Genomic DNA, 57,671 nt, shown 5'->3' with positions numbered 1-57,671 from the left:
AAGTTGCTCTGAAGGGCGATGGCCTGGCTAAGGCCGTCGAAGAAGCCCTCTATTTCAGCTTCATCATCTGCTACGCCCAGGGCATGCACCTGCTGGCCGAAGCCAGCGAAGAGCTCAACTACGACCTCGACATGGAAGGCATTGCCCGCATCTGGCGTGGTGGTTGCATCATCCGTGCCGGCCTGCTGGAACAGATTCGTGGATCTTTCAGCAATCATCCAAAGCTGAAAAACATGATCTCCACCCGCCAGTTCCGCGATGAGTTGCACGGCTGTCGGGAGTCTGTGGTAGAAGTACTTCACCTCACTAACGAGCGCGGTATCTCCACTCTGTGTATGTCCTCTGCCCTCCAATACTTTGATGCTTTCCGCTCCGAGCGATTGCCGCTCAATATGGTACAGGCCCAAAGAGACTACTTCGGGTCTCATACTTACGAGCGGATCGACCAAAAAGGAATCTTCCACACTGATTGGGGCTAGGCATCCCGGTGGAACTATCAGAAAGCAAGACCCAGCCTCAGCGCAACTACTGGCTGATGTTGGTACATTTAATTCCTGTTTTTTTGCCTTACGGCTTAACAAGGGAGCTATGTTTGCTGTTACTCACTTAATATAAAATCTGACCGGGGCGTGTTTTGCCCCACTCCACAAACCAACATTGACTATGAAACGCTTTTTCTATCTCCTCGCTTTTGCGACCATTATTGCTTCCTGCGGTGGCCCTGAAGGGGAAGCCATTGGCTCCTCTGAAGCCGTTGGTGAAGCCGCCGGTGCAACGACTGAACTCGTAGCCGCTACCCAGTACGTTGTTGACCCCGCCGCCAGTGTCGTCAACTGGGAAGGTGCTAAGGTTCTTGGCGACAGCCATACCGGTACGATCCCCGTTTCTGACGGCCAGCTCCGCATCGCCGGAGGTAAGCTCGTTGGTGGCAAATTCACGATGGACATCCGCCAGATTACGAACACGGATATGCCTGCTGACAAAGGAGGCGACAAGCTCATCGGTCACCTCAAAGGCGAAGACTTCTTTGAAGTGGAAAAGTTCCCCATGGCTTCTTTCACGATCACCAAAGTCCAGCCCGTTAGCGAAACTACTGACGGAACAACCCACGAAATTTCCGGCGACCTTACCCTCAAAGGGGAAACTCGTAACGTAACGATCCCCGCTACCGTAAGCATGGATGGCGGCCAGTTTAAGGCTACTACTCCTAAGTTCACGATTAACCGCCTGGACTGGGGAATCGTTTATGGCAACAGCGCCATCGAAGGGCTGACTAAGGATAAGGTAATCAGCAACGACGTTGGCCTGGAGCTGATGATCGTAGCGAATAAGTAACCTGCAGGTTGCAGATTACAGGTTGCAGATTCCGGCTTGCAGGCTGATCCAAGTTGCAGGATACGAGAATACTTTAAGAGGAGCAGATTGCCGCGTTGCAGTCTGCTCCTCTTGTTTTGGGGAGTGTTAACTGAACTGTGTCTGGCGCAAAATCAAGCTCCTATCAATCCACGTCCCCCCTTTTTTCCTTTTTCCCCTTTCTCCCTTTACTCCCTTACTCCCTTACTCCCCTACCACTAAGTGCGGTACTTGCTCCAACTCCCAGTCAATCACCAGCCCGCCAGCCAGTGAGCGGGCGATGCTGTCGCCATAGAGGTGCTCGGCGAGGTAGAGTGCGGCCTCGAAGGACTTCGCTCCGCCAGCACTCGTGATGTACTTGCCGTCGTGTACGAAAAGCACGTCTTTGCGAATGTCCAGCTCGGGGAACATTTCCCGCATTTTATCGATGTCGGACGGGAAAGTGGTAGACACATGCCCGTCCAGCAGACCCGCTTTGGCCAGCACGAAGGCGCCGTCGCAATGACTGGTAACGAAGGTAGCCTGCTCATCTACTTTGCGGACAAAATCGAGCAGTGCTTCATTTTCCAGATCACTGTCCAGGTGGTGCTCCGCGCTCGGCACCACGAGGATGTCGATACGCGGCAATTTATCAGTCTCATAGCCCAGGTCGGGCAGGATTCGCATCCCTTCGAAAGTCGTTACCGGTTCGCGATTCGCGGCCACGGTGAAGGTCTTCATCGGCCGGATACCGTCGCGAAAAATCGTGTGCTGAAAAATGTCATAGGGCGCCGTCAGTTCGGTATTGTAGACGCCGTCCATAATGAGCAGCGCCACGTTGTAGACTTCTTCGTTGGGATCGCTGAAATCCGGTACTTCTTCCGTTGTTTGGGCGACGGGGCGCAGGTGGGATGAAGGCTCTTCTGAGGAGCAAGCAAAGGTAAAGAGCAGGACAAACGGTAAAAGGTTACGCATGGCGTAAATCTAATATCAAATATCGAGAATCAAGAGCACGAAGTACTGCGCAGCAAATCGAGAATTCCTACCTTTGTCTAATGCTAAAAATGGGTCTCCTCGGGGTCGGCCACCTCGGTAAAATTCACCTCAAGTGCATTCGCCTGGCCAGGGCGCACTACGATCTGATCGGCTTCTACGACGCCGATACTGACATGGCCCGCCACGTAGCGGCCGAGTTTAACGTGAAGGCTTACGACAGCCCGGAAGAACTGATCGCCGCCAGCGATGTCGTCGATGTCGTCACCCCAACGCCCACCCACTTCGCGCTGGTGAAGCAGGCACTGTTGGGGGGCTGCCACGTCTTCGTCGAAAAACCCCTTACGGAAACGCTGGAGGAAGCCAAAGAACTCATTGAGCTCAGCCGTAAAACCCGCAAGCTGGTGCAGGTTGGCCACGTAGAGCGCTTTAACCCCGCCCTGCTCGCCCTGGGTGATCTGACGGTAAAGCCCTACTTCATTGAAGCCCATCGTTTAGCCATGTTCAACCCGCGCGGGGTAGACGTCAGCGTTGTGCTTGATCTTATGATCCACGACCTGGACATCATCCTGAAGCTGGCCGACGATGAAGTGGCCGATGTGCGCGCCAGCGGCGTGGCCGTCCTGAGCGATCAACCCGACATCGTCAACGCCCGCATCGAATTTAAGGGCGGAGCCGTAGCGAACCTCACCGCCTCCCGCATCAGCCTGAAGAATATGCGCAAAGTGCGCCTCTTCCAACCCGACGCTTACATCAGCCTCGATTTGCTGGAGAAGGAAAGCCAGGTCGTCCGCCTATTTGAGCAGAACTCAAAGGATATACCGGCCGTTGGACAGCAATTCCCCCTGGATACCCCGAAGGGCAAACGCATTATTCACGTCGATCAGCCCGATAGCGGCCCCGTTAATGCGATTCAGATGGAGCTGGAAAGTCTTGCGGACAGCATAACCAACGGAAAACCCGCTGCCGTCAGCATCGAAGACGGTTATCGTGCGTTAGCCTTAGCACATCGTATTATGGAAGCGGTGAACGATAACCAGCGGAAGTTGCCCCAGCCCACGGTGTGAGCTTGTTACCCTGCCTTCGCTCAAAAACACTAAATGAAACAGCTCTTTTTTCTTCTGGCCGCTTTGATTTTTCTGACCGGCTGCCCGCCGGACCTGGAGGTGGCTCCGGCCTTCGTCCTGGTGGAAGATTTCAACTTTACGGTTGCCGGGAACGGACCTGAGACTACGAACATAACCGAGGTTTGGGCTTTCTTCGATGATGATAACTCCTTCATCGGGGCTTTCCCCCTTCCGGCCCGAATCCCGATTAATGCCCTTGGTAGTCAGAATATCCGTCTGGAAGCCGGCATACGGCAAAATGGGATCAGCGCTACTCCGGACGTGTATGATTTCTACACTCCGGTTACCCGGACGCTGGACCTGGTGCCAGGTGAAGTCATTGATCTTGGAGTACTGCCCATCACTTACCGTTCCGACGTTAAGACAGCTGTTTTTGAAGACTTTGAGCTTGGCACTAACCGGGCATTTACCGAAGTGGTGGTCGGCGAGGCCACGTTTACGCGGGTTGAGGATGTCGTAAGAAGTGGAAGCTTTAGTGGTCGTCTCCGTCTTAATGAAGATGAGCCGCTCATTGAGCTGGCCACCTTTCAGCAACTGCAGGGCCTGATTGACGTTCGGCCCTACGTTTGGCTCGAACTCGATTTCCGGAGCGAAGCACCGGTGGTTTGGGGCGTAACGGGTAACCGGGGAATTGAAAACGTCCGGGTCTTTGACCCCGGATTTTCCCCGCGGAATGAATGGACGAAAATCTACTTCAACCTGAGTGAAGTAATTGTATTGGCCAACCTCGATGAATTTCAACTGATCCTATCGGCTTTGCTGCCGCCTGATGAAACGGAGGCAGAAGTCTATCTCGACAATATTAAACTGCTTTACTTTTAGCGCTTGACCCAAACCGTACCAAATCAACCTCCCGGCCTTCGGCCAGACACGGCCCGCCGTCGCCGCCGCGACCGGAGGGTGTATGTGGTGGCTGATTTTCTGGCTGCCTGGCTGGCCTGGACGGTCTTCTTCCTCGCTCGCAGCGGGAAGGAAGGCAATATCGTTACGCCCGAAAGCCTGACCGATATCAACTATTTCTGGGGCAGTATCATCATTCCCCTCGGCTGGGTTTTGGGCTACGCCCTTTTCGATCAGTATCGCGACATTTATCGTCTCAGCCGCCTCAGCACGCTGGCCCACACACTGCTGCTTTCCACGGGTGGTGTCCTGCTGTTATTCTTCGCCATTCTGCTCGATGATGCTGCGGGAGATTATCATGACTACTACCAGAATTTTCTGACGCTGCTGGGCCTCCACTTCTCCATTACAGCCCTTTTCCGAATGGTCCTCCTGACCCGGGCGAGCAGAAGACTCAAAGCGGGGGAGATTAGCTTCAACACCCTCATCATCGGTGGTAGCGAAGCGGCCGTCAACCTCCATCAGGAAATTTGTGATCAGCCGAAGGGGCTGGGGTATCGTTTTGTGGGCTTTGTTGATTCGCGGCGCTCTGCGCCGCCGCTGCTGAGTAGAAGCCTGCCTTTACTCGGAAATCTTAAAAAACTGGCCGAAGTCATTGAAACCCACAACGTCGAAGAAGTCATCATCGCCATCGAAACCAGTCAGCATAACCGACTGCGGGAGCTGCTCAATGTCCTCTCTGCCTATGAGGAGAAAGTGCTCGTCAAGATCATCCCCGACATGTACGACATCATGCTCGGCTCCGTAAAGATGGACCACGTTTTCGGAGCCGTTCTCATCGAGATCAGGCAGGAGATGATGCCACGTTGGCAACGCTTCCTGAAGCGGGTAATTGACCTGCTTGTCTCGGCCATCATGCTCGTTTTGCTGAGCCCCTTATTGGCTTATATCGCTATTCGGGTCAGGCTTTCCAGTGAGGGGCCCGTTTTTTATCAGCAGGAAAGAATCGGCCTTAACGGACAGCCCTTTAATATCATCAAGTTTCGCTCGATGTATCTCGACGCAGAAGCGGGAGGCCCTCAACTGAGTAGTGACACTGATGATCGCTGCACCCCCTGGGGGGCCGTAATGCGTAAATGGCGGCTGGATGAATTACCGCAATTCTGGAACGTACTGCGGGGGGAGATGTCCCTCGTCGGTCCTCGCCCTGAACGAAAACATTACATTGATCTCATCAGCGCGCGGGCACCGCATTATCGGCATCTGTTGAAAGTTCGCCCGGGCATCACCAGCTGGGGGCAAGTAAAATACGGCTACGCCAGCAACGTCGATGAGATGATCCAGCGACTGAAATTCGATATTCTCTACATCGAGAACCGATCATTGGGGCTGGACTTCAAGATTCTCTTCTATACCGTGGTGGTATTGCTTCAGGGCAAAGGTAAATAGAGGGCGCGGGCGCAGGTGCAGGGGGAAGTTTTAGGAGCCATAATTTGAACCCCCGTCTTCTCTCCTCCGTTCCCAATCACATGCAGCAAATCAAAGGCCGGTTAGTAGACCTCGATACCCGCACCATTTATGGTGCCATCATTACCGTTAATGACGAAGGCTATATCGAGAACATCGAAAAAGACCCTTCCCGCGATAAGCGGGGACACTACATTCTCCCTGGATTTGTAGACGCCCACGTCCACATCGAAAGCTCCATGCTCCTGCCGGTGGAGTTTGCCAAACTGGCCGTGACCCACGGCACGGTAGCCACCGTCTCGGACCCCCATGAAATTGCTAACGTGCTCGGCATTGCCGGGGTGGAATATATGCTCGAAAACGCCGCTAAAACTCCTCTGAGTATCAACTTCGGTGCTCCGAGTTGTGTGCCAGCCACCAGCTTTGAAACGGCCGGCGCTACGCTCGGTATCAAAGAAATCGTCACCCTGTTGGAGCGCGATGATATTCTCTATCTCAGTGAAGTAATGAACTACCCCGCCGTGCTGCACGGCGACCTGGAGATGCTGGCTAAGATCTCCGCCGCCATCGAACGGGGTAAAGCCGTGGACGGTCATGCCCCCGGCCTGCGCGGCGAAGAAGCCGCCGCCTATGCCCGCGCCGGTATCACCACCGACCATGAGTGCACCTCCGCTGGTGAAGCCCGCGACAAACTCGATGCCGGGATGAAGATCCTCATCCGTGAAGGCTCCGCCGCGAAGAACTACGCTGCCCTGCACGAGCTCATCGATGAGTTCCCGGATCGTATCATGTTCTGCACCGACGACAGCCATCCGGATGACCTCATGGCCGGACACATCAACCAGCTCGTCATGCGGGCCATCCGCGACGGCCACGACGTCTTCGACGTACTCAGCATTGCCTGCCGCAACCCCGTCGAGCACTACGGATTGGACATCGGTAAGCTAAGAGTTGGAGACCGGGCGGACTTCATCCTCGTCGATGACCTCCGCTTCATGGCCGTTTACGCGACCTACATCAAGGGCCAGCTCGTTGCCGAAGCCGGTCATCACAACCTCGGAGAGCCCATCAACGATGGCACCCGCGAAGAACCACCCAACCGCTTTAACTGCTCGCCTAAAACGCCGGCGGACTTTGCCGTCGCCCCCGGCCCGGAGGGCGGGAAGATGCGCGTCATCGAAGTCTTCGACGGGGAACTGGTTACGGGCAAACAAATCCTCGCTCCCGTCCTGGATGAAGCCGGTCGGCCGGTCTCTGAACCCGGTAGAGATCTGCTCAAGATCGCCGTCATCAATCGCTATGAAGATAGCTCGCCAGCCGTCGGATTTGTCACGGGGATGAAGCTACAGCGTGGGGCTATCGCCAGTTCCGTTGCTCACGACAGTCACAACATCGTTGTGGTGGGCGTAGACGATGAAGCCATGTGCCGGGTTGCCAACGCCATCATTGCCGAAGGCGGCGGTGTCGCCGCCGGCCGCGATGAGTACCTGGAAGTATTACCCTTGCCCGTCGCCGGAATCATGAGCGATGACAGCGGCCCCAAGGTGGCCGCCCGCTACGCCGAACTGTCGGGCTTCGCCCGCCGCAAGCTCCGCTGTGGGCTCAACTCTCCGTTCATGACACTGTCTTTCCTGGCGCTGCTCGTTATTCCCTCGCTTAAGCTGGGGGATAAGGGCTTGTTTGATGGGGAGAGTTTTTCTCTCGTTGACCTGTGGGAAGGGTAACGGCTCGCTCGTAATTAACTCATTTCACATGCACCAGTTTATTAGCCGACTTGACAATGGCCGTTGCTTTCCGAGCATGCCATTCTTTGCTGCCATAAAGGATATCAGTTGTTTACCCGATGAGGCTGTTCTTGAACAATGTGGTTTGCTTAACGTCCAAAAAAATGGGAACGAATCCACAATCCTAAATACCGTCTTTATTTGCCGGAATAACGAATGGAGTATTATAATTGACAATTGGGGATACACTTTATATCACTTTATGATGCATCAACGACGACATAATAAGCTGGCTCAGATTGATAGCTTCGGTGGAGAAAATGAAATGTTCCAGGGAGTATTTGGTGACTCAGACGAGTCCTTTAGCTTCTATTATTTTAAAAACGGCCAAAATCTAAGGACGCTTGAAGTAAGTGATCCATATTATAAAGGCCCTGAACTAAGTGCTGACCAAGGAGCCCCACTACCCGGAGAGCCCGAGTATTTTAACCTCCACAAGGATATCATTACGATTGTAAACATTGCCTATGAGCTAGGCATTCAGTTTCCGGAAAATTTGGATGAATACCGCGAATATCGGTATGATTTACCACCTGTTTCTGAAAACTAAAATTCGGCACCCCCCCGATCAGGAGATGCCGAATCTAAAGGTATCTGTCTTCTCGCACGCGGAACGTGCGATGACCTAATTGGCTCACACCCTCCGGCTGAAGCCGGGGGTACAGCTTACCTAAACATCCCCAACTTCCGGCTATACATCCGACCGTTCACTTCGAGGCTGACGACGTAGACGCCGGAGGCCCAGCCAATATTGTTGAGGCTGAAGCGTTGACTGTTCTCGCCAGCGCTGCGCTGGCCCCGGAAGGGAGAGCTCAGTTTGCGGCCAGCCACGTCAAAGAAGTGGATGCCGACGTTAGCTGTGGAGGGAAGGGTATAATCGATGATGACTTCGCCTCCACTCAGATAGGCGCGCATACCGAGGCTGGCGGCGCGAGGGTTATTATCACTAACCGTTCCCTGGCAGAAGAGACCGAGGTCATCCATGCGGGCGAAGGATTGCCCCATAAGGTTGTCCACCAGGTCACCATCGATACACAGCCAATTGCTGAGTACGGTGGCGTAGACGGAGCGGAAGTCTACCTTTTGCTTCATGTTGAAGGCGTCGTCAACGTCGTGCATATCGGCCAGTCCGCCGGTCGTACCATTGCCGTTGAGGCCCTTGCCAAAGAGCATCATCGGTGCTGCGGCACCGTGATCCGTTCCGGTAGAACCGTTTTGGTAAATCCGGCGACCGAATTCACTGAAGGTCATGGCCAGTACCCGATCGTCAATGGCACCAGTCTTGAGGTCTTCGAAGAAGGCCTTTACGTTTACACCCACGCTGTTCATCAGTGCAGCGTGTGCATCAGGCTGGTTGGCGTGCGTGTCGAAGCCGTCGAGTTCCACTACAAAGAGGCGGGTTTTGAGTCCTCCGCGTAGCATTCTGGCAACGAGTGCAAGTTGATCCCCAAGGCGGTCATTGGCGTATTCAGCGGTATTCGCGCCCTCGTCATAGGCTTGCGCCAGTACACCGGCGTAGCGGAAGGTAGTATTCGCCACCGCCCGCAGGTAACCGAGCTGCTCACCGTAGGTACAGTCCGGTACATCCTCTACATCGTAGAGTTGGCCAGTACGGGCGATGTTGTACAGTTGGGTAGGGTTCTCCGTAGAGATCGCGTAGTTGAAGTCGTCGGCGTTATTGAACAAGAGATTGCCCGGGCCACCAATCTGAATGGCTGGCGGAGTCTCCGGAGGGTTACTCAGGAAGTCCGGATATTGGTTGTTCAGGTAACGACCGAGGATGCCACTGGTAACGACTTCTTCGGTGTCTGAAGTAGACGCCCAGATGTCTGAAGAGCGGAAGTGACTCAGACTCTGCTGCGGATAACCAACGTTTTGGACTACGCGCATTTCACCGTCGTTCCAAAGCCCCTGCAAGGGTTGTAGCTGTGGATGGAGGGCCAACGAGGAAGTCAACTCCACCACCTCATTGCGGGGGATGTGAATGTTGGGCCGGGCGGCTTCGTAGGTGCCGAAGTCGTGGATGGGGATGATGGTGTTCAGGCCATCGTTACCTCCCTTCAGACGGATGAGCACGAGCACGCGTTCATCGTCTCCGTTTGCCGTAAGCGCAGCTGCCAGGGGCGACATGCCCAGCGCAGAGACCGGTAATTTATTGAGCAGGAAGCCGGACGTACCGATGATACCCAGGTTCCGTAGAAAATTTCTCCGGCCGTGATCTGCTTGGTGGGCGACTTTGTCGCGCAGGCTATCCCCCCGGCGGAGACCTTTTTTGTGTGAGTTCTTTTGTCCCATGGTGGACTATAATTGTCGGCTTACCACAAAGCAGTGTGCCGGATGGATCAATTTAGTTGAGCTGGAATTCGGGCATACGACCGATGTGACGGAGTAAGACCGTTATCTGCCAGGAAGCGGAGCCCCAGTAAAGGTTCCATTCTCCGGTGTCGTAGTAGTTGACCGGTACGTCCCATTTCAGCACATCAGTGGCCAGGTCATAAGCGTCTTCGCTTACGAAACCACGGGGGATGAAATAATCCACAATGGCCCGGGCAATAACCTCCGGAGAGTTGCTGTCATCCGTTAAGGCCCGGGCAAATTCGGGATAGGTGGCTTCGCTACGGTTATGTACTGCCCATGAGAAGCCGTCGATAAATTCCCAACGGAGGGTAATTCGGTTGGAATCAATCCAGGCCCGGTCGCCTTTCCAGCCGGCAACATCTGGCGGCTCCCCGAGGTACTGGCCCATATTAGCCATTCCCCAGAAGCCCCAGTTCATCAGGTTGTCGAATTCACCGAAGTCTCCCTGCCGGAGGAAGGAGATCATCAGATCCATCGGGCTTTTCATCAAAGTACCCACGTTGGCATCATCGAAGAAGTGGGCACTATTGAACAGTGCCTTCAGCACCGGCATGATGTTGAAGTTGTTGTCCAGGAAAATCTGCGCCATATCATTGACGACCGCTTCGTCCATCGCCTTGTTGACGTAGAAGGTGTAGAGCTTGCCGCATATGAAGCGGGCAATTAATTCTCCCCGTTCTTCAAAAAGCACGTCGATGAGGGTGCCATAATTGTAGTTGCCGGTTCGGCCGAAGACCGTTTTTTCGGTACTGTCAAAGCCCCAGGAGGCCCATTCAATACCTCCGCAGTAGCTCGTCCAGCCATTGAAGCCGGTGAGGGCACGGCTGGCCTCCACGATGTCTTCCTGGGTGTAGCCGTTATTCTCACCGAGGGTAAAGAGCTCGAAGAGTTCGCGGGCATAGTTTTCGTTCGGGTTATCCTTGGTGTTTTCAAATCCGTTCAGGAAGAAAAGCATGGCAGGAGTAGCCGTGATCTCCGTGACGAAGTCCTTCAGATTACCGAAAGAGTTGTCGGTAATCACCTTCAGGTATTGATAGTAAAGGCTGGAGCAGCTGTAGCTCTCGTATTTGGTGACGAAGTGATTTTGCCAGAAAAGGCAGAGTTTTTCGCGTACACCGTAATCAATGGCTTCCTGTATGTAACCTTGTGACCATTGGACATAGGTTGCGAAAACGTCTACTTCGGCAGCCTGGAAAGCATCGTAGTCCCAGTAGGCCCATTCCGGGGCCGGGCGCTGAGGGCGAGAGGCGGCCTCATCCAGCAGGCGATTTACGGTCGCGGCGGGGCCGTCGGCCAGGGCCTGGGCTATCTCATCGGGCTTGGCCCCGAAGCCGATCCGGCGAAACAGGTGTTGCACCCGGGCGGCGTCCCAGGGAGTTTCTTCGGAAGGCACGTACGTTTCCAGGCCAGTGGTGGCACAGTTTGTTATTACCATTATAGAAAATATGAATTCGTTGGGGGTCTCTAAAATAGGGCGTTCGCCACCAATCGCTGGCCTCCGAACCTACCTTTAACGTTAAAGACGGGTGTTTTATGTTGAGACGTTGGCGTAAGGAGAGTGAAACCTTGCCCTTTAGCCTGGTTTGCACCTGCGTCCGCGCCGAATTGTCTGCGCCCTCCGCGGAACCGATAAGACTACCCTTGATAAACTGCCCCTGGCTTTTTGCTACCAGCCCCCACCAGCTCCGCCACCGCCGAAGCCACCGCCGCCGAAGCCGCCAAAACCGCCGCCGCCACCAAAGCCGCCGCCACCGCCGCCGCCAAAGCCACCACCTCCGCCGGGGAATATGATAAAGCCACCGCCGCGCCGTCTTCTGCGCCGCACGGGCCGGTGTGGATCGTCCATATCGTAAGGGCCGTTACGCCAGTATCCACCGTCGTCATCATCATCGTCATGGTTCTCGCCGTAGTAGCTCAGGATGATAAAGACAAGTAAGATTAAGCCAAAAATGACCACGGGAGGAATCCCCGGTTCACCACCCGAAGGAATATCATCTGCCGTGTACTCCCCCTTGCCGAGGTCCATTACTGCTCCGGTCGCTTCGTCAAAACCAACGTAGATCTTCCCCTGCCGAAAGGCTGGCGTCATGATCTGATCGATGATGCGTTTGGCAATAGCGTCAGGCAGGAAACCTTCTGCTCCGTAGCCAGTCTGAATCTGAATTTTGCGCTCATCCCGCGCTACGTAAAACAGCACACCGTTATCCGTCTTTTCCGAGCCGCCAACGCCCCAGCCGTGCGCAATGGCCAGGCTACGATCAAAGGCGGTTTCCCCGTTGAGGGAGCCCTCCGTTACGATGGCAATCTGGGTAGACGTTTCCAGGGCATACTGCACCAGCTTGGTCCGCAGGCGGTCTTCTTCCTGGGGGCTGAGCATATTGGCATAGTCGTTCACCAGGTCCTGGGTCTTTGCCGGGATGCTCCGCTGGGCGGTGAGCGAAACGGCGAAAGACAAGAGCAGGACAATTAAGAGCGCTCGTGTGGGAATATTTGGGAAGAAGTCTTTGATAGTTCTGTTTTTTATGACATTGGCTGAAGGGGAATTAGGCCGAAGGCTTCCCTCCATAACTGATCGAATCCGGCAGCTCGTTCTCGTCTTCGCAGAGATAAGGAAAAAAGGCGATGAGTTTTTCCCCGATCTGATCGATGGCCGCTACGATGCCTTCAGTAAACTGTCGCTTTTGGAAGTATCCCCGCATCAGGTCACGTTCTTCGTCCCAGAAGTTTTTGGGCACGACTTTATCGATGCCCTCATCACCAATGATGGCGAACTCCCGGCGGTCGACTTCCAGAAGGATCAGCACTCCGTTGCGATCACGGGTTTTGTGCATCCCCAGTTCCTGAAAGATGTATTTGGCCACGGACAGCGCACCAGCTTCGGCACCGACCTCAACGTGGACACGAATTTCTCCGGAGGTATTTAATTCAGCGCGGCGGATAGCCGCCACAATTTGCGCTTCTTCCTCCGCGCTGAAGAATTTTACCATGATTAATCAAAGTTTACGTCAGGTGCATTAGATGCGCCAGCCTGGGCTTCAAACTGGGGCTTTTCGCTAAATCCGAAGACGGAAGCGAAAACTGTTCCGGGGAAGCGACGCACCTTTTTATTGAACTCCGTGGCTTCTTCGTTGAAGCGATCACGGGCAACGGCGATGCGGTTTTCCGTTCCTTCCAGCTGGGCTTGTAACTCCTGGAACTGGGCGTTGGATTTCAGTTGTGGGTAGCTTTCGGCTGTAGCCAGCAAGCGACCAAGGCCAGAGCTTAATTCGCCCTGAATCTGCTGGAATTGTTCGATTTTTTCCGGCGTCAGGTCACTGGCGTCGATGTTGATGCTGGTTGCACGGGCGCGGGCATTGGTGACGGCTTCAAGCGTTCCCCGCTCAAAGTCAGCGGCTCCCTTTACGGTATTCACCAGGTTTGGGATCAGGTCTGCCCGGCGCTGGTACTGTGTTTCCACGTTGGCCCAGCTTTGTTCCATTTCTTCTTCGGCGTCAACAAAGCCGTTGTAGCTGCCGCAACCGGCAATGAGAAGAACGGCCAGAATGGCAGCGATGATGCCAAGAGTTCCGATTGATTTCATAGTAGAGTAGTTTTGTTTCTTTGTTTAAACTCTGCCAAAATAACGTTTGTAGCGGCAGAAAGGCTGATGTGTTCGTCGAGAATACGCTGCAGGCCGTCGGTTGTTCGCTCCCGTTCCCGGAGGAAGGCGTCGAGATCAGCCAATAATTCCCGTTCGCAGCGTTCACGAAGCCAGGTGATTCGTTGGTTGGCCCGGCGCTGCCTGAGCCATCCGGCCTGGCGCATCTTGTCTGCATAGTTAGACAGTTGTTCGAGCAGTTCGGTCACACCTTCTCCGGTAAGGGCGCTGATCGTGGTGACCCTGACGGTCCATTCGTCGACGCGCGCAGGTGCAAGGTGGAGACCCCGCCGGAGCTCAAGGGCGGTCTGTTTCGCTGCCTCCGGCAGCGCGTCGGCTTTGTTAACGGCGATGTGATCGGCCAACTCCAGAATACCACGTTTGATACTCTGCAGCTCATCTCCGGCAGCTGGCTGGGCCAGCAACAGGAAAGCGTCCGTCATGCCATGTACCTGCCATTCGGCCTGCCCTACGCCGACGGTCTCGACGATGATATAATCGTAGCCCGCCGCCTCGCAGCATAGAATAGCCGCACGACTGTTGGCACCTACTCCGCCCAAATGCCCGCCCGTGGGGCTGGGGCGGATGAAAACGTTCGGGTGGCGGGTCAGTTCTTCCATCCGGGTCTTGTCTCCCAGTATACTGCCGCCACTGAGGCTGCTGCTGGGGTCAATGGCCAGCACGGCCAGCCGGTGGCCGGCTTCCGCTACGGCCAGACCGAAGCACTCAATAAAGGTAGACTTACCCACCCCCGGGGTGCCGCTGATGCCAAGCCGGAAGGTTGGCTTAGCCGGAGGGCTGGCTTCCAGCAGATCAATCAGCTCATCGGCCAGCTGCCGGTCATCCGCCTGGGTACTTTCCAATAGCGTGATGGCCTGGCCCAGTGCCCGGCGGTGACGCTCCCCGCCCCGGAGGGCGGCGAAAAGATTGCCGGCGGAGGCCGGCCGGGCCGCCGCCCGGAAACGAAGATGAGGATTGAGCGGAGCTCCTTTTTCTTTTTTTGACACCCGTTGCTGCTTGTTTGCGCAGCGGTAACATACAGCATTTTGGGCATACACCCAATCTTGGGTAGCACCAAGTGTATATCACCAGGCGCTCCTTTTGTTCTGGTTATGCAGGCCTGATTCAGAAAACTTAGAATACTCCTCGTTTTAAGTTCACCTTAAGAGTAGTTCCTAAAGTTTCCCCAAAGCGCCTTTCTGATTAAGCAGAAGAGCCCCTGCTTGCTTTACATTTAAGCCTATCGGCTCCTGCCTCCAAATCCGTTCGCTTTTTCCTTCATCGGTATATCGCGAGTCTGCCCCGGAGATGGTTGGCGGAGTCGGTTTTCTCTGGCTGCACTAACTCCCCTGCTCGTTAAAAGAACTCCTTTGCACCTGCGGCCGCGGCTACATTATTCCCTGGGCTTATTGATCAAAAAATAATGAATCGCCCCCAGAAACAGGGTGTTGATTGCCCCGTAAATCAGGCTTGTTTGCAGGCGTTGATCAGCAGAAAGGTTTTCGCCCACAAAGCCATAAACCAGGTAATACATCGGAGCAATGAAACAGAAAGCCACGAGGCAGTATATCAGGGTGCGTTGTAGTCGGGGAGAGAGCATGGGGGAGAGGTCAGGGGGCTGGTTGCAGGGGGCTGGTTGCAAGTTGCAGGTTGCAGGTTGCAGGTTGCTGGTTATCGTTTGAGAAAGGTACGCAGAGCGCGTATTTGCGGTTGACTGCCGACGGTGATGAAGCTGTCGCCAGGTTGAAGAACAGCTTCCGGATCGGGGTTTACGATGTAGCGTCCGTGGGCCAGCCGGTGACCAATAACGTTAACACCGCTTTCTTTGCGCAGGCTCATTTCCCGGATGCTCTTGCCCCGCATTTCTTCGGGTAGCTGGCTGAATTTAATTTCCTCGAAGCCAATATCGGAGTCCATCTCGTTGGTGACGTAGCTGAAAAACTCTACCGCCCCGGGCTTACTCACCAGGGTCGCCATATAAAAGCCGCCGATCTGCTCGGGCATGATGACCTGACTGGCGCCCGCTCTGCGGAGTTTTGCCCGGCTACGCGCCTGGTGGGCGCGGCTGATGATCTGCATTTTCGGGTTGAGGTCCTTGGCCGTAATCACAATAAAGAGATTGTCGGAGTCGTCGTTCAGCGCCGTAATCAGGCTACCGGCTTTTTCAATTCCGGCTTCTTTAAGTACCTCGTCGTGGGTGGCATCTCCCACGATGTAAGCAATGTCCGCTTCCGCGAACTGGTCCATCTGAAGTTTTTCCTTCTTCTCATCAATGACGACAAATTGCTGTCCGTGCTCCAGCAAATGCCGGGCTATCTCCTTTCCGTACCGGCCAAAGCCGCAAAGGATCGTGTGATCACTGAGTGCATTAACTTTTGACCTCATCCGCTGCTGTTCCATCTGCTCAAATATTTTTCCATCAATGACATAGTACGAGAAAGTCGCCAGGCTGTAAGCCACAATGCCGATGTTCAGTAACATCATAGCCGAAACAAACAGCTTTCCGGCTGACGAAAGCGGCTCCACTTCCCCAAAGCCCACCGTGGAAATGGTAATGATGGACATATAGAGAGCGTTCACCAGGGAGTAATCTTCAAGCAGCATCAGCCCCGCCGCCCCAATGATGATGATACCCACCACCAAATAGACCGCTACCCGTAAGCTGAGTATAGAGCTACGTACACCAATGAGGGACAGGATTCTGTAAACAGGACTTCTGATGTGGCTGGATTGAAAGTATGACCGTGAATTAGCGGACAAGGTACGCCTGCTTAAGCAGATTTTTAACTGTGCGCCCCAAACAGCCGTGCGCCCGTCCCTTTCCGCTCAGGGTAGACGGGGAGCCCCGTTGCGGGATCAAAGGTTACGCCTTCGGCGATGTCTTTAGCCAGAAGCATGGCTCCATCCATATCCGCATAGTCGAGTTCTGGCAGCAATTGTGCAATGCCGCTGATGCCGACGCTGCTTTCGGTCATACAGCCCACCATAACGGACAGGTTGAGCGCACGGGCACGGGCAATCATGCGCCGGGCGGGCAGGAGGCCACCGCATTTAACGACCTTGATGTTGATACCATGGAAGCCCGCTGCACAGCGATCTACGTCGGCTTCGGTCTGGCAGCTTTCGTCAGCGATCAGTGGCAGGACGCTGTGGGCAAAGGCTTCCCGCTGGCCCGCGCTATCGTCGGGCTTTAGGGGTTGCTCAATAAAGACGACGCCAAGTTCAGAGAGCGGACCGCTGAAGTCGATGGTTTGCCGGGCCGTCCAGCCCGTATTCGCGTCGACGTAAAAGGGGGAGTCCGTACTTCCGCGCAGCGCGCGGATGATGGCCAGGTCGTCTCCGCCGCCGCCGAGTTTGATTTTGTAAACGGGCCAGGGAAAAGCTTCGAGTTTGGAGATCATCTCCTGGATGGAGCCCAGGCCAATCGTGTAGCAGGTAGGGGTTTTTCGGGGAGCACGGACCGGCCAGCAGTCGCCAAGGCGGAGGCCTTTGTTTTGGGCCCAGAGGTCGTGGGCGGCAACATCAAGCGCGCAGCGAAGAAAGGGGTGAAGGTCCGGAGCTTTTTGATCGATGAGCTGATGCAGTTCTTCGGGCGTCAGTGTTTTTAGCGGCGCAAACGCAGGGGCAAGGGAGGTTAAAGTAGCCGCGCATCGCCCGGAGTCCAGGCCGTAATAGGAAGTCATGGCAGCTTCGCCCAGCCCGCTCCGCCCACTGTCTTCATCGGTTAATTCCACGATCAGCGTTGGCTGTTCCGTGCGGGTTCCGTGGCTGATCCGGAAGGGATTGGCGAGGGGAAGCGTATGTTGATGAATGGTGAGTTGCACGGAGAGAGATATTATGGATTTTGCGTAAAGGTTAAACCCGGACGCTCGAAGGTCCCGCAGTATTGCGGGACCTTCGAGCGTCCCTGCCCGTCACCGACCCCTCTACACCTCCGCTCCCAGCCAGACCTCGCAGCCTTCCGTACAATTCTTACAAATATCAATTTCGGAGCGGCCTTTAAGCAGCTTGGTTCGGAAGTCGTCATAGGCGCCACCTTCCCAGATTTTGTGGAGGCTTTCCTCCTTCACGTCACCCAGGCGGTGAGTTACATCTTTGTCGAAACAGCAGGGGGCAACGAGGCCGTCCCAGGTAATCACACAACTGTGCCACAGTTTCCAGCAGTGGTTCTGCAGCTTGTTCTTAATGCCGTAGGTGCCGTCTTTTTTCTTGAAGTAGCGGGCGTACTTTTCCTGCTCGGGCATCAGTGGGTTGCCGTGCTCATAGTCGTATAGCTGAGCAGTTTTGAACTTCACCTCATCGATTCCAATCTCATCGGCCAGACGAACGACATCCTCCATTTGGTGCTCATTGGGCTTCACGACCAGAAACTGAAAGATCAGGTGTGGCGTCGGAGAATTCAATTCCTCTTTCCACTTCACGAGGTTGCGGGCACCCTGAAGGACGCTCTCCAGTTTACCGGCTTTGCGGTATTGCTCATAGACCTCCTGGGTGGTGCCGTCAACGGAGATGATGAGCCGGTCGAGCCCGCTTTCAATCGTCCGTTTGGCGTTGGCGTCGTTCAGAAAGTGGCCGTTGGTGGAGGTGATAGTGTACACGCCCCGCTCGTTGGCTTCCTTGACCATGTCCAGAAAATCCGGATTGATGTAAGGTTCCCCCTGGAAGTAAAAGATCAGGTAAAGCAGGCGGTCGGCAATATCGTCCATCGTCCGGCGGAAGAAATCAGCCTTCAGGTTGCCCGTCGGGCGGGTAAACTGCCGCAGGCCACTGGGGCACTCCGGGCAACGAAGGTTACAGGCCGTCGTTGGTTCAAAGGATACCGTGAAGGGTTTACCCCACACCACGGGCTTCTGCAGCCAGCGGGTAGCATAGTAGCTGGCGATCACCTTCGAGGCATTGATGACCCGGCGCGGCGTGAGTTTGCGCAGGAAGTTGATCGTGTCTTTGGGGTATAGCTTGGCCATGGGGGTAAAGGTAAGGCTCCGGCTTAGCTTTGTTGGTAAGGTCAGTGTAAAGGTGTGTATCACGAGATGCACGATTCATTAGAAAAACCTCTCACCGGACGCTCAAAGGAACTCAGCAATTTCGCCTCCGGCTCCATGGCTGAGCACACTTCGAGGTCCTAGACTGCCAATTTAGGACCTCGAAGTGTGCATTTTCCGTAGCGGAGCGAAGGATAAAATGTTCCTTTGAGGGTCCGGCTTCGAGTATGCGTTAGCCCTGCCCCCGGCCCCTCTCAGGAGGAGAGGGGAGACGTCTCAGGCGGCTTGACCGTGCATTTCGTGATACACACAGTGTAAAGAGAGAGGGGGAAAGCCCCCGGGGCCAACGCATACTCGCTACCGGCGCTCACCACGGAGCTTTCAGCAATGAGTTAATACAGCAACCCGCCCCCATCGTCCAGCCGGGCTACAATTCCCCAGCCAAAAAAGAAGTTGGTAAGGCCGATCAGTAACTCATTTTCCCCGGCGGATAACGGCAATGAAATACGGGAATTCTCGATGGAGCAGCGCCCCCGTGGGGTTTTCATGCCGGGCGTGCCGAAAAGATTTTTATCAACGTAGAGCGGCTTACCGTTGAGGTAAACATATACCTCGTCGCTAAAGCCAAAGTCCAACTGTCGTTGCAAAGCCTCTTTGGCCGTGATGGTGGTTTTTAGCCAAACCATGCGGCGGGCTCCACGGGGTGTTGCCCCGAATTTGCGACTGAGGTTAACCATGCCAAGTCTTTCGGCGGAGATGGCCGACCAGGCCGTTCCCTCATCGGGCAGAGCCGTAGGCTCGGTGCCCCGGGGAAGGTCAAGGGGTGTAGTTACCTGCCAGTTGCGGAGGTAGCGGGCGTCGTTATGAACGGGGTCGATCCCCTTGCCGGCGGCCAGGCCGGGCGTTGCGTCGGGCGTTACGGTGATGTTAGCCAGGTAAACATTACCGTCGAAGCCTACACTTCCCGAGGTCCAGTCGCCGTCCATCATCGGAACGTAGAGCGCCGGCCTTGTCATGTCGTTGATATAAGCGAGTAGCTGACCGTCTCGAACGACGATCTTGATGTGGTTCCAGCCATCAGCCCTGAGGGTGGCATTGGATTGGTATTCGTTGCTCAGGTCCCAGATATTGACGCCATTCAGCACGGCGGCGTACTGGACGGCAGAGTTGACATTGGGGTCATCAACGGCGTTAGCGCGCAGGTACAGGTGTTCGGAGTTGGCTGCGTCTTTGCGACGAAAGTGGATGCTGGTGAAGCGGGTGTTATCCGCCAGAGCTGCATCGTATTCGATGGTGCCGTTGGCGAAGGCAAGGTCTTTTATGGTTATGATATTGCTGCCGGTGGCATCCTGGCCACCATCGTTTATGTGCAGAGTGGGGACACCCAGGTGAGTGATGAATGCTGCTTTGTTCCCGTTTAGCTCCCAGGCAGAAGCTTTCATAGGAATCTTTTTTTGTGCTTCGGCAAGCTCAGCAGGGGCCGCGGTCGCAGGTGCAAGGGAAAAGATCAAGGCAAGGAGGGCTAATAAATATTTCATGCTTCTTTGTTTGCTTAGGCCGTAAAAGTGGAGGTTGGGCAGAACGAACAGCGTTCATGCCGGGTGCAAGGTCGTTCAAGTTGGTACACAGCCTCGTTTCCCGGCTTTCAGTCCGGCTCAACTGAAAAGGCTGGCGAACAAACTTTGTACCTTAGCCATATGCTTCCGGAAGAAAAATTGCTTGCGGCTCTCCGCCAAAAAATAGAGACCTCCCTTGCCTGGGGGCCGATGGAGCAATGGACGAATAATGACTTCGAGGTACTGAGCGACCGGATAGCTGAAGCGACCACTACTACCCTCAGCACGACCACGCTCAAACGAGTTTGGGGTCGGGTGGCCTACGCCAGCCAGCCGAGCACAACAACACTGGATGCTCTGGCCGTTTTTGCGGGCTATGAGCATTGGCGGGCTTTCCGGGCAAGCCAGACGGAAGTAACTGTTGCCGCACCTTCTATTCCTCGGATAGCCTCAGAAGACGCTCCTAAACCGGAATCCTCCTCTGGTTGGAAGAACTACGCCTGGCCGCTGGGCATTGCAGCCATATTGGCTCTGACCCTGCTCCTTTATCAATCCTTTGCACCTGCGCCCGCGCCGGAAGAATCGTCCCTTCCTGCCATCATTAAGCCAGAAGATTACCACCTGAGCTTCCGCCCCGTTACTACCGGCGTGCCCAACTCCGTAGTGTTCAGCTATGATGCGGGCAAAGCTCCCGTTGATCAGGTTTTTCTGCAGCAAAGCTGGGATGAAAGACGGCGCGAAAAACTGGACCGAAACGGTAATGTCCACACCTCCATTTATTACCTGCCAGGCTACTACCGTGCGAAGCTGGTCGTCGGAAACCAGATCGTTGCAGAACGTGAACTTTACCTCCGGGTAGACGACTGGGTCGCCGCCGTTTCCCGGGAACCTGTGCCCGTTTATCTCCCAATCGAAGACATCCGACAGAACGGACAGCTCGCCATTGCCGAGAAGCAGCTGCTTGACCTGGGCCTCGACCTGCAGCCAGAACCTCCGGTCACGGTGCTTACCAACGTGGGGAAAACGGAGGGCTTATGGTCCAACGATTTTACTTTCCAGACCCGACTGCGCCACGACTATGCCACCGGCGCGGCGGCTTGCCAACATGCCAGGGTTCTGCTGTTGCTTAAAAATGATGCTATCATTATTCCCCTCAGCGCACCCGGTTGCGTGGCTGACCTTAGTCTGTATGCTGGTGGCAAAAGCTATGACGGACGAAATACCGACCTCTCCCCCTTCGGGATCATCGGGGATAACTGGCTGGATCTCTCCTGCACGGGAAAGGATGGCCTGTTAACCTTCCGCGTAAACGGCAAACGTATTTTTCAGGTGGAAAGCGAGGAAAGTCCTAAAGAAATTATCGGTATTCGTTACGAGTTTTCGGGAATGGGCTCCGTGGATGAACTTCGGTTTGGAAACAGCAGTGGAGAAGTTTGGGTGGAGGAATTTTAATGGATAAACCATGCGAACAAAAGAACGGACACAAATCCGTAATCCGACAACTGCCAGTGACTAAACCCGCTCCAGTAAAATCGGCGGTGCACCTTTAGCGTCCCATTGGCAGAGGTAAAGGTTCTCGTCGGCGTCGACGCAAACGTCGTGGCCATGATGAAAAAGTCCGTGAACGCGGGGGTCCTGATGCATCGTTTGTAACTCACCGTCTTTGTAGGTAGCCGCTGTGCCACCCGCATTGGAAATTACCTTATTGTTGGCATCCAGAATGGTGATGTAACCATGATGCTTCTGTCGTTTTGCGCCCGCTGCAGTATCGGCAAAACAGACGCCGGCCAGCAGGTTTTCGCCATGAATTACGGGCCGGCAAACATATGCGCCCGGCAGGCTCACCTGCTCAATGAACTTTCCATCAAGCGTGAAAAACTTGAAAGCCTGATCATTACGGCTGGTCACTGCCAGCCGGGGCTCATTCCCTTTTCGCAGGTCAATGGCTACGCCGTGCGCCTGGTTGAGATTATAGCGCGGGTCTTTGTTGTTCTTGCCTCCGAAGTGGGAGATGTACCGGCCGTTGGCATCATAGCGAACGATGTAGTTGGAACCATAGCCGTCTGCCACGTAGATGTCTCCGTTCGGAGCCACGGCTGTTTCCGTTGGGTGGTAGGCCTCACCTTCAGCGTAGACACCAATGGTTTTAGGGTGCCCCAGCCGGAAAATGACCTCACCGTTGAGCCGTGTTTTGGTTACGCTGCCGGGCTCGTTGCGCCAGCGGCCGGTACGGTCGAGATGGCTGCCGGTATCACAGATGAAGAGGGTCTCTTCGTCTCCTTCATCGAAAAGGGTCAGACCGTGGCCGGCGGGATAGCGGTAGCCCCAGCTGTCAATCACCTTCCCGGAGCGATCGAAGACGAGGACGTTGTTGGCGGGGTGATCTCCCAACAGATACAGTTTCCCACTTTTATCAGCTACCATCTCGTGGCAGTTGATCAGCGAATACTGTTGTGGGGAAACCTTCGCCCAGTCTGCCCGTACCCGATAGCGATGACTGCCCTGGCCGACGATTAATTCTTCCGGGGCGCGGGCGCGGGAGGCAAGGACAGTTGGAAGAGCAATGGCAGGAGCAGCCAGGGCGGCGCGGCGTAGGAAGGTTCTTCGTTGCATGATGGTAAATTTTAGCGACTCAGGTATTCAAGGTGTGCCTCAAGATACAGCCCCTTGTTTCTTCTTCATTGAACTCGTTTAAACTTTTATTTCCACCAACCCGGGGAAAGCTTCGGGCGGAGAGCAGGATAGTAAAATGATGCTGCCATACCGTTAAGACGCGCAGTCTATTGATCAACAGGACCATGGGTGTATGCCATTTGATTTAGCTAAAAAGCTAGAAGAAAAGATTATGCTAAAGACCGTTAGTCTCTTTCAAGCTCGAAAACGCTTACTTTAGGGCTGCTTCAGTTGGTTCCTTCTGCCTTACTATATGTGTCGATCATTCCGTGTTTTGCTGGGTTTGTTTTGCCCGCTAATCTTTTTCGGATTGGCCGGCTGTGAGCAAGAAGCGTCCCCCGTCAGCTTTGCCAATGACATCCGGCCAATACTTGGGGCGAAGTGCATGTCTTGCCACGGCGGTGTCCGGCAGCTAGGCGGCCTGAGTTTTCTCTTTGAGGAGGATATGTATAAAGAGTTGCGCTCGGAGAAAATGGCCGTTGTGCCCGGAAAGCCCGAGGAGAGCGAAGTCTACCGCAGGATCACCAGTGAGCGCGAGGGACTGGTGATGCCGCCCGAAGGCGACCGCCTCAATGAGACGGAGGTGGAGCTCATCCGCCGTTGGATAGCCGAAGGGGCAGCCTGGGAAGAGCACTGGGCGTACGTGCGGCCGGAGTTGCCGGCCATTCCTGCGGGGGCGGAGCACCCGGTGGATGCCTTCGTGGGCAAAACCCTGCTTGCCAAAGGTCTTTCCGCCGCACCTGCGGCCGCGCCCACAACCCTGATCCGCCGGCTTTACCTTGACCTGATCGGTCTGCCCCCCAGCCCGGAAGTCAGCCGGGCCTTTGCCGATAACCCAACCGAAGAAGCCTACCAGCAGGTTATTGATGAGCTCCTCGCCTCCGAACATTTCGGGGAGCGTTGGGCCAGCTTCTGGCTTGATCTGGCACGCTACGCCGACTCCCAGGGCTACCAGAAAGACCACATCCGGAAAACCATGTTCCTTTACCGCGACTGGGTCATCGAAGCCTTTAATCAGGATATGCCAATCGACAGCTTTACCCTGCGCCAACTCGCCGGAGACCTCTTTCCTGCGCCTACCGGGCAAGACCTGCTGGCCACCGCTTTTCACCGCAACACCATGACCAATGACGAAGGTGGCACTGACGACGAAGAGTTTCGGGTCAAGGCCGTTATGGATCGCGCCAACGTAACGATGGAGGTCTGGCAGGGTTCTACTTTCAGCTGCGTGCAGTGTCATAGTCATCCCTACGACCCCGTTCGGCACGAAGAATACTACGCCGTAAAGGGCTACTTTAACAATACGGCCGACGCTGATTTAACGTCGGATGAGCCAAAGCTGCCCCTTCAGTCCGCCGCCAGATTACGGGAGCTGGCGGGCCTTGAACGGGCGCTGCAGGACGACACCCTCTCCCGCGCAAGAGTAGCGGAGCTGGAAGCAGCCATTGCTGCCTTCAGGCCGCTGCCCGTTCCAGTAATGCAGGACCTTTTACCGGATTCCAGCCGCATCAATCGCCTTTTCGTGCGCGGCAATTGGTTGATGGAAGCGGATACGATCGAGCCCGCTCCGCCAACAACTTTTGACAAGACGGGGAAGACTTTTCCACCCAACCGCCTGGGGCTGGCGCAGTGGCTGGTGGACGAGGGGAACCCGATGACCGGCCGCGTGCTCGTCAACCGCGTCTGGGAGCAACTCTTTGGCCGGGGCATCGTCAAGACACTGGAAGATTTTGGGGTGCAGGGTGAAAAGCCAACCCATCCGGAACTACTCGATTGGTTGGCGATTAATTTCACGCAGGCGCAAAACTGGCGGCTGAAAAGCCTGCTGCGCACCATCGTTAGCAGCCAGACCTACCGGCAGTCCAGCAGCGCCGATTTCGTGCAGCTGGCACTGGACCCCGACAATCGCTGGCTGGCCCGTGGGCCGCGTTTCCGGTTGAGTGCTGAGCAGATCCGGGATCAGGCCTTAGTGGTCAGCGGGCTGTTCAACCCAAAGGTCTATGGCCCCAGCGTGATGCCCCATCAGCCTGAAGGCGTGTGGAACGTTATTCGCCACGTGGCCCGCTGGAAAACGAGCCCGGACGGCCAGAACCACCGGCGGGGACTGTACACTTTCTACCGCCGCGCCAGCCCTTACCCGACGATGCTGCTCTTTGATGCACCGTCGCGGGAGCTTTGCGTGTCCCGTCGCATACGTACGAACACGCCCTTACAGGCAATGGTGACGCTGAATGATCCGGTGTTTGTAGAAGCAGCGGAGGCGCTCGCCGCAGGTGCCATGGAAGCGCATAACAGCAAGGTGGAGGACCAGATCGCCTATGCCTTCGAGCGGGCGACCGCCAGCCCACCGGATGATTTCCAGTCGGCTAGATTACAAGAACTGTACGCCCTTAACCTGGCAGAGTTTCAAGCGATAGATTCCTTACCCAACTCTCCTGAATTGGCTGCCATGGAAACCGTTTGCCGGGCAATTCTTAATCTTGACGAAGTACTCGTTAAACGTTGAACCCGGGAGGAGGACCTCCAGGTCCGATTACTCGGTAAACGAGTCGGACCTGCCCCCCCCCCCCCGGACAAGCTACCTTATATGACCTCTCTGGACCACGAATTCTTCCGCCGTCAACAGGCCTACCTCACTCGCCGCCAACTATTCCGCAGCGCAGCCTTTGGCATTGGTGGCATGGCCCTGGGTATGCTTGGCTGTGGTAAGCCCGAGCCGCCCAAGGATGCAATTAGTGAAGCCATGAAGCGTGCGCTCCACCTGGCCCCGCACGCCAAACGGGTCATCTTTCTGCACATGGCCGGCGCACCTTCTCAGCTGGAACTCTTTGATTACAAGCCGGAGTTGGCTAAGCTAGACGGACAACTCTGCCCTGATTCTTTCCTTAAGGGGAAGCGCTTCGCCTTCATTCGCGGCGTGCCGGAGATGCTGGGGCCACAGTTCGCCTTTCAGCAGCACGGCGAAAGCCGTGCGTGGGTGTCCGAGTTACTCCCGGAATTCAGCAAGCAGGTTGACAATGTCACCTTCCTTAAGGCCGTCAAAACCGAAGAGTTTAACCACGCTCCCGCCCAGCTCTTTATGCACACAGGCGGTACGCAGCCGGGAAAGCCTTCTTTCGGATCCTGGGTAACTTACGGGTTAGGGACGGACAATGATGACCTCCCGGGTTTCATCGTCCTTGTCTCCGGCGAGTCACAACCCAGCGGTGGTAAAAGTCTCTGGGGTAGTGGTTTTTTGCCGTCTAATTATCAGGGCGTGGAGTTTCGCTCTCAGGGAGACCCCGTTCTTTACGTCAACAATCCGGAGAAAGTTTCCCGCGACGTTCGCCGCCGGACGCTGGACGCCATCGGCGACCTGAACCGACGGGAGTACGAAGAAGTCGGCGACCCGAACGTCCTCTCCCGCATTGAGCAATACGAGCTCTCCTTCCGGATGCAGATGACCGTGCCGGAGGCTACCGACGTGAGCCAGGAACCCGACTACATCCACGAACTCTATGGCACAAAGCCGGGGGAGAATGCCTTTGCCAATAATTGCCTTCTGGCCCGCCGGCTGGCGGAGCGGGGCGTTCGCTTCATCCAGCTCTATCATCGGGGGTGGGACAGCCATGGCAGCAACGACTTCGAGAATCTCCACGGCGGTTTCAAGGCCCGCTGCCGGGAAATTGACCGGCCGATGTCGGCACTTCTGACCGACCTGAAACAACGAGGGATGCTGGAGGACACACTCCTCGTTTGGGGCGGAGAGTTCGGCCGTACCCCCATGCAGGAAAACCGGGGCGGTAAGACCAACCCCTTCAAGGGTCGGGATCACCACGGCGAAGCCTTCACCATGTGGATGGCCGGCGGCGGATTACGCCCGGGCTACACCCATGGCGCTACGGATGAATTTGGTTATTACCCCACCGAAGGAGCCGTTCACATCCATGATCTTCAGGCAACGATATTCCACCAGCTCGGGGTGGACCATACTCGTTTAACCTATCCCTTCCAGGGCCGGGACTTCCGGCTGACGGATGTGCATGGGGAGGTGGTGCGGGAAGTGCTAGGGTGATTTACTCCCACGCCCGATTCCTCTCCGTCGCCATTCGATCATACAGCCGCTGGATATATTCCCGATGCTCCAGCAGCCGCTCGCCACTCATACTGGCTTTTTTCACTTTAAAAATATTGGGAACCTTTACTTTTCCGGCCGACAGAGAGTTCAGGAGGAATAACTCCAGAAAGCTGAACACCAGATTAATGCGATGCAACCAGCCTCCAGGACTTACCTGAAACCCCATCCGCTCTACGGACCGATCGGAGAAGAAATAAGAGGTGCCAACAATTTCGACGGTCGCGGGGTCTTCTGAACTCGCCACCTTGTCGGCAATATTAAGCAAGCCCTGCAGGTAGAAGGCGAGGACCGTTCGCTGCAACTCTTTGCCGGGAGGTATACCCCGTAAATGGAGGAGATAATCAACGGATGGGCCGCTATGAATTTCTATGCGGGTCTTTGATTCACCAAAGACCAAAAACAGTGGAGAGTAATATTTATACCAACCCGCCACTCGGATAAAAGGCGTCCATAAAAACATCAGCAAAGGGGCAATGAGGAGGAGCCCCAGCATATCCCCGAAAAAGCCCAGAGAATCGTCCACTTCAAAAACGGCAAAGGTGACCATTAAACCAAAACCAGCCATCACCAGGCTTATCAGCCAGGCAAACGCCGGGTGGAGTCCGTAATATCTGTCAGGGATTCGCATGACGCTAATGTCGGGCTTAAATTCTTCACGAGCTCAAAGCCGCTCATCGTACGACCAAAAACAAGAAAACCGCCCCAACCCATAAGGTTGAAGCGGTTTTCTAAAAGGCCGAAGGCCGTCTAAAAGAAAACCAGGCGAAGCGTGGTTCTCGTCTAAAAGCGCAAAGTGTTTTACGCCCCTGCAGCAACGTCCTGACGAATCTTATTCAGAGCAGAGCCGGCACGTACCCACTCGATCTGAGCGGCGTTGTAGGTGTGCGCTACTTCGAACTCGTCGTTCGTACCGTCGTGGTGGTCCAGTTTGATGGTCAGGTTTTTGCCTGGAGCCATCTGGTCGAAGCCCTTGATGGTAACGACATCGTCCTGGCGGACTTTATCGTAGTCGTCTTTGTCCACGAAAGTGAGGGCTAACATACCCTGCTTCTTCAGGTTCGTTTCGTGGATACGCGCGAATGACTTCACGATAACTGCGTTTACGCCCAGGAAGCGAGGCTCCATGGCAGCGTGCTCGCGGGATGACCCTTCTCCCAGGTTCTCTTCACCGAAGACTACGGTCCCGATGCCTTTAGCCTGGTAGGCTTTTGCGGAGTCCGGCACGGCTACGTAATCATTGACGACGTAGTTCAATACCTTGTTAGCCTTGTCGTTGAAGAAGTTGATAGCGCCCGTGTAACAGTTCTCAGAGATGTTCTCGAGGTGACCACGGTACTTCAACCAGGGGCCGGCCATTGAGATGTGGTCCGTCGTACACTTACCTTTTACCTTGATGAGTACGCGCATATCCGTCATATCATCCTGCGTGATGGGCACGAACGGGGTCAGCAGCTGCAGGCGATCAGACGTTGGTGCGACCACTACTTCTACGCCGCTGCCATCTTCGGCCGGTGCGTTGAAACCACGGTCTTCTACGTCAAAACCATCCGGTGGAAGCTCGTAACCGGTTGGCTCGTCGAGCATCACTTCTTCGCCCTTATCATTAACGAGGGTGTCGGTCATTGGGTTGAAGTCCAAACGACCGGAAATCGCGATAGCGGCTACCATTTCAGGAGAAGCTACGAAAGCGTGGGTGTTCGGGTTACCGTCGGCACGCTTGGAGAAGTTCCGGTTGAAGGAGTGGATGATGCTGTTCTTCGGAGCATTCATGGGGTCATTGTAGCGCGCCCACTGGCCGATACATGGCCCACATGCGTTGGTGAAGATCTTAGCGTTGAGGTCTTCGAAGGCCTTAATGATGCCGTCGCGCTCCGTTGTGAAGCGAACCTGCTCAGAGCCCGGGTTGATACCAAATTCTGCTTTAGTGGTCAGCCCTTTAGCCACGGCCTGACGTGCAATGGAAGCGGCCCGGGATAAATCCTCATAGCTGGAGTTGGTACAGGAACCGATAAGGCCCCATTCCACGTCCAGTGGCCAGTCGTTAGCCGTTGCTCTTTCCGTCATTTCGGAGCCGGCAGCCGTGGAGAGGTCTGGCGTGAATGGTCCGTTGATCAGTGGCTTCAGCTCAGAGAGGTTGATCTCGATTACCTGGTCGAAGTACTTTTCCGGATCAGCGTAACACTCCGCGTCGGCGGTGAGGTGCTCGGCTACTTCTTTAGCAGCGTCGGCAACGTCTTCACGGCCGGTTGCCCGAAGGTAGCGGTCCATGCTTTCGTCGTAGCCAAAGGTAGAGGTAGTGGCCCCGATCTCGGCACCCATATTACAGATGGTACCTTTACCCGTACAACTCATGCTCTTGGCACCTTCGCCGAAGTATTCAACGATGGCACCCGTTCCACCTTTTACGGTGAGGATGTCGGCTACTTTCAGGATAACGTCCTTCGGAGCGGACCATCCGGAAAGCTTACCGGTCAGTTTTACCCCGATCAGTTTTGGGTTCTTGAGCTCCCAGGCCATACCGGCCATTACGTCAACGGCATCCGCACCGCCAACACCGATAGCGACCATACCAAGGCCACCAGCGTTCACGGTGTGACTATCCGTACCGATCATCATTCCGCCGGGGAAAGCATAGTTTTCCAGAACAACCTGGTGAATGATACCTGCGCCTGGTTTCCAGAAGCCGATGCCGTATTTGTCAGAAACAGACTCCAGAAAGTTGAAGACCTCGTTACTGGTATTAATGGCGTGTTGCAGGTCAGCATCTGCACCAATTTTGGCCTGGATCAGGTGATCACAGTGAACGGTGGAAGGCACGGCGACTTTGTCGCGTCCTGCCATCATGAATTGGAGCAGGGCCATCTGAGCCGTAGCATCCTGCATCGCGACGCGGTCAGGGGCAAACATCACGTAATCCTTTCCACGACCGTAGTTGGCCAGCGGACTCTCTTCGTGTAAGTGGCTGTAAAGAATTTTTTCGCTCAGGGTGAGGGGGCGGCCCAGCACTTTGCGGGCTTCGGCAACTTTGCCGGGGAGGTCAGCGTAGACCTTCTTAATCAGATCGATATCAAATGCCATGTGGTAAATTTTCTTTTTCTTAGTGGTGGGCTCATTTGGGCACTTCGGCAAGCTCAGCGGAGGCCGCGGACGCAGGTGCAGAGAATTATCTTTTTAAAAGCAAAGAGAAACCCTTGAGACCTAAGTCCGTCTTACTAACACACTATTTGCACGAAAGTCGACAAATGTAGCCAGATTCGACGATTTTTGGCCGTAGACCTATTGTTGAGACCGTTTTTTCATGTTTTCCTGACAAAAGTCAGTACATCGGACAGCCGCAACCAGCAGCCCGGCAGCCGGAAAGCAACAATACCATGGCGAAAAAAACCAACAGGTAAGCAGGCTTTCGATTGATTGATCTGGAAAGGTTAGTCATATGGGCTAAGATAACAGGTTTGCCGATAATCGTAGCTCCTTAATCAAAGCGAAAAAGCTGCCAGCGATCAATGGTGCGCAGTAACTGTCGGGAGAGATCATCCGTATCATTGAAGCCGAGCTCCCCCAGGCCAGCGGCCCAGCGCTGGTAGTCTGTCTCCCCGAACTGTGTCATGGGGGCGTATCGCCCGGAGGTGACATAGAGACTGTGGTCGCGGAAGCTCGTCCAGGCGGTCTCGTAGCGGCGGATGCATTTACCGTCGGCCCGGCCGGTGGAGCCCGGCCAGTCGTCATCACAGCCCAGGGCGAAGAAGTTGTTGTGGTCGCGCGCCGCTGGCGCGCTGCCGGCCCGGGTATGCAGCAAAGCATTGGCCAGCGTAATACTCGAAGGAACGCCAAACTTTTCCTGCTCCGCCTGAGCTACGTTGCTGAAGCGGCGGATGAAATCTTCTACCGTCTTTTGTTCCAGGCGGGTGAGCTGGTCATAGGCTGAGGCTTCCCCACCTCCGCCACCAAACAAACTAAAGCGTTCAAAAAAGCCACCGCTCTGCTCCGCGATCGGTTGCTCGGGCAACTTTTCGGTTAGGATCGGAGTCTCAGAGTTGAGGGTGACGGGCGGCACATTGACGGGGGCAGGAGCGGCCTCCTCCGTCGGAGCAGGACTTCCTAAGCGAACGTTGAAATTTACCTGCTTGCGGGTAAGGACGAAAAGGGCCCCGCCAATGATGAGCAGGCGAAGCCAGTGCCGCCCGGCGAAGGACAACACGCGTGAAAGAGAAAGTGTCATTTTTTGCAACCTTAATGGGCGGGTCTTTGCCCTGCCCTGACCAATAAATCCGAATGGCCGCTCCGAGTGTGAATTGTCAACGGAATAAAAAGACAAGTTTATTCGTCTGTTGCAAAGATAGGAAATGGCTTCATTAAAAACAAATTGTTTTAATTGAATTTAACTTCCTCTGTTTTGCCGGTTGCTGTGTTCAAGCGGAGGTAGCCCTCCGCCATCGGTATCCATTGCTCCTTCACCTCTCCGGGCACCTGCGGCCGCGGCTGCTCCTTTTGTTGATTAGTGACGGCATCCCAAATCCAGAAGCTGTCTTTACTGCGGCCCAGCAAGTAGGGCGGGTTCCAGGCGAAATCCTCCGCCGGTGGAAAAGTTATCCACCGCTCAAAGCGGCCATAGTTAGTGAATAAGGCTGCCCGGTGATCAGCTCTATAATGCAGTAAGACCTGCCCGCGATTGACGTAAATGGCGTCCGGTGGTATCACGGCACGAATCTCCAGGCGGAGATCGTTACTGCGCTGACGGACCTTCCCCGACTGGTCGAGCAGCTTGAGCCGGTAATCCCAATTGTCAAACACCCACACCTTATTATCGGAGGCCCGGGCCACGGTCGAGGGCTCCAGGATATCTTCCACGGAGAAGAGGTCCAGGCGGCTGCGTTCGCTCAACGTACGATCCAGAATGATCAACTGACCATAATCTGCGTAAAACAACATGACGGAAAAGGGGTTGGCGACGTCCACCACGTCCGGACTTCCCAGGCTGCTGTCAAAAAACTCGAACCGGTTTTGTCCCAGCGGATTGTCGGTTACCAACCGTTCATCGGCCAGCAGAAAATACGTTTTTCCGGTGGGGTCCAGGAAGAAGCGATCTACACTATTCCCGGGCTGTGAACGGGTGGTGGCGCAGGCAGAAATGAGAATAGTGAGGAGCAGGAAGTAGCGCATGGTACCTCAATAACGATTAAAAGTGGAAATTTGTCATAATCCGAAGGAATTGCCTTCTCCAATAATTGCCCATGAACCGCCTGCTGATTGTCCTTTTTCTCTTGCCCTGCTTTTTATCTGCTCAGCAGCCTGACTCTACGGAGGTGATCAACCGCCTGCAGTTCGGCGTTGGTTTTGGGGTGATGCAACACGAGGTGGACTTTACGCCAAATGCTGACGTGGAGCCTCTGTCCGGTAATAGCTTCAACCTGGGTCTGCGCTATTTTGATAATAAGCTGGTGGGCTTTCAGGCGGAGTTGTCTTATTCCCAGGCCGGATGGATAGAAACCATTGATACGACCTTTGCCGGCCAGTATCAACGGCAAACGGATTACATTGAATTATTGATTCTGACGCAATTCAGTATCGGCAGGGGCGTCTTTCAGCCCATGTTTCAGGCGGGGCCCTATTTATCATTTCCACTCAGCAGTACGGAAGAAATTCCAACCGAATACGTGGCGCCTACCGAAGGCACGCCCGATTATTATGGCTTCGATATTCCCTTCCGCCCCAATTACGGCCTGCAAGGGGGGCTGGGCTTCAATCTTGAGTTGGGCAAGCTGACCATCCAGCTGGAAGGCCGCTACCTGATCGGTTTTAATGATCTGATTAAAACCGGAGATACGGTTGCCTCCACCAGCCGGCGAGCGGGTGTGGGGGGGCATTTGGGGATGTTTTGGGCGGTGGGAGACTGAGGGAGCAGACACTCAATTCCGTCATTTTTCCCATATTAGCCCAATGCGCGCTCTACCATATCTTTTTCTCCTGTTTTCTGCTACGCTCTCGGCTCAATCAAATGATTTAGCGGATTCCATCCGTACCGTCCTCGAAGAAGGTATTGAGGCCGGCGCATTCCCCGGCGCGCAGGTGCTGGTTTTACACAAAGGGGAGCCTCTGGTCCACGTAACTGCAGGCTACCATACCTATGCTGAGAAACGGCCGGTGCTCCATAACGACGTATATGACCTCGCGTCCGTCACCAAAACAAGTTCAGGCCTGCTCTACCTGATGCAGCTTTATGACCGGGGCGAGCTCGATCTGGATGCTCCGCTCGGAGCCACCTTTCCTGCTTTTGCCGGGACGGACAAGGCGAACCTCCCCCTTCGCTCCGCGCTCGCCCACCGGGCGGGTCTGCTGCCCTGGGTCCCCTACTGGCAGGGTACACTGAGAGGCAATGGCCGCTACCCCTGGCAGAAAAGGTGGGACAGTAGCCGGACGAACGACTACCGCTTCCGGGGGCGGACGCTCAAGCGCGACAGCAGCCGACGGTACCCTATCCGGATTATGGACGATCTCTGGCTGCACCGGGCTTACCGGGAGAAAAATATTTACAAAGCCATTCGTAAATCTCCCGTAAAGCCCGAAGGAGAATATAAATACTCCGGCCTGCTGTTTTACCTGTTGCCAGATTTAGTAGAGCGGCGTACGGGCATGGGCTATCACGACTATTTACGGCAGGAGTTCTATGACCCGCTGGGCGCCACTACACTCGGCTACCGGCCACTGGACCGGAATATACCCCTCCAACGAATTGTGCCGACCGAGGTGGATACCTTTTTTCGGATGGATACGCTCCACGGTGTCGTTCATGATGAAGGCGCTGCACTGATGAACGGCCTCAGTGGCAACGCCGGCCTTTTCTCTACCGCCGAAGACCTGGGTAAGCTTTACCAGATGTTGATGAATGGCGGTGAGCTCAACGGCCGGCGCTACTTCAGGGAGTCTACGGTAACAGAATTTACCCGCTATCAGTACCCCGACGAAGGCAACCGACGGGGCCTCGGTTTTGATAAGCCACTCATAGAATACAACGAAGACCTTAGCTCGGTGGCAGAGGCCGCTTCCTCCCAAAGCTTTGGACACAGCGGCTATACGGGTACACTCGTTTGGGCGGACCCCGAGCAGGAGCTGGTATTTATTTTCCTTAGTAACCGCGTACACCCGAGCCGTAACCGGAGAGCGATTTATACGATGGGGGTCCGACCACGGATTATGACCATGGTTTATGAGGCAATTAAGCAGGGAAAGAATTGATGATTTGCCTGCCGCCCGCTCATTGAATGATGAGACAAGCGAAAATTCGCCAGCATTTCCCTAAATTGGCGCTCTATGAACGCTAAGACCGCGAATGAAAGAATCATCTTTGGCCTTAAAGTAAAGCAGCTTCGCCAGGAGCAGAAGCTTTCCTTTGCCGATTTGTCTAAAAGTTCGGGGATGTCCCTTTCCTACCTCAATGAGATCGAAAAAGGGAAAAAGTTTCCGAAAGCGGATAAGGTTCGAAACCTCGCCAAGGCCCTCGGCACGAATGCTAAAGACCTTACCAACGGGGAGTTGGGCCGCAATCTCGCTCCGGTTACCCAGCTATTACAGTCTAACTTTTTGAATGAGCTCCCCCTGGAGCTATTCGGCATCGAGTTGGGCAAAGTTGCGGAGATCATTGCTCAGGCACCGGTGCGCGTCGGGGCCTTCATCAGCACGCTTTTAGAATTATCGCGTTCCTATGCTCTGCGGGAGGAGAACTTCTATTTCGCTGCACTGCGCTCTTATCTGGAACTGAACGACAACTACTTTCCTGAACTGGAAAGAGCAGTGGATGAGTTTTCGGACAAGTATGATTTGCCAGACGTGCGCCCCGTTCCCCCGCGCATTCTTGCGGGCCTGCTGGAAGATCGCTTTGATTACAAGATTCTGCCCAACGGCCTGGATGAACATCCCGAGCTGGCCATATTTCGCTCGGTTTACGTACCAAAAGGCAGAAAACTTCTTCTGAACGGTAGCCTTACCCCCCGCCAGCGGGGTTTCCAGTTTGGCAAAGAACTGGGCTTTAACCAGCTTAATCTGACCGAGCGGGCAAACACCAGCAGCCTGGTCAGGAGCCGGGTATTTGAAGAAGTGCTCAATCATAGTAAAGCGACCTATTTCAGCGCAGCTCTCCACGTGCCTTTGCAGCCCTTTGTGTCGAGCATTCGGGATTTGTTTGATCAGGAAACATGGAGTGCATCCGCAGTAGAAAACATTATGCAGCGGTTCAATGCTACGCCGGAGATGTTCTACCAGCGGCTTACGAATGTGTTGCCACAGTTTTTTGGCCTGAAGGAATTGTTCTTCCTGCGGTTCATGCATACGCCGGCTACTGATGGATTTTCTATCGATAAGGAGCTCCACCTGCATCGTCGTCATCAGCCGCATGAGAATGGGCTCTTCGAGCATTACTGCCGCCGCTGGGTAAGTGTTCATCTGCTGGAAGAAATGAAGGATTCTAAAGCGGGGGAGATGCGTATTTCCGCCCAGCGGAGTCAGTATTTCGGGACGGAGGATGAGTATCTCTGCCTTACCCTGGCCCGATCCGGCTATCCGGATCCCAGTCGGAACGTGAGCCTTACCATTGGTTTGCTGGTAAATGATAAGCTGAGGGAAACCATCCGCTGGGCGGATGATCCGGCAATTTCAAGGCGGGTGGTGAACACCACTTGCGAACGCTGTCCGATTATGGATTGTAAGGAGCGGGCTACGGAGCCCGTCATTGTGCAAAAACGAGAGCAATACAGTCGGGTGAAAAAAGCCTTGCGGGATTTGTGAGCAGACTGTACTAGCCAATCAGCCCCGCCAAATCAATTTCTCCCTGAGCAAAAGCTGCCAGGGCGTCCCCACTTTGCACCTGCGTTTGCGCCAGCAACTCCTGTTCGGTCTGCCCGGGGGTAGGAATCAGAATAATTTTTGCGCTTAGGTTCAAAGCAGCCAGATCCATCAGGGTGCTGTAGCCGGAGCGACAGATGATGTGTTGCGCAATGGGTAAATGACGGGCCAGGAACTGCCGGTCGGCGAAGGGCTTTACCACGATACGGTGTTCTTCCACCACCTCTTCTTCGTCGGGCACACCGCGAATGAGCAGATGTGGACCGGGTAGCTGGCGAAGTTGGCCCAACAGTATTTTTTCCAACCGGCTGCGCATGGGTTCGGGCCCACTCAGCAGAGATAGTGTACGCCAGTTTTCGGGCGCCGGCTTCGTTGGCTCCAGGCGGCTGAGCGGACCGATAAAGCGAACTTTTTTATAGCCTTTCGGGTCGGATAGCCGGCCGCTCATTTTGCGGTCTGCGGTGTCGGGCACCCAGACTTCCCGGAACCGTCGCAGGTACTTCACGTAGCTCCATGACATGGGCCCGAAGTTGAAAATGGGGTGTAACTGATGGGTCAGCATGACCGATTCCACCCTCGGGTGGTAGCAGCCGAAACGGCTGTCGGAAATGATCCTGTCGATCCTGAGTTCTTCCACGAGTCGGGCCGTTTGTCGCTTTTCGCGGGCAATCGTGCGCAGCCATTTGGGGAGTTGCAGGCCCACGTTCAGGGGCATGTTTCCGGTGGGGTAGCGGACGTCGTAGGCGGGGAGTTCGTAGACGGTCAGATCGGGTCGTTCCTGCTCCAGAAATTTTCGGGCGCGGCCGCAGGATGCAAGGAAGGTTAGTTCGCCGGCTTTTTCCAGCGCCCTAAGCAAAGCCAGAGAACGGGAAGCATGGCCCAGCCCCCAATCCAGCACACAAAGCAGGTTCCTCCGGCCGGGAAGCGACGGCGGCATACCGCTATGGATGATGGCTTGAGGCATATGCGGTTTACCGTCTACTCGTAGTTTTCGCGGAACCAGGTTCGGTATTCTTCCACGGAGCGCAGCTTCAGGATTTCCCGGTAGTTGCTCTGGGAAACAGCATAGATGTCGTAGCTGAACTTACCGGCATCGAGGAATTCCTGCTCACGCTCCTTCGCGTTTTTCAGGTATTTCACGGCTTCCGTTCCATTCTTGAATCGACGTAGTACCAGGGCGGGCACGTCGTTATTTTTACCGATGTAGAAGTTGGTAATCCGTAGGCGGTCAAGCTTATTGTACTTGGCGTTGAACTTGGAAACGCTAATCTTAGCGGCGTTCAGGTCGGTGTCTTCTTTATCGAATACGACGATGAAGTAATGCAACTCCTTCATACTCTCCTTAAAGCCACCACCAAGGGCACCAGCCTGACCCGGGAGCCGGGCACCAGACTCACCGAGCAGACGGAGAATTTCTTTAGCCCGGGTTTGCTCGGGCGTTCCGTCAAACTGAGCTACTACCTGCCGCAAGGAGGCAATGTAGGCAGCTCGTCCCTGGGTGTTACCGGTCGTCATGGCCAGCAATAGGGCGTAGCGGGATTTCAGTGGGTGCTGCCCCAGCAAAGAGGCCCGGCCCTTAGTAGCCAGCTCGTGTGCTGTTTTAAAGTCTCCCTTCTCGAAGGCAGCGTAGGCCGTCTCGTAGTCCCGCATCAACTTGCTGTCCTTCTGCAGCAACTCGCTGGCGTAGCTGGGGTCGTTGGCCAGGCGGGCATATTTGGAGCCCCGGTACTGGCCAGCCAGCTTGGTGGCAAACTCCTGAGCCTTGGAGGCATTACCCATGTCTTTATGAATGAGATATTGGTAATACCAGCTTTCCGCTTCGGTGTTAGCACCGGGAAATTGTCGGTTCAGGGTCTCGAAGGCCTCCAGCGCCTTCGGGTTGTTCTCTAATCGGTCACGGTATTCGCGGCCGAGGTTAAACCAGTTTTCTGCCTGTTTCACCTCCATCGTCTTTTGCTCAGCGGGGGTGGTGGGCACGCCGTCGAGGAGCGCTTTAATTTCGTCTTCGGTAACCATCTGCGGATCCGTGTCGTCAGGGTTACTGCCTGCGGCATCGCCCGGGTCGCTGAAGATGTCCCGGTCGGTCCGGCTGGAACGGCGCCAGTCGTCTTCGAGTGATCGGTCGCCCCAGCGGCGCTCAAAGTCGCGCTTTCCCTTCTTAACGATGGACGGCTTATAGGCGAAGAACTCGCTGTTGCCGATGGTTGCTACGGGGCCCCGGCCTCCGACGGAGGCAACGGGATTGATGGGTTGAGCGGCGGCTGCGCGCCGCTGTTCGAACAGCTCGGCGGCCCACTGGTTGCGGGCGTCCTCGCTTAGCCTTCCAATCCGGAGCAGGCTGTCCTTTACGGTAATGTCCTGCAGGGCAGATGCGATGCCCGACAGTTGATCGCGTCGCTGACTGATGGCGGCGTAACGATCGTCACTCTGTGCCATGACGGTCAGAGTGGTATCGTAGTAGAGTTTCGCTGGCAGGTAATCACTGGCGGCATAGGCCAGATCTCCGAGGAGGTTGTAGGCTTCAAGCTGCTGAACGGGACCGGCCGATGGGCTGGCCAGCGCACGGCGCAGGTACTCTGCCCCTGCTTCCTTATCTCCACTCCGGAGGGCAATGGCTGCCATGGAGTAGATGATTTGGCTCTCGTAGGGGATGTTTTTGTCCTCCCGGGCCATTCGCTCCAGTTTCTTGAGGGCATCAGCTGCGGAGCCGGAACCACTCAGGAAGGCATTCTGGGCCAGGTTGAGGCGGGCACCCAGTTCCAGTTCGTAGTTGGGGCGGGCGGCGATGGCTTTCTCAAAAGCTGAGGCTGCACCGGATGGCTGGCTCAGCTCCTGATAAAGCTGGCCGGCAATGTAGTGGTAGCGGGCTCGCTCGTTGCGCTCTTTGGCTACCTCCGCAGCTTCTTCGAGGTAGGGGATGGCTTCTTCCAGCTTCTCCTGCTCAACGTAGAGGAATGCCTGAACGGCCATTGCTTTACGACGCACGTCGGCAAAGGTGCCGCGGTTAGCCCGCAGGTCTTCCAGGATGATCTGGGCCTGGTCGAAGTTGTCGCGCTTGATCAATGTCCAGGCCAGCCATAAACGACCTTCCTGAAAAGCAGGACGGTGCTTGGCGACGTAGCTGCCGGCTTTTTTCCCGTAGGCTTCGCCCTCTCCTTCAAGGTCACTGTTGTTGCTGAATATGGAAATCATACCCACCGGGCCGAGGTCAGCCTCTTCTTCCTCAATCGGATCGGGTTCGTTTTCCAGGCCTGCCTGGGCCGATGTGTCCCGCTTTACTGGCGGAAGGCGAATGCCTTTCTTCCGGGCCTTAAGGCGGGCTTTGCGTTCCCGTTCGCGCTCTTTTTTCTTGGCTTTGCGTTCCTTTTCTCGTTCTTTATTAATCTTATCCCGCTCTTTTTGAGCTTCCTTTCGGGCCCGGAGCCGATCGCGGCGCTCTTGTTCCGGATTAGATTCTACTTCCCGCCGGCTGACGTATTCTTCCTCCTCCGGTTCTTCAGCACTACTGCTCCCTTTCTTTACTTTGCTCTTGCTGCGTTTTGGCCGGGGCCGGAATTCGTTGACCATAAAGCGGAGGGTTTTCTCCGCGCTTTCATAGTCTTGTTTAATGAGCTGAGCCTGGCCTACCAGCAGGTAGCTGTCATCCACCCAATTGCTGTAGGGGTGTTTCTTGACGACGATGGCCACCTTCTCAATGGCAATATCCATGTCTTCTCCTACGATACTGGGGTTATCAACTTCCAGAAAGGGGAACATGTCCAGGCGTTGGGTGTAATTGTCAACGTGCTGCTCATCAAGCGTGAGCAAGCTTTCGGTCATGAGCTCCCGGGCGTTGAAATAGCCGTTGTAGTGGGAGTTCATATTGTGCCACAGCTTACCGATCGGCCCTTGTTCGTCTCTCCGTTTGGTGGAGGAACAGCTGGTAACCAGGATCAGTAAAGCCAATAGCAGAAGGGAAAATTGCGTTAACTTCTTCAAATTGATTCAATTTATCAAGGCAGTCATCATCAGGGTTAAGCAGGATGAAGACGCCAAAACGTAGCGGGAAGGTGGAACGGGATGCTATCTTTGCTGACCACTACACCCACCGCAAAGTGGGCGCAAAGGTAAGGCCACAGGCCATATAAGCTTATGGACAACTTGCGTCCATCAACTCTTTTTCGGTGCCTTCAGGCACCCGTAACCAATAAGAAACGTTAAGCTCCCTACCCAAAGTGTGGGCTTAAGATTAAAAATAACGCCCTTCCCCATGGAAGAAACAACCGAAAAACAAGGCCGCTGGCAGCGCTTCAAAGAGAACAGCAAGGATGAGTACCAGCTGGTTGTCCGTGATGTGAAAAGCTATCGGGAGGTAGGCTCTTATAACCTGACCCCGCTCAATCTGTACGTGGCCATCTCAACGCTCATTTTTCTGGTGGCCGTTGTGGTGTTCTTATTAATTGCCTACACGCCCCTGCGGACTTACATTCCGGGCTACGGAGACATTGTGCAGCGGCAGGAGCTCAATGAGATGGAAGATCTCATTGATGAGATGGGTGCTCAGATGGAACAACAGGCCGTTACCATCGAAACGATGAAGCGTAACATTCACGGAGAAGTGGTGACCAGTGCTGATATTGAGGAGCGCGGCATTAAAGTAGATACCGCAAATATTGAACCCGTACCCCTCTCAGAAGAAGAGGTAAGACTTCGCCGGGAGATGGCCCTGGAACGGGTAGGAGAAAACAGCCGTGGGAGTAGTGGTATGGCTCCCTCGCCCGGTAGTACGGATGTGCCATTGGCACAACTTTTATTGGTTGCACCAGTGAACGGAGAGATCAGCGCCGGCTTCAAATTGACCGGTGATCATCTGGGGGTTGACATTCTCGCTCCGCAGGACACCCCGATCAAGGCGGTGAGGGATGGCATTGTTTTCATCAGCGAGTTCACCAGCTCTAACGGTAACGTAGTGGGAATTCAGCACGATAATAACCTGATTACCTTCTACAAGCATAACTCTCAGTTACTGAAAAAGGTAGGCGACCGGGTAAGGGCCAGTGAGGCGATTGCCATCATTGGTAATACGGGGGAATTGTCTTCAGGACCACACCTGCACTTTGAGCTTTGGCATGAAGGGAAGGCGGTGGACCCAACGGAGTTTATTCGGTTCTAGGATTTGAGGGAGGGTTTTCGAGTGGCTGCTTCGCAGCTTTAGGTTTAACCACAAGATGCAGAGAGGTGATGCGCGGAGGTGCGCTGCGCGGCAATGGGGGTTAACCACAGATTATCACGGATTCACACCGATTAATACACAGATTTTTTGTCGCTGCGCGACTGGTTTGTTTCCTGCAGAAGAGGAGAGAGGAGGCGGAAGAGAGGGAGGGGCAGCTGCGCAGCTTTAGGTTTAACCACAGAGGTGCGGAGAGGTGATTCACGGAGGTGCACAGAGGGACGCTGTTCGGAAATGGGGTTAACCACAGATTATCACGGATTCACACCGATTAATGCACAGATTTTTTGTCGCTGCGCGACTGGTTTGTTTCCCGCAGATGAGGAGAGAGGAGGCGGAAGAGAGGGAGGGGCAGCTGCGCAGCTTTTGATTACTCCGGCGAGAAAGAGTTTACGTCTGGCAGGCCTCTGGAAATACTATCCGACCGCAGGCTATCCCGTAGGAGTTGCTGTTGCAGCAGGGTGTCATACCTGATTTCGAAGGGGAACAGCGGCCGTAGTGGCAGGGGGGCCGAGAGTGCTTTGGGTGGAGGGGCGCCGGGCCGGTTTGGGCGGGGTGGCCGCCCTTCGATCCGTTGCATCCGGCGGGCCCGGTTGATGAGCAGAGAATCTGCGCGGAGGGTGGCCGCTTCCAGAACGTCTTTGTGGCAGTCGTTCATGATCTTAGCGGTGAGCGCTTGGGTTCGATCCTGAAAGCGTTCTTCCATAACCATGCTCGAGTCTGTCACATCTGGCTCGCAGCCGGAGAGAGCCAGTAGCGCCAGGAGCCATATTAAAACTGGTGAAGGGAGCTTAGCGATCATTGCGCAGGTTTTCGGGGATACGGGCCCGGAGGCGGGCTTCTTCTTCCAGGCGTCGCTGGACGATGCTGTCCGTTGCAATGGCGACCCGGTCCTCGTAAGTGTTGGTGCAAAGGGTGTCGAGTACGCGTCGGATACTGTCCATGTAGACGGTTACCCTGGCGTCAACGATGTCTCGTTCGGCCATGGTCAGGCGGAGGTTGACTTCTTCCTGCTCTACGGAACAGGAGAGACATAGGAGAAAGAGCAGGAGCGAAAAGGGGCGCATGGGAGCAAAGATAGTACGGGGCAGGATAGTAACGGTTGCCCTGGCCAGAGTTGTGACTCAAAGAGTAGGGCGTTTTACCTTGCTGATTACATCATTTCATTGCACCTGCGTTCTGCGCCCAAAAGCTTAACTTCCACCGCGAATTGCAACTCCAGCGCTGAAGGACTATCTTCGCCAGCGAAAATTCGCTAACTTTTGTTCGCCTTAGGGCGTTACTAGCAAATACAACTTAATAATTCATGCAATATCGCCTTAAGAAAGTGGCCGTTCTCGGCTCCGGTGTGATGGGTTCAGGCATCGCCTGCCATTTCGCAAATATTGGTCTGGACGTGCTCCTGCTCGATATCGTTCCTTTTAATCTTACCGACGAGGAAAAAAAAGACCCCGTCAAAAGAAACAGCCAGGCCGTTAGTGCCCTGGCTGCTGCCATTAAATCCAAGCCTGCTCCTCTTTTCAGGAAAGATATGGCCAGCCATATCACGACCGGTAACTTTGAAGACGATTTTGAAAAAATCGCTGACTGTGATTGGATCATTGAGGTGGTAATTGAGCGCCTGGACATCAAGAAGCAGATTTTCGAAAAGGTTGACAAGTACCGCAAAGCCGGTTCTCTGGTGACCTCCAACACTTCCAGTATTCCGATCAATCTGCTGGCCGAAGGCCGCAGTGAAGACTTCCGGGCTCACTTCTGCGGCACTCACTTTTTCAACCCGCCTCGTTACCTCCGCCTTTTCGAGGTAATTCCCCACGGAGACACGAAGCAGGATGTAGTAGACTTCTTTATGCACTACGGTGATGTTTACCTCGGTAAGCAAACGGTACTGTGTAAGGACACCCCCGGCTTCATCGGTAACCGAATCGGTGTTATGTCTGGTGTTCAGATGATGGACCTGACGGTGAAGTACGATATGACCATCGAAGAGGTCGACGCCATCACCGGCAGCCTTATAGGCCGCCCCAACACAGCGACTTACCGCCTGCAGGATTTGGTGGGTATTGACACCAGTGCCAAGGTGTCTGGCTTTGTGATGAGCAACGTCTCTGATGACGAATACATCGAGCTGGTAAAGGGTAAAGAACAGCCTAAATTCATGGCTCACCTGCTGGATAATAAGTGGTTCGGTAATAAGTCCGGCCAGGGTTTTTACAAGAAAACCGGCGAACGGGATGACAAGGGCAAGAGCATCATCCATGCCCTCAACCTGAAAACACTGGAGTACGCTCCGGCCACCCGCCCACGGCCCGCCATTGGGAAAGCCAAGATGATTGAAGACATGGGCCGCAGAATGCAGTCTATTGTCGGAGGTGATGACAAGGAGAATAAGTTTCTCCGCGAATACTTCGCCGGCCTGATCGCTTACTCCGCTAACCGGGTACCCGAAATTGCTGACGACCTGTACAGCATTGACGATGCCATGCGCACCGGCTACTTCTGGGAGTACGGACCATTTGAGACCTGGGATCAGATCGGACTGGCCGAAGGCATCAAGATGATCGAAGAAACGGACGGCAAAGTAGCCGACTGGGTACTTGAAATGCAAAAAGCCGGACATGACTCCTTCTACAAAGTTGAGGGGGGTAAGCGGATGTACTACGACCAGGCAACGAAGAGCTATAAGCCGGTTCCCAGCCTGGAGAACTACATCATTCTGGATACCCTGCGCGAAAACGCGCCGATCATTAAGAATGACTCCGCCACGGTGCATGACCTCGGCGACGGGGTAATGTGTGTAGAGTTCACCTCGAAGTCCAACAGCATTGATGATGCTATCGGTGAGGCGATCAGTGAGGCGATTGACAAAGCAGAAGCGGAAGGCTGGAAGGGTATCGTGATTGGCAATAATGCCAAGAACTTCACCGTTGGCGCTAACCTGATGAACGTCGGTATGCTTGCCATGCAGCAGGAATTTGATCAGCTCGACGGGCTGATTCACGGCTTCCAGCAGCTAAACATGAAGATTAAGACCTGTAAGGTACCCGTAGTGGTAGCCACGCAGGGCTACGTATTCGGTGGCGGCTGTGAAATCAGTATGCACGCCGATGCAGGTGTTTATGCCGCCGAGAGCTATATCGGTTTGGTAGAAGTTGGTGTCGGGCTCATCCCCGGTGGCGGTGGAACAAAAGAGATGGCACTGCGTGCCTCCGATAAGTTCTTCGAAGGGGATGTGATGATGCCTACGCTGATTGATGCTTTCCAGACGATTGCTACGGCGAAGGTGTCTACCTCGGCCAGCGAAGCCTTTGACTATGGCTACCTGATTGAAGGAAAAGACTTCGTGGAAACCAACCTGCAACGCAATATTGGCGAAGCCAAGCGTAAGGTGCTGGAACTCTCCAGAGAATACGTGGCACCGAGCATCCGGGAAGACATCACGGTCTTAGGCCGTGCTGGTCTGGCGGCGCTTTACACCGCCATCAATGAATTCAAACTCGGTAAGTACATCTCCGAGTACGACGGTGTCGTTGCCGGCCACGTAGCCAACATCCTCTGTGGTGGTGAGCTGACGCAGACGCAACAGGTGAGCGAGCAGTACCTGCTCGACCTGGAACGGGAAGCCTTCCTGAGCCTGCTGGGTAACCAGAAGACACTGGAACGGATTCAGTACACGCTGCAGAACAACAAGCCGCTGCGCAATTAGTGAATGAGTGAAGGGAGGAATGGGCGAATGCTGCAACAGTATTGCTCGTTAAGCCTTCCCTTGCACCGGCGTTCGCGCTAAATCATTCACTCATTCTATCATTCAAAAAATCAAGCATTCAATTATGGAAGCTTATATTGTAAAAGGATTTCGCTCCGCCGTTGGCCGCGCCAAAAAAGGAGGATTCAAAAATTACCGCTCTGACGACCTCGCCGTAGACGTCATCAAGCACCTCATGAGCACCGTTCCGGAGCTGGACCCTAAGTTGGTCGACGACGTTATCGTTGGCTGTGCCAACCCGGAAGGGGAGCAGGGCCTGCAGGTTGGTCGCCTGATCGCCGCGCGTGCGCTCGGCAAGGAAGTGCCCGGTATCACCATCAACCGTTACTGTGCCTCCGGGCTGGAGTCCATTGCCATGGCAGTGGGTAAGATCAAGGCGGGCTTCGGCGATATTTACCTCGCCGGCGGAGCCGAAAGCATGAGCATGATCCCGATGACGGGCTACAAGCTCAGCCCGAGCTACAAAGCAGCGATGGACAACATCAACTACCACGTTAGTATGGGAAAGACGGCCGAAGCCGTTGCCAAAAAATATGAGGTGACACGGGAACAGGCTGATGCTTTCTCCGTGCGCAGTCATGAAAAAGCGGCTGCTGGTATTGATGCCGGGCATTTCGACGGGCAGATCGTTCCCGTAGAAGTAGAAGACGTTTTCGTTAAGGATGGTAAAATGGTGAAGTCGAGTCACATCGTTAAGATGGACGAAGGAGTTCGCCGTAGTACCAGCATGGAAGGGCTTGCCCGCCTGCGCGCCGTGTTCGAGCAGGGAGGTGTGGTTACTGCCGGCAATTCCAGCCAGACGTCCGACGGTGCCGCTTTCACCTTGGTAATGAGCGAACGAATGGTAAAGAAACTCGGCCTGGAACCCATTGCCCGCCTCGCCTCCTGTTCCGTAGGCGGGGTCGATCCGCTGTACATGGGAATTGGTCCTTGCGTTGCGGTGCCTAAAGCCCTGGAGCGTGCCGGGCTCAAGATTGGTGACATTGAGCAAACCGAACTCAACGAAGCTTTTGCCACTCAGGCGCTGGCGGTCATTAAAACTCTCGGTCTGGACCCCGAAACGGTGAACCCTAATGGTGGTGCCATCGCGCTGGGCCACCCACTGGGGTGTACGGGAGCAAAACTGACCATTCAGCTGCTCGACGAGATGCGCCGCCGGAATCAACGCTATGGCATGGTTACCGCCTGTGTAGGTGGTGGACAGGGCATTGCGGGGGTGTTTGAGCGGTTGAGTTAGACGCTTTGTCTGGTATACTTACGCCAAAACAACTGTATTATACTGGGAGAGCCCCGGAGCATTTTGCTTCGGGGCTTTTCTCGTTTTGTGCGGTCAGGTTAGGTGCTTGTGACTAGCTCCGCCCCCCGCTCCGCAATCATGTACACCGGCGCATTTGTGTTGCCGCTTACGATAGTGGGCATGATGCTGGCGTCGATCACGCGCAGACCTTCCACGCCATGGACTCGCAGCCGATCGTCCACTACGGCCATCTCGTCGTGGCCCATTTTGCAAGTGCCGACGGGGTGATAGATTGTTTCTACCTGTCGTTGGATGTGGTCCCAGATGGCACCGTCGGAACTAACGTTGGGCGGGGAGAATCGGCGTTTGAGGTAAGGGCTGAAGGCGGAAGCTTCCATTACTTCCAGGGCCTTTTTGGTGGCTTCGAGCAGGACCTGGCGATCGTCTTCGTGGGCGCAGAAGTTGGGTTGGATGACGGGAGGGGTCATGATGTGCGCTCCCGCAGTACTGCGGGACAGGTGCAAGGTGCCCCGGCTTTTAGGGCGGAGTAGTGAGGGAAGAATACTGAACCCGTCGCCATCCGTCGGAAAGGTTTTATAGTTGTGGAAATCCGAGTCGTAGCCCTCCCCTACGTGGAAGGAGGAAAAGTGGAACTGGTAGTCGACTCGGTCAGGGCTCAGGGAGGTGGAGCCAAAGGCCACCGCCTCCAGCGGTGAGCTATTGAAGACCCCTTTCCCCAGTAGCAAATAATCCAGCGCTGCCCGCGCCATAGCTACCGGCCGAACGTAATGGTTTTGCCCTTCCTGCTGGTGAGACAGCGCTCCGATGGGCACAAACAGGTGATCCTGCAGGTTTTTACCTACTCCCGGAAGATCCCGCTTGCACTCAATGCCGTGCAGCCCCAGCTCCGCCCGGTCGCCAATGCCGGAGAGCATCAGCAACTGCGGGGAGGCAAAGGACCCGGCGGAGAGAATCACCTCCCGGCTGGCCCGAAACTCCTGCGGGCTTTTGCCCGGCTTCCCGGCCAGCACACCGACGGCGCGGTCGCCGTCGATCAGTATTTTGCTCACCTGCGTATTCGTTAGTACCGTCAGGTTTTTCCGACCCATTACCGGCTTCAGGAAGGCGCTGTAGGCGGAGTGGCGTTTGCCGTCTTTGATCGTAAACTGAAAGAGGCCGGCGCCTGCCTGCTGCGCACCGTTGTAATCGTTGTTCCGCTCGAAGCCCGTCTCCGTGCAAGCGTCTACGAAAGCCGCCGCGAAGGGCGAGCGGTAACGGCTAGGAAATTCGACGTTGAGCTCTCCTTCCCTGCCGTGATAGTCATTGTCGATATCAACGTTGTGTTCGTGGCGGCAGAAGTAGGGAAGTACGTCTTCATAGCCCCAGCCGGCGTTGCCGAGGGCGGCCCAGTCGTCGTAGTCAGCGCGGTTACCGCGCACGTAGGCCATAGCGTTAGTGGAGCTGCTGCCGCCCAGTACTTTGCCACGGGGCAGATAAATTTTTCGATTCAGGAGTTGCTCCTGTGGTTCCGACCAGTAACCCCAGTCCACTGACGTCCGGTGCAGCTTCGGATAGCCGGCCGGGATAATGATGTTGGGGTTACGTACCGGCCCTCCGGCCTCGATCAGCAATACCTGATGGGCGGGGTTCGCCGAGAGGCGGTTGGCCAGCAGACAGCCGGCGGAGCCGGCGCCGATGATGAGGTAGTGGGGAGGCTGAGAAGTCATTAATTTTTGTTGTTGGGCTAATCAACTGACGACCACGGAGTGGTCTAATATCCTTAGCGTGGGGTGAAGGACACGAAGTGGACTTTACCCCACGCAAGGAGAGTATGTCTTGGGATGGCGGCGCTAAGCGCCGCGCAAACACATTTGCATCCTTACCCCGGATTTCATCGCTTTGCGACTACATCCGGGGCTAAGGATGTTAGACCACTCCGTGGTCAAGGAGGAGGAGCATCCTTGTCACGGATTTCGTCGCTTTGCGACTGCACCCGGGGCTAAGGATGTTGGACCACTCCGTGGTCGGGGTTCGGACACTCATTACCCGATCAAATGCCCCCCATCCGCCGTAAAGACACCACCCGTTGAGTAGCTCCCCAGGTCGCTGGCCAGGTAGAGCGCCAGGCCAACCATCTCCTCCGGCTGTGCCATACGCTGCAGGGGAAGTTGACTGACGAAGTGGTCGAGAATTTGCTCATTCTGCCAGAGCGCGGCGCTGAACTTGGTTTGGATCAGCCCCGGGCAAATGGCGTTGGCTCTGATATTGTCACTTCCCCACTCCCGCGCCTGGCTCTGGGTGAGCATGACCAGGGCGGCTTTGCTGACGGAGTAGATACTCATCATCGGCGAAGGCTTGAGGCCTTCCACGGAGGCAATGTTGATCACGGAGCCTTTGCCCCGTTTTTCCATGCTGGGTTTGCATAGGTTAGCCAGCAACATGCAGGCGCGAACGTTGACGTTCATCACCTTGTCGAAGACTTCGCCGGTCATCTGGTCGAGCGGACCAAAGACCGGGTTCGTCGCGGCGTTGTTGATCAGAATATCGATGCCGCCGTAGGTGGCGATGGTCTGCTCGACCAGGTTTTGTAGCTGCGCCTCGTCGCCTACGTGACAGGCGATGCCGGTGGCGGTAAGTCCGTCGGCGGTGAACTCCGCCGCAACGGCATCCACGGCGTCTTGTTTGCGGCTGCTGACGACGACGCTGGCACCGCATTCGGCCAGCCCGCGGGCAATGGCCTTACCGATACCTTTGGAAGCTCCGCTGATGATGGCTACGCGACCGCTGAGGTCGAATTTGTCTTTGATGTTGGGCATGGATTGAATGAGTGAATACAGGAATGAGAGAATGGAAGAATTATCCCGCATCGCAAAGTCGGAAAAATTTAGCGAAAATTCGCTACTCATTTATGCGTTGCTCTAAAAACCTTCTCCGGCACCTGCGTCCGCGCCCTACTTCTTTACCTTTGCCCCTATTTCCGCATTCTCCTAGTCACCCATTTTACATTCTCCCATTCTCTATGGCAGGTATACTTTATCTCATTCCCACTCCTCTTGGCGACAACGCGCTGCACACTATTCCGCAGTCAACGCTGGATATTATTCTTCCACTTCGTCACTTCGTGGTGGAAACCGGAAAAGTGGCGCGAAAATTTCTGAAGGAAGTCGGCGTTCCCCTGCAGGAATGCGAGTATTACGACCTCAATAAGCGGACGGAACGGGAAGACCTGCAGGACATGATCGGGGCGGCGGAGCGCGGGTTCAATGTTGGGGTGATGAGCGATGCGGGAGCCCCCGGCGTGGCGGATCCCGGCGCAAAACTGGTATTACTCGCCCACGAGCGTGGCGTACGGGTCGTTCCGCTGGTTGGCCCTTCGGCCATCCTGATGAGCGTCATGGCCGCTGGCCTGAACGGACAATCTTTCACCTTCAACGGCTACCTGAGCCCCAAACGGCAACAACTGGCGAAAGACCTGCGCCGCCTGGAGGCCAGCAGCCGGAAGGGCAAAACCACCCAGCTCTGGATCGAAGCTCCCTATCGCAACCAGGCCACCGTGGAGGTTGCGCTGCAAAGCCTTCACCCGGACACCCTCTTCTCCGTTGCCTGCGACCTGACGCTGGAGACCGAGTTTATCTTTACCGCTAAGGTGAAAAACTGGAAGAAAGACGTTGGAGCCGAACTGCAGAAACGGCCGGCGATGTTTTTGTTGCTGGGGTGAGGTATAAAACTTTCATTTTTTTCTGAAACTTCCACAACCTCCCTGCCTGCTTCTTGTTGAATTACCCACAACTCTCCGATATGAACGTTGCTGATCTGCTTGAAAAAGGACTAAAGAAAGAATGGCTCACCGCCGAAGAAGGCGTTTTCCTGTTGGAAAATGCGGACACGGCTGACCTGATGTACGTCGCTAACCAGCTCCGCTTTCAGGCGGTACCTAAAAAGGATGTCACCTGGATCATCGACCGGAACTCGAACACGACCAACGTCTGTATTGCCAACTGTAAGTTCTGTAATTTTTACCGGCGGCCGGGGCACGAGGAAGCTTACATCACGACCATCGAGGAGTATAAAACCAAGATCGAGGAGACCTTCGCCTTTGGCGGAGAGCAACTGCTCTTGCAGGGTGGCCACCACCCTGACCTTGGCCTGGAGTATTACTGTAAGCTCTTCAGTGAACTCAAAGAACTCTACCCCAACCTCAAGCTCCACGCCCTTGGCCCTCCGGAGATCGCTCACGTGGCGAAGCTGGAAGGCATGAGCCACTACGACGTGCTCAAAGCCCTGAAAGAAGCCGGCCTGGATAGCCTGCCCGGCGCCGGAGCGGAGATTCTCAGCGATCGCGTTCGCCGTTTGATCTCCAAAGGAAAGTGTGGCGGTGAGGAGTGGCTGGACGTGATGCGCGCTGCGCATCAGCTAGACGTCACCACCTCCGCCACCATGATGTTCGGCCACATCGAAACCAACTGGGAGCGGATGGATCACCTGGTGCGCATGCGCCAGGTCCAGAGCGAGAAGCCAGACCATGCTAAAGGCTTCCTTGCCTTCATCCCCTGGCCCTTCCAGGATGAGGACACCATCCTGAAAAAAATCAAGCGCGCCCGCAACACCGTTACCGGCGATGAATACATCCGGATGATCGCCCTGAGCCGCATCATGCTGCCCAATGTGACGAACATCCAGGCCAGCTGGCTGACGGTAGGTAAGAAGGTGGCCCAGATCTGTCTGCATGCCGGTGCTAACGACTTCGGCTCCATCATGATCGAGGAGAACGTGGTATCCGCCGCCGGCGCCCGCTGGCGCTTTACCGCCGATGGTATTCAGGAAGCCATCAAAGAAGCGGGCTTCCGCCCGCAGCTACGCACCCAGCAGTACGAATACCGGGACCTGCCGAAGCATATGGTGCAGCAGGAGCTGGTGGGGGAAGGGATGATTGTGGATTGAGGTGGCGTGCAACCATACATAGTTCCCGAATGTTTCAGTAGTAATCAAATCAAAAGATGATGACTTCCAAGCTATCCATCCAGTATCTCACCGATGAAGACGGCCAGAAAACAGCGGCAGTTATCCCCATTGATGAATGGCTTGAGTATTCTCGGTTTGTCGAGCAATACACTTCTATAAAGAACAGTATTCGTAGAGGCTTACAGGAAGTACAAGACATTAAAGCGGGTAAAATCGTACCTCAATCAGTAGAATCCTTTTTAGATGAACTCTAGAATTGTACTTACTGACGAGTTCAGGAGGCAAGCAAAGAAACTTGCTAAAAAACACAGATCGCTAAGTAATGATCTTCAGGCGCTTTTTAACTCACTTATCGAGAATCCTTACCAAGGAGATAAGATTGGAGAGAACCTCTACAAAGTGAGATTAGCGATTAAAAGTAAGGGAAAGGGAAAAAGTGGAGGTGCACGGGTAATTACTTATCTTGACATAGAAGTCATTGATGAAGAGCAAGAAATAGGCATAAACGTTTTGACCATTTACGATAAAGCTCAGGCAGAATCAATCTCTTCTGAATTTGTAAAAGCTATGATTGAGGAGATCAGGGCTGAAGAAGAATAATTTAATTCGTGAACACTTCACTTAAAAGGTGCACCCAGCAGTACGAATACCGGGACCTGCCGGAGCATATGGTGCAGCAGGAGCTGGTGGGGGAAGGGATGATTGTGGATTGAGGTCGTGGTAGCCCTTCCTGATTGTCGCCCGCTCTTAGCTCTACAATAAAACTTACCTTGGGGGTAAGCTTTTAACGCGCTAAGATGAAGTACACCGTTTTTCTGGCAGTCACCTTTCTGCTATTCTCCTGCAACAAAAATTCAGGAACGAACACCTCTTTTGTTCAGGATTTAACAGCGCTGGAAAAGGCCATTGAACAGGCAACTCCCGGAGATGAGATTGTGCTCGCAAACGGAAGCTGGAAGGACGTACAAATTGACTTTTACGGAAAGGGAACAGCCTCCCAACCGATAATTTTGCGCGCTGAGAACCCCGGCAAGGTGTTTCTGGAAGGAAAATCTTCCCTCTATCTGGGGGGTGAGTATTTAGTGGTTGAAGGTTTATATTTCAGGAATGGCTACTCCCCCAGAAGCAGTATTGTAGCCTTTAAAATCGGGCAAGACTCCACGGCCTTCCACAGCAGGATAAGCAATTGTGTGATTGAAGGCTTTACCAAGCCCAGCCGCCTGATTAATGATCACTGGATTGAATTCTACGGCCAACATAATCAGCTGGACCATTGCTACATCGCTGGTAAATCGAACGATGGGGAAACCTTGCGGGTGTTCCATACCGGAAACCAGAATACGAGTAACTACCATCAGATTGTCAACAACTACTTTGGCCCAAGGCCGAGAAAAGGAGGCCCCAGAGCCGAGACAATCCGTATCGGGGATAGCAAAACGCACATGACCCCCGGCTACGTAAACGTTGCCGACAATTATTTTGAAGCCTGTAACGGAGAAGTTGAAGTTATCTCCGATAAAACCAATTTCAACACCTTCAGGAATAATATCTTCTATAAATGCGAAGGCTCACTGGTGTTGCGCCACGGGAGCTTTGCTAAAGTGGACGGCAATATCTTCATTGGAGGAGACGAGTCCGGGTTTTATGGCGGTGTCCGGGTCATTAACACCGGGCACTGGATTACCAACAACTACTTCTACAAAATAAATGGGGAGGTATTCAGAAGCCCACTGGCGATGATGAATGGTATCCCTAAATCCCAGTTGAACCGCTACCGGCAGGTGACTGACGTTGTCGTGGCCCACAACACCTGGGTTAATTGTAAATCGCCCTGGCAGGTTGGTGTGGGGCAGAATATTGCCAGTGCTGATGTGTTGCCGGAAGTCGAAATACGCTCTGCTCCGCCCATCCGATCCATCATTGCGAATAACCTCATCTACAATGATCAGGCCGACGATTCTCCAGTGGTGAATCACTCCAGTATTGACGGTGTTCTTTTCCGGAATAATGTGCTCCATAATGATGGTCTTACCTTTACGAAGTACGATGCACTACAGCTGCAGGACGTGAAAATGACGCAGATTAATGAATGGCTCTTCGCCCCTGAAGAAGGGCTGTCCGGCTTTCTCGACAGCCTCTACAATGGCTTTGATTTTGATAAAATAGAGCAGGACCTGTTTGGAAGTTCCCGGGCGGATAAAAACCTCGTCGGCGCCATAAGCCAGTTGGCTAAAGCGGAAAATTATCAACTGGACCAGAGTCGGTACGGCCCTTCGTGGTTTTCGACGAATAGGGCTACGGCTGAACCAGCCGTATTGACGGCATCCTCCAAAGCGGGTGAGCTGGCCCGTCTACTTGACCAGGCCGAGGCCGGGGATATTATTGAGCTAACCGATAAAGAATATACGCTCAATGGCTCGCTCAAAATCGATAAGGAAATCATCATTCGCTCAGCCGGAGAAGACAAAGCGCAACTCCTTTTTTCGGGAGGAGAAAGCACCCCTGCCTTTGAAATGAACCCCAAAGGAAGTCTCCGGCTGAAGAACATTCGTATTAAGGGTAAGGCCGGGCAATTAGCTTTTGCGCCGCTGAAGGAAAACATGTCTTCTGCCTACAAGCTGTTGGTTGATGACTGTGAAATTGAAGGCTTCTCTTACCTGCTTAAGGCTTCTAAGGGCTCTTTTGCTGATTCCATTACGGTCAGTAATACCCTCATTCAAAACTGTGAAAATGGCTTTGTACTCGCCGCTGATGAAAAAGGCGACTATAATGCAGAGATGGTTTCCATTGATAAGTGCTCCTTCATCAACGTACAGCGCAATGTCGTCCATTTCTATCGGGGTGGATACGATGAGTCAACCATCGGCGGCTTTCTTAGCATTACGAATAACAACTTTATGAACTGCGGCGCAAAAGAAGAGAGCAGTGTCCTGCTTAAAACCCGGGGTATTATCAATGTATTTATTACCGGCAACACCTTCAGGCAAAACCCCGTGAAGCTGGTAGCGCTGCTATGGGGCGAGAAGAACAATCACCACCGGGATAACACTATGGTTAATTCTGGAGAGATTAAGGTGGAAGAGCAGCAAAAGTTGGAGATACTTTACTGATTTTGCCCCGGTTTTTAAGGTTTGGAGCTTTATCTGCGGGCCGGAATAAGGCTTTTATGTCCAATCCTGTTAATCACTCCAGCGAAAATTCGCTAACACTCGTCGATAATCCATCCCGATTCATCGACATGGGGTAGGTTTTAACAGAATCCGATCAGAGTTTTACCCCCGAACCAGTGGTCAATCTTGACTAATCGGCCGACGAACTTTTCCGACTTCGTCAGGAAAAGAATTCGGCGGACGACTATTCAGATCACGCAAATTTCATTGATATGAGTCATACTATTATCGACCATTCCAACAGTAAGTCATTTTTCAATATGGCCTGGATAGCCTTCGTATGTGCCACCCTTGGCACCATTGCGGGCATCATCCTGCTGGAGGCTACGCTGGCCGCCAAGGGCTTTCTGGCGATGGGCTTCGTGTTCACCATCAGTGCCTGCTTTACACTGGCCAAGGTGATGCGAGACCGGCACGAATCAGAGCGTCTCTACAACAAAGTGGAACGGGCCAAGACGGAGCAGTTCCTGAGTGAGAAGGAGAATCCCGGAGGGAGTTTCTAGTGGTCGAGTATTTACGGAGCCGACCACTAAGAGATCAGGGCGCACACGCAGGTGCAGGGGGGAAGTCTTTTAACAGCATGGCTTTCAAAGAAACATTCCCTTGCACCTGCGTCCGCGCCTCCTTTTCTTTCGCCAGCCCTTACCTTACGGCCAAAGTCGATCATACATGAAAAATTTCTCCCAAAAAGTAGTTGTCATCACCGGAGCTGGTTCCGGCATCGGTCAGGAGCTAGCCATGCAATTTGCCGCTAAAGGCGCCATTCTGGCCCTCAACGACTGGAACGAAGAGGCCCTGAACGAAACCTGGGAGATCCTTCCGGAAGAGTCCCGCGGCTACATGGAAGCCTTTGACGTGGGAGACCGCAAAAAGGTCGAAGAATTCGCCGCCAGCGCGCGTAAAGCGCTGGGCCGGATTGACGTGGTGATCAACAATGCAGGGATGACGCTGGAAATTCGCCCCGTTATCTACAGCGAAGTCGAAGACTACGAAAAAGTGCTCCAGGTTAACCTCTGGGGCGTCATTTATGGCTCCCTGGCCTTCCTGCCCCTGCTGCGCGAGCAAAAGGAGAGCTGTCTCGTCAATATCAGCAGTGTCTTTGGCCTGATGGGCTTCCCGGGGCAGGCACCCTATAACGTGAGTAAATTCGGCGTACGGGGCTTTACCGAAACCCTGCGGGTGGAGATGCGGGGAACCGGGCTGCAGGTCGTCTGTGTACACCCCGGTGGCATCCGGACGAACATCGCTAAAAACGCAGTGGCCACTGATCAGGCAGCACACGACCGCTTCGTCAAAAACTTTGAGAAAAACTCTCCTACTACCGCCGATCAAGCTGCAAAAGTCATCATCTCCGGTATCCTGCGGGGTAAGAACCGGGTAACGATTGGCTCCGACGCCAGCTTCATCGATAAAATCACCCGCTTAATGCCCGAGAGCTATGAACGGGTGCTGGCGAAAAGCCTGGATCGGGCCAAATTTCTGTCCAGGGGAAACCGTAAGCAGTAAGCAATGTCCAGGCACTTCGTTTTTTTATTTGACGCCCTCGGCGCGCTTTTATCGGCGCTGCTGCTAGGCCTGGTATTGCCTGCGATGCAGGAGTATATCGGTATGCCAGTCAGTATTCTCCACTTCCTGGCGGGTATAGCCTGCGTTTTTCTTCTTTATTCTTCGGTTTGTTACTTCTTCGCCCGGGAAAAGTGGCTCCCCTTTTTGAAAACGGTTATCCTGGCGAATTCTATCTACATACTTGTTTCTGTAGGGCTGATCTTTTACCACTTTCAGCAGCTGACGGGTCTGGGGATCACCTACTTCATTCTGGAAATAATCGTGCTCTTCGGAGTGGTGGCCTATGAAGCCCGGGTTTATCGGAAAGGAGAATTGGAAGTTGCCTGAAAATGGCTAGGGATAGGGCTCTATACAGATACAACCGGCTAAGCGGCTGTAACGTTTCTCTATCATTCTTCCCTCCTACATTCACTCCTTCCCTCATTCTCCCCTTCTCCCATGCCACACGCCATCACCGTTAATGACCTGTCCGTTTCTTACGACCGTAAGCGGGTGCTGAATAACATTTTTCTGGAAATTGAGGAAGGGCACCGTTACGGTATTCTGGGGCCCAACGGATCCGGAAAGTCGACCTTGTTAAAAGCAATGTTGGGGCTGATCGATGATTATACCGGCACCATTCAGGTCCTGGGGCAAGACGTTCAGCAGGTGCGCAAGCGGGTCGTCTACGTACCTCAACGGAGTGAGATTGACTTCACTTTTCCGGCAACAGTACGCGACGTTGTCTTGATGGGCCGTTACCCTCACAAACGGGTCTTTCAACGCCTCAATGCGGCAGACAATACCATGGCCGAAGCGGCCATGCGGGAGTTGGACATCCTGAACCTGCAGGATCGTCAGATCGGAGAATTATCCGGCGGCCAGCAGCAAAGGACCTTTCTGGCCCGGGCGCTGGCGCAGGGAGCGGACATTCTATTGCTGGATGAGCCTTTCGTTGGCGTCGATATTCCCACCGAAGAAAAAATTATTGAAGTATTGCGGAAGCTCTCTGCAGAGGGCAAAACCCTGATGGTCGTTCACCACGACCTGCAGGCAGTCCCTGAATACTTTGACCACGTCATCCTGCTCAATCAACGGCTCATTGCTTACGGCCCCACGGAGGAGGTCTTTACCCCTGAGGTGCTAAAGCGCGCCTTTGGCGGTCAGCTGGCGCTCTTGCAACAGGCAGGGCAGATGTAGAGGGTAGAACTGTAGGCGGTAGATTGTAAATTTGTAGGCAATTACCAGAACTGCCGACTACAAAGTGCCCCATGAGCAAGCCTCCGAAGAATGACCCTACTGCCCTGAAGGATGCCTTCATGAAGCTTTTGCGCAATAAGCGCAATGAGGCGGGGTACTTTAAGGCGCGGACGAAATTGGTCTGGGAAAAATTCTTTGGCAAGCACGTGGCGGATAATACCCGGGACATGATGGTCCGGAACCGCAAACTCTACGTCTACGTCAATAATGCGCCGCTGCGCAATCAACTGATGATGGTGCGGGAAGGCATCCGGAAACGGCTGAATGAGGAGTTTGGAGAAGAGTATTTAGAGGAGGTGGTGATCAAATAGGGACTGGCTGCACTATCCAAAAAACAACCACTCCATCGCCCGCGGAAATTCCTCTCCCCAGCGGGCTTCATTATGTTGGCCAACGGGATCAATGACGACCTTGAATTCCACCAGTTGAGACTTTGTTGCCTGTTTTAATTCTTCTTCAAAGCGGAGCATGTCTGATACCATCGACTTGCTTTCCGCCTCTCCGCCGTAGAGATAAATTTTGCCCCTGAACTTGTGCGTCAGCCGCATAATGTGGTAAGGGATCTTTGGGATTACCCAAAGCGAAGGGCTGAAGATCATCAGCCGGTCGTAAATCGTAGGGTAAATGATTCCCGCATAGATACTGATCAGTCCGCCGAGGGAGCTGCCCCCGATGCCCGTATGCTCTGCTCCCGGCAGGGTGCGGAAATGCCCGTCGATGTATGGCTTGAGCGTTTCGGCAAGGAAACGGATGTATTGCCGCCCCTCTCCGCGCCCCAGCTTGGTTTTGAAGGAGGGCGTAAACTCGCTGATGCGTTCTTC

General features: G+C 54.5%; 50 protein-coding genes (2 of these 50 cut by a window edge). 26 read left to right on the top strand and 24 right to left on the bottom strand.

What is annotated here, in order from left to right; translation table 11 throughout:
- Both gndA and BM123_RS09380 read left to right on the top strand, forming a co-directional pair.
- Window positions 1-479, top strand: partial view of an NADP-dependent phosphogluconate dehydrogenase gene (gndA, locus tag BM123_RS09385; protein ID WP_090167605.1) — the 3' portion only. Its footprint begins 934 nt before the window's first position; the window shows 479 of its 1,413 coding nt (coding positions 935-1,413); its start codon lies beyond the left edge, outside the window; it ends in the stop codon at window positions 477-479.
- A gap of 184 nt (window positions 480-663) precedes the next feature.
- Window positions 664-1,335, top strand: coding sequence for a YceI family protein (locus tag BM123_RS09380; protein ID WP_090167603.1), 672 nt, complete (start codon window positions 664-666; stop codon window positions 1,333-1,335).
- A 222-nt stretch (window positions 1,336-1,557) separates the two neighbouring features.
- Here the strand turns inward: BM123_RS09380 and BM123_RS09375 are convergent, their stop codons facing one another.
- A complete protein-coding gene (locus tag BM123_RS09375; protein WP_090167602.1) occupies window positions 1,558-2,307 on the bottom strand; it encodes a DJ-1/PfpI family protein in 750 nt (249 codons plus the stop codon).
- Between the two features lie 80 nt (window positions 2,308-2,387).
- On the opposite strand from BM123_RS09375, the gene BM123_RS09370 reads away from it, so the two are divergent.
- The 5 genes from BM123_RS09370 (at window position 2,388) to BM123_RS09350 (ending at window position 8,093) form a co-directional block, all read left to right on the top strand.
- Window positions 2,388-3,392 carry a Gfo/Idh/MocA family protein gene (locus BM123_RS09370; protein ID WP_090167600.1) on the top strand — a complete coding sequence of 335 codons (1,005 nt, stop codon included), beginning with the start codon at window positions 2,388-2,390 and terminating at the stop codon, window positions 3,390-3,392.
- Window positions 3,393-3,425: 33 nt separating this feature from the next.
- Window positions 3,426-4,274 carry a hypothetical protein gene (locus BM123_RS09365; protein ID WP_090167598.1) on the top strand — a complete coding sequence of 283 codons (849 nt, stop codon included), beginning with the start codon at window positions 3,426-3,428 and terminating at the stop codon, window positions 4,272-4,274.
- Between the two features lie 3 nt (window positions 4,275-4,277).
- Window positions 4,278-5,741: a sugar transferase gene (locus BM123_RS09360; RefSeq protein ID WP_245748487.1), complete on the top strand. Its 1,464-nt coding sequence runs from the start codon at window positions 4,278-4,280 to the stop codon at window positions 5,739-5,741.
- 80 nt (window positions 5,742-5,821) lie between these two features.
- Window positions 5,822-7,483: an adenine deaminase gene (gene ade / locus BM123_RS09355; RefSeq protein WP_090167693.1), complete on the top strand. Its 1,662-nt coding sequence runs from the start codon at window positions 5,822-5,824 to the stop codon at window positions 7,481-7,483.
- Window positions 7,484-7,511: 28 nt separating this feature from the next.
- Window positions 7,512-8,093, top strand: a complete 582-nt coding sequence (locus tag BM123_RS09350) for a hypothetical protein (protein WP_090167595.1) — start codon at window positions 7,512-7,514, stop codon at window positions 8,091-8,093.
- A gap of 116 nt (window positions 8,094-8,209) precedes the next feature.
- On the opposite strand, the gene BM123_RS09345 is transcribed toward BM123_RS09350, so the two are convergent.
- The 11 genes from BM123_RS09345 to BM123_RS09295 form a co-directional block, all read right to left on the bottom strand.
- On the bottom strand, window positions 8,210-9,838 hold the full coding sequence (locus BM123_RS09345) for a DUF1501 domain-containing protein (RefSeq protein WP_090167593.1): 1,629 nt from the start codon (window positions 9,836-9,838) through the stop codon (window positions 8,210-8,212).
- 52 nt (window positions 9,839-9,890) lie between these two features.
- Entirely contained in the window at window positions 9,891-11,336 is a 1,446-nt protein-coding gene (locus BM123_RS09340) for a DUF1800 domain-containing protein (protein ID WP_090167591.1), read from the bottom strand.
- 231 nt (window positions 11,337-11,567) lie between these two features.
- A complete protein-coding gene (locus BM123_RS09335; RefSeq protein ID WP_175489314.1) occupies window positions 11,568-12,356 on the bottom strand; it encodes a TPM domain-containing protein in 789 nt (262 codons plus the stop codon).
- A gap of 88 nt (window positions 12,357-12,444) precedes the next feature.
- Window positions 12,445-12,888: a TPM domain-containing protein gene (locus BM123_RS09330; RefSeq protein ID WP_090167588.1), complete on the bottom strand. Its 444-nt coding sequence runs from the start codon at window positions 12,886-12,888 to the stop codon at window positions 12,445-12,447.
- Window positions 12,889-12,890: 2 nt separating this feature from the next.
- Entirely contained in the window at window positions 12,891-13,481 is a 591-nt protein-coding gene (locus BM123_RS09325; protein ID WP_090167586.1) for a LemA family protein, read from the bottom strand.
- A complete protein-coding gene (meaB, locus tag BM123_RS09320) occupies window positions 13,478-14,545 on the bottom strand; it encodes a methylmalonyl Co-A mutase-associated GTPase MeaB (protein WP_090167584.1) in 1,068 nt (355 codons plus the stop codon). The genes BM123_RS09325 and meaB overlap by 4 nt, the downstream gene beginning before the upstream one ends.
- A gap of 386 nt (window positions 14,546-14,931) precedes the next feature.
- Entirely contained in the window at window positions 14,932-15,138 is a 207-nt protein-coding gene (locus tag BM123_RS09315; protein WP_090167583.1) for a hypothetical protein, read from the bottom strand.
- Between the two features lie 71 nt (window positions 15,139-15,209).
- Complete coding sequence (locus BM123_RS09310) at window positions 15,210-16,298, bottom strand: potassium channel family protein (RefSeq protein WP_245748485.1); 1,089 nt, start codon at window positions 16,296-16,298, stop codon at window positions 15,210-15,212.
- Between the two features lie 23 nt (window positions 16,299-16,321).
- Window positions 16,322-17,362: a dipeptide epimerase gene (locus tag BM123_RS09305; RefSeq protein WP_090167581.1), complete on the bottom strand. Its 1,041-nt coding sequence runs from the start codon at window positions 17,360-17,362 to the stop codon at window positions 16,322-16,324.
- Between the two features lie 102 nt (window positions 17,363-17,464).
- The gene (locus BM123_RS09300) at window positions 17,465-18,502 is read right to left on the bottom strand and encodes an SPASM domain-containing protein (RefSeq protein WP_090167579.1); all 1,038 of its coding nucleotides are present in this window, start codon (window positions 18,500-18,502) and stop codon (window positions 17,465-17,467) included.
- 410 nt (window positions 18,503-18,912) lie between these two features.
- Entirely contained in the window at window positions 18,913-20,058 is a 1,146-nt protein-coding gene (locus tag BM123_RS09295; protein ID WP_090167577.1) for a LamG domain-containing protein, read from the bottom strand.
- A 159-nt stretch (window positions 20,059-20,217) separates the two neighbouring features.
- Here BM123_RS09295 and BM123_RS09290 point away from each other — a divergent pair, with 159 nt between their 5' ends.
- The gene (locus BM123_RS09290) at window positions 20,218-21,528 is read left to right on the top strand and encodes a hypothetical protein (protein WP_090167575.1); all 1,311 of its coding nucleotides are present in this window, start codon (window positions 20,218-20,220) and stop codon (window positions 21,526-21,528) included.
- Window positions 21,529-21,588: 60 nt separating this feature from the next.
- On the opposite strand, the gene BM123_RS09285 is transcribed toward BM123_RS09290, so the two are convergent.
- Window positions 21,589-22,689, bottom strand: a complete 1,101-nt coding sequence (locus BM123_RS09285; RefSeq protein ID WP_090167573.1) for an NHL repeat-containing protein — start codon at window positions 22,687-22,689, stop codon at window positions 21,589-21,591.
- Between the two features lie 313 nt (window positions 22,690-23,002).
- Between BM123_RS09285 and BM123_RS09280 the strand changes: the two genes are divergently transcribed.
- The gene (locus BM123_RS09280; RefSeq protein ID WP_090167570.1) at window positions 23,003-25,255 is read left to right on the top strand and encodes a PSD1 and planctomycete cytochrome C domain-containing protein; all 2,253 of its coding nucleotides are present in this window, start codon (window positions 23,003-23,005) and stop codon (window positions 25,253-25,255) included.
- Window positions 25,256-25,336: 81 nt separating this feature from the next.
- The gene (locus tag BM123_RS09275) at window positions 25,337-26,803 is read left to right on the top strand and encodes a DUF1501 domain-containing protein (RefSeq protein WP_090167568.1); all 1,467 of its coding nucleotides are present in this window, start codon (window positions 25,337-25,339) and stop codon (window positions 26,801-26,803) included.
- A gap of 1 nt (window position 26,804) precedes the next feature.
- On the opposite strand, the gene BM123_RS09270 is transcribed toward BM123_RS09275, so the two are convergent.
- The 4 genes from BM123_RS09270 to BM123_RS09255 form a co-directional block, all read right to left on the bottom strand.
- On the bottom strand, window positions 26,805-27,494 hold the full coding sequence (locus tag BM123_RS09270; protein ID WP_090167566.1) for a hypothetical protein: 690 nt from the start codon (window positions 27,492-27,494) through the stop codon (window positions 26,805-26,807).
- A 170-nt stretch (window positions 27,495-27,664) separates the two neighbouring features.
- Complete coding sequence (locus BM123_RS09265; protein WP_090167564.1) at window positions 27,665-29,944, bottom strand: aconitate hydratase; 2,280 nt, start codon at window positions 29,942-29,944, stop codon at window positions 27,665-27,667.
- A gap of 394 nt (window positions 29,945-30,338) precedes the next feature.
- Window positions 30,339-31,085, bottom strand: coding sequence for a glucosaminidase domain-containing protein (locus BM123_RS09260; RefSeq protein ID WP_090167562.1), 747 nt, complete (start codon window positions 31,083-31,085; stop codon window positions 30,339-30,341).
- Window positions 31,086-31,234: 149 nt separating this feature from the next.
- Window positions 31,235-32,026 (bottom strand): hypothetical protein, encoded by a 792-nt coding sequence (locus BM123_RS09255; protein ID WP_090167560.1) that lies wholly within the window; start codon window positions 32,024-32,026, stop codon window positions 31,235-31,237.
- A 71-nt stretch (window positions 32,027-32,097) separates the two neighbouring features.
- Between BM123_RS09255 and BM123_RS09250 the strand changes: the two genes are divergently transcribed.
- From BM123_RS09250 to BM123_RS09240, 3 genes are all read left to right on the top strand, one after another.
- Complete coding sequence (locus BM123_RS09250) at window positions 32,098-32,760, top strand: porin family protein (protein ID WP_090167558.1); 663 nt, start codon at window positions 32,098-32,100, stop codon at window positions 32,758-32,760.
- Window positions 32,761-32,803: 43 nt separating this feature from the next.
- A complete protein-coding gene (locus BM123_RS09245; protein WP_090167556.1) occupies window positions 32,804-34,099 on the top strand; it encodes a serine hydrolase domain-containing protein in 1,296 nt (431 codons plus the stop codon).
- Between the two features lie 75 nt (window positions 34,100-34,174).
- Window positions 34,175-35,644, top strand: coding sequence for a helix-turn-helix domain-containing protein (locus tag BM123_RS09240; protein WP_090167554.1), 1,470 nt, complete (start codon window positions 34,175-34,177; stop codon window positions 35,642-35,644).
- A 10-nt stretch (window positions 35,645-35,654) separates the two neighbouring features.
- Here BM123_RS09240 and BM123_RS09235 read toward each other — a convergent pair whose 3' ends face one another.
- Together BM123_RS09235 and porW are read right to left on the bottom strand one after the other, a co-directional pair.
- Window positions 35,655-36,665, bottom strand: a complete 1,011-nt coding sequence (locus BM123_RS09235; RefSeq protein ID WP_139211823.1) for a glycosyl transferase family 28 — start codon at window positions 36,663-36,665, stop codon at window positions 35,655-35,657.
- A gap of 14 nt (window positions 36,666-36,679) precedes the next feature.
- Entirely contained in the window at window positions 36,680-39,679 is a 3,000-nt protein-coding gene (gene porW / locus BM123_RS09230; RefSeq protein ID WP_090167550.1) for a type IX secretion system periplasmic lipoprotein PorW/SprE, read from the bottom strand.
- 271 nt (window positions 39,680-39,950) lie between these two features.
- On the opposite strand from porW, the gene BM123_RS09225 reads away from it, so the two are divergent.
- Window positions 39,951-40,853, top strand: a complete 903-nt coding sequence (locus BM123_RS09225; RefSeq protein ID WP_090167549.1) for a M23 family metallopeptidase — start codon at window positions 39,951-39,953, stop codon at window positions 40,851-40,853.
- Window positions 40,854-41,280: 427 nt separating this feature from the next.
- Here the strand turns inward: BM123_RS09225 and BM123_RS09220 are convergent, their stop codons facing one another.
- Window positions 41,281-41,712, bottom strand: a complete 432-nt coding sequence (locus BM123_RS09220; protein WP_090167547.1) for a hypothetical protein — start codon at window positions 41,710-41,712, stop codon at window positions 41,281-41,283.
- Complete coding sequence (locus BM123_RS09215) at window positions 41,702-41,977, bottom strand: hypothetical protein (protein ID WP_090167545.1); 276 nt, start codon at window positions 41,975-41,977, stop codon at window positions 41,702-41,704. The genes BM123_RS09220 and BM123_RS09215 overlap by 11 nt, the downstream gene beginning before the upstream one ends.
- A gap of 239 nt (window positions 41,978-42,216) precedes the next feature.
- Here BM123_RS09215 and BM123_RS09210 point away from each other — a divergent pair, with 239 nt between their 5' ends.
- Together BM123_RS09210 and BM123_RS09205 are read left to right on the top strand one after the other, a co-directional pair.
- Window positions 42,217-44,616, top strand: coding sequence for a 3-hydroxyacyl-CoA dehydrogenase/enoyl-CoA hydratase family protein (locus BM123_RS09210; protein ID WP_090167543.1), 2,400 nt, complete (start codon window positions 42,217-42,219; stop codon window positions 44,614-44,616).
- A gap of 124 nt (window positions 44,617-44,740) precedes the next feature.
- The gene (locus BM123_RS09205; RefSeq protein ID WP_090167541.1) at window positions 44,741-45,913 is read left to right on the top strand and encodes a thiolase family protein; all 1,173 of its coding nucleotides are present in this window, start codon (window positions 44,741-44,743) and stop codon (window positions 45,911-45,913) included.
- A gap of 98 nt (window positions 45,914-46,011) precedes the next feature.
- On the opposite strand, the gene BM123_RS09200 is transcribed toward BM123_RS09205, so the two are convergent.
- Both BM123_RS09200 and BM123_RS09195 read right to left on the bottom strand, forming a co-directional pair.
- Window positions 46,012-47,640, bottom strand: coding sequence for a GMC family oxidoreductase (locus BM123_RS09200; RefSeq protein ID WP_090167539.1), 1,629 nt, complete (start codon window positions 47,638-47,640; stop codon window positions 46,012-46,014).
- Between the two features lie 315 nt (window positions 47,641-47,955).
- Complete coding sequence (locus tag BM123_RS09195) at window positions 47,956-48,729, bottom strand: glucose 1-dehydrogenase (RefSeq protein ID WP_090167689.1); 774 nt, start codon at window positions 48,727-48,729, stop codon at window positions 47,956-47,958.
- Between the two features lie 203 nt (window positions 48,730-48,932).
- Between BM123_RS09195 and BM123_RS09190 the strand changes: the two genes are divergently transcribed.
- The 10 genes from BM123_RS09190 to BM123_RS09145 all read left to right on the top strand — a co-directional run bounded on the left by BM123_RS09190 (window position 48,933) and on the right by BM123_RS09145 (window position 57,161).
- Window positions 48,933-49,631: an SAM-dependent methyltransferase gene (locus BM123_RS09190; RefSeq protein ID WP_090167537.1), complete on the top strand. Its 699-nt coding sequence runs from the start codon at window positions 48,933-48,935 to the stop codon at window positions 49,629-49,631.
- An 80-nt stretch (window positions 49,632-49,711) separates the two neighbouring features.
- A complete protein-coding gene (gene mqnC, locus BM123_RS09185; RefSeq protein WP_090167535.1) occupies window positions 49,712-50,854 on the top strand; it encodes a cyclic dehypoxanthinyl futalosine synthase in 1,143 nt (380 codons plus the stop codon).
- 56 nt (window positions 50,855-50,910) lie between these two features.
- On the top strand, window positions 50,911-51,129 hold the full coding sequence (locus BM123_RS09180) for a hypothetical protein (RefSeq protein ID WP_090167533.1): 219 nt from the start codon (window positions 50,911-50,913) through the stop codon (window positions 51,127-51,129).
- Window positions 51,119-51,475 carry a hypothetical protein gene (locus BM123_RS09175; protein ID WP_090167531.1) on the top strand — a complete coding sequence of 119 codons (357 nt, stop codon included), beginning with the start codon at window positions 51,119-51,121 and terminating at the stop codon, window positions 51,473-51,475. Before BM123_RS09180 ends, BM123_RS09175 begins: the two co-directional genes overlap by 11 nt.
- A gap of 197 nt (window positions 51,476-51,672) precedes the next feature.
- A complete protein-coding gene (locus BM123_RS09170) occupies window positions 51,673-53,985 on the top strand; it encodes a chondroitinase-B domain-containing protein (protein ID WP_090167529.1) in 2,313 nt (770 codons plus the stop codon).
- Window positions 53,986-54,257: 272 nt separating this feature from the next.
- Entirely contained in the window at window positions 54,258-54,548 is a 291-nt protein-coding gene (locus tag BM123_RS09165) for a YiaA/YiaB family inner membrane protein (RefSeq protein ID WP_090167527.1), read from the top strand.
- A 166-nt stretch (window positions 54,549-54,714) separates the two neighbouring features.
- Complete coding sequence (locus tag BM123_RS09160) at window positions 54,715-55,551, top strand: SDR family NAD(P)-dependent oxidoreductase (RefSeq protein ID WP_090167525.1); 837 nt, start codon at window positions 54,715-54,717, stop codon at window positions 55,549-55,551.
- Between the two features lie 3 nt (window positions 55,552-55,554).
- Window positions 55,555-55,938, top strand: a complete 384-nt coding sequence (locus BM123_RS09155) for a hypothetical protein (protein ID WP_090167524.1) — start codon at window positions 55,555-55,557, stop codon at window positions 55,936-55,938.
- Between the two features lie 111 nt (window positions 55,939-56,049).
- Window positions 56,050-56,790 carry a metal ABC transporter ATP-binding protein gene (locus BM123_RS09150; RefSeq protein ID WP_090167522.1) on the top strand — a complete coding sequence of 247 codons (741 nt, stop codon included), beginning with the start codon at window positions 56,050-56,052 and terminating at the stop codon, window positions 56,788-56,790.
- Between the two features lie 71 nt (window positions 56,791-56,861).
- Entirely contained in the window at window positions 56,862-57,161 is a 300-nt protein-coding gene (locus BM123_RS09145) for a DUF721 domain-containing protein (RefSeq protein WP_090167521.1), read from the top strand.
- Between the two features lie 12 nt (window positions 57,162-57,173).
- Here the strand turns inward: BM123_RS09145 and BM123_RS09140 are convergent, their stop codons facing one another.
- Window positions 57,174-57,671 carry the end of an alpha/beta hydrolase-fold protein gene (locus BM123_RS09140; protein ID WP_090167519.1) on the bottom strand. Its footprint extends 585 nt past the window's final position, so the window shows 498 of its 1,083 coding nt (coding positions 586-1,083); its start codon lies off the right edge, out of view — the gene reads right to left on this strand; it ends in the stop codon at window positions 57,174-57,176.

The organism is Neolewinella agarilytica (assembly GCF_900110645.1).
Taxonomy (GTDB): domain Bacteria; phylum Bacteroidota; class Bacteroidia; order Chitinophagales; family Saprospiraceae; genus Neolewinella; species Neolewinella agarilytica.
Note: the sequence above shows the minus strand (reverse complement) of the source record. Positions and strands in the feature narration are given on the sequence as shown.

Coding starts and splice junctions, on each gene's coding strand:
- BM123_RS09210 (WP_090167543.1), top strand. CDS start 42,217: ATGCAATATCGCCTTAAGAAAGTGGCCGTTCTCGGCTCCGGTGTGATG.
- BM123_RS09340 (WP_090167591.1), bottom strand. CDS start 11,336: ATGGTAATAACAAACTGTGCCACCACTGGCCTGGAAACGTACGTGCCT.
- BM123_RS09165 (WP_090167527.1), top strand. CDS start 54,258: ATGAGTCATACTATTATCGACCATTCCAACAGTAAGTCATTTTTCAAT.
- BM123_RS09280 (WP_090167570.1), top strand. CDS start 23,003: ATGTGTCGATCATTCCGTGTTTTGCTGGGTTTGTTTTGCCCGCTAATC.
- BM123_RS09260 (WP_090167562.1), bottom strand. CDS start 31,085: ATGACACTTTCTCTTTCACGCGTGTTGTCCTTCGCCGGGCGGCACTGG.
- BM123_RS09160 (WP_090167525.1), top strand. CDS start 54,715: ATGAAAAATTTCTCCCAAAAAGTAGTTGTCATCACCGGAGCTGGTTCC.
- BM123_RS09190 (WP_090167537.1), top strand. CDS start 48,933: ATGGCAGGTATACTTTATCTCATTCCCACTCCTCTTGGCGACAACGCG.
- BM123_RS09195 (WP_090167689.1), bottom strand. CDS start 48,729: ATGCCCAACATCAAAGACAAATTCGACCTCAGCGGTCGCGTAGCCATC.
- BM123_RS09295 (WP_090167577.1), bottom strand. CDS start 20,058: ATGAAATATTTATTAGCCCTCCTTGCCTTGATCTTTTCCCTTGCACCT.
- BM123_RS09150 (WP_090167522.1), top strand. CDS start 56,050: ATGCCACACGCCATCACCGTTAATGACCTGTCCGTTTCTTACGACCGT.
- mqnC (WP_090167535.1), top strand. CDS start 49,712: ATGAACGTTGCTGATCTGCTTGAAAAAGGACTAAAGAAAGAATGGCTC.
- BM123_RS09315 (WP_090167583.1), bottom strand. CDS start 15,138: ATGCTCTCTCCCCGACTACAACGCACCCTGATATACTGCCTCGTGGCT.
- BM123_RS09380 (WP_090167603.1), top strand. CDS start 664: ATGAAACGCTTTTTCTATCTCCTCGCTTTTGCGACCATTATTGCTTCC.
- BM123_RS09170 (WP_090167529.1), top strand. CDS start 51,673: ATGAAGTACACCGTTTTTCTGGCAGTCACCTTTCTGCTATTCTCCTGC.
- BM123_RS09285 (WP_090167573.1), bottom strand. CDS start 22,689: ATGCAACGAAGAACCTTCCTACGCCGCGCCGCCCTGGCTGCTCCTGCC.
- BM123_RS09175 (WP_090167531.1), top strand. CDS start 51,119: ATGAACTCTAGAATTGTACTTACTGACGAGTTCAGGAGGCAAGCAAAG.
- BM123_RS09215 (WP_090167545.1), bottom strand. CDS start 41,977: ATGCGCCCCTTTTCGCTCCTGCTCTTTCTCCTATGTCTCTCCTGTTCC.
- BM123_RS09220 (WP_090167547.1), bottom strand. CDS start 41,712: ATGATCGCTAAGCTCCCTTCACCAGTTTTAATATGGCTCCTGGCGCTA.
- BM123_RS09225 (WP_090167549.1), top strand. CDS start 39,951: ATGGAAGAAACAACCGAAAAACAAGGCCGCTGGCAGCGCTTCAAAGAG.
- BM123_RS09155 (WP_090167524.1), top strand. CDS start 55,555: ATGTCCAGGCACTTCGTTTTTTTATTTGACGCCCTCGGCGCGCTTTTA.
- BM123_RS09240 (WP_090167554.1), top strand. CDS start 34,175: ATGAACGCTAAGACCGCGAATGAAAGAATCATCTTTGGCCTTAAAGTA.
- BM123_RS09330 (WP_090167588.1), bottom strand. CDS start 12,888: ATGGTAAAATTCTTCAGCGCGGAGGAAGAAGCGCAAATTGTGGCGGCT.
- BM123_RS09270 (WP_090167566.1), bottom strand. CDS start 27,494: ATGCGAATCCCTGACAGATATTACGGACTCCACCCGGCGTTTGCCTGG.
- BM123_RS09370 (WP_090167600.1), top strand. CDS start 2,388: ATGCTAAAAATGGGTCTCCTCGGGGTCGGCCACCTCGGTAAAATTCAC.
- BM123_RS09180 (WP_090167533.1), top strand. CDS start 50,911: ATGATGACTTCCAAGCTATCCATCCAGTATCTCACCGATGAAGACGGC.
- BM123_RS09350 (WP_090167595.1), top strand. CDS start 7,512: ATGCACCAGTTTATTAGCCGACTTGACAATGGCCGTTGCTTTCCGAGC.
- BM123_RS09250 (WP_090167558.1), top strand. CDS start 32,098: ATGAACCGCCTGCTGATTGTCCTTTTTCTCTTGCCCTGCTTTTTATCT.
- BM123_RS09200 (WP_090167539.1), bottom strand. CDS start 47,640: ATGACTTCTCAGCCTCCCCACTACCTCATCATCGGCGCCGGCTCCGCC.
- BM123_RS09265 (WP_090167564.1), bottom strand. CDS start 29,944: ATGGCATTTGATATCGATCTGATTAAGAAGGTCTACGCTGACCTCCCC.
- BM123_RS09275 (WP_090167568.1), top strand. CDS start 25,337: ATGACCTCTCTGGACCACGAATTCTTCCGCCGTCAACAGGCCTACCTC.
- BM123_RS09255 (WP_090167560.1), bottom strand. CDS start 32,026: ATGCGCTACTTCCTGCTCCTCACTATTCTCATTTCTGCCTGCGCCACC.
- BM123_RS09325 (WP_090167586.1), bottom strand. CDS start 13,481: ATGAAATCAATCGGAACTCTTGGCATCATCGCTGCCATTCTGGCCGTT.
- BM123_RS09235 (WP_139211823.1), bottom strand. CDS start 36,665: ATGCCTCAAGCCATCATCCATAGCGGTATGCCGCCGTCGCTTCCCGGC.
- BM123_RS09375 (WP_090167602.1), bottom strand. CDS start 2,307: ATGCGTAACCTTTTACCGTTTGTCCTGCTCTTTACCTTTGCTTGCTCC.
- BM123_RS09365 (WP_090167598.1), top strand. CDS start 3,426: ATGAAACAGCTCTTTTTTCTTCTGGCCGCTTTGATTTTTCTGACCGGC.
- BM123_RS09145 (WP_090167521.1), top strand. CDS start 56,862: ATGAGCAAGCCTCCGAAGAATGACCCTACTGCCCTGAAGGATGCCTTC.
- BM123_RS09245 (WP_090167556.1), top strand. CDS start 32,804: ATGCGCGCTCTACCATATCTTTTTCTCCTGTTTTCTGCTACGCTCTCG.
- BM123_RS09345 (WP_090167593.1), bottom strand. CDS start 9,838: ATGGGACAAAAGAACTCACACAAAAAAGGTCTCCGCCGGGGGGATAGC.
- ade (WP_090167693.1), top strand. CDS start 5,822: ATGCAGCAAATCAAAGGCCGGTTAGTAGACCTCGATACCCGCACCATT.
- BM123_RS09290 (WP_090167575.1), top strand. CDS start 20,218: ATGCTTCCGGAAGAAAAATTGCTTGCGGCTCTCCGCCAAAAAATAGAG.
- BM123_RS09205 (WP_090167541.1), top strand. CDS start 44,741: ATGGAAGCTTATATTGTAAAAGGATTTCGCTCCGCCGTTGGCCGCGCC.
- BM123_RS09300 (WP_090167579.1), bottom strand. CDS start 18,502: ATGGCCAAGCTATACCCCAAAGACACGATCAACTTCCTGCGCAAACTC.